Here is a 53,999-nt window from a genome sequence, read left to right as displayed (position 1 = left end):
CCGTCTCGGCCAGGATCGCCACCAGCAGCAGGATGTGTCGCTGCACGTCATATTCGGCCTGGCCGGCGCGCCGCGCCATGTCCAGGCTTTCCTCCTCGGCGCGCAGGCGGGGCAGGGCGGCGGCCACGGCCGGCAGGTCCTCGCAGCGCAGCAGGCGGCGCAGGTCACGGCGGCGGCTCCAGCCGGCAAGGCCGGCGCGCGCCGCCCTGACCAGCAGCCGGGGGCGGCGCATCGGCGGCTGGCCAAGGCGCGGCTGGAAGGCAATCACATTGCTCATCATCGTCATGGCGATCCTCTCCTCCGTCAGAACGGGTTGAGTATCAACAACCAATGCGTGTGTTGCGCCCTGACCCCGAACTGCGCGCGGCACGGCAAGAAATATTTAGTAATTGTTAGCAAATATCCCAACATCCCGGGCTGATCCTGCAAGTGGCAGCGGGGCGAAACACAACCCATGGATGAGTTGATGCCTGCTCGTCCTCAGGAAGCGAAGGAATGACCATGACGATTTTGACGGGAGATTTCGCTCTGGACGCCTCGATCGCCGGGCTGGCTGGCGGTGTCGGCACCATGGCGGGCAATCGACCCGATGCCGCCCCTCCGGTTCCTGCCTTCCGCCCGGTCGAGGACGCCGACCTGAAGCTGTATCTGCGCCATGTCGAGGGCGGCGAGACCATCCGCGCCCTGGCACGCGAGTCGGGCTGCCACGCCTCGACCATTCTGCGCCGCATCCGCCGTTTCGAGGCACGCCGCGACGATCCGCTGGTGGATCGCGCGGTCGAACGCGCGGCCCATGAACCGCAGGCAGGGAATGGCCCGGTGGCGCCCGGGCAGGTGGGCATGAAGCAGATCGGCAGGGTGCTGCGCCGCCTGGCCGAGCCGGGCGCGCAGATGGTGGTGGCCGAAGGCATGGAAAAGGCCATCGTCGTGCGCGACGACATCCGCACCGCCATTCTGGACCGCGAACTGGCCGAGCACATGGCGGTGCGCGGCTGGGTGCAACTGCTGGGGCAGGGCCGCATCAGCCGCTATGCGATCTCGGCCCAGGGGCGCGAGGCCCTGCGACTGCTTTTGGCGACCCGGCGCGGCAATGCCGTCCCGCGGGGCGAGGATTTCCTGCGCTCGGCCCCGGTCGCCGAATTGCAGGGCTGCGCCGAGGGCGCGGCCGAGTTCCACCATTCCGACCGTCATCGCCTTTGGCAAGAACGCGAGATTGCCGACCCCGAGGACGGCCGGCGCCGCCGCACCCGCATCAATATCGCCGAAAGCCCGCTGCTGATGCTGGCCCGCCGCCGCGAGGCCGATGGCAGCCCCTTTCTGACCCCCGAGATGGTGGCCGCGGGCGAGCGTCTGCGCGAGGACTTCGAACTGGCGCAGATGGGGCCGCGCATCGCGCAGAACTGGGACCGTTTCCTGACCGCCGGCATCTCCGTGTCGCGCATGGCGGGCGGGCATGGTGGCGGCTCGGAAGGGGCGCGCAACCGCGTCGCGGCGGCGCTGCGCGAACTGGGGCCGGGCATGGGCGACCTGTGCCTGAGGGTCTGCTGCTTTCTGGAAGGCATCGAGATGACCGAGCGCCGCCTCGGCTGGTCGGCCCGTTCGGGCAAGATCGTGCTGCGCCTGGCGCTGATGCGGCTTGAACGCCACTACCGCGAGACCTACGGCCAGGGTGCGCCGCTGATCGGCTGAACCCGTCCGTCCGAGCCTTTCTGGCTGGCAAATGGCATGGCGCTTTTGGCGGGCGGTGTGCCCATGTTCAGTTGGCGGCTGACCTGTCCACCGTCCGTCCCTTGTTCATAACGTGAGTCCATGCGGTTGGTCTTGGTCGGCTTCGCGTTGTACAGGCGCGCAGGGTGCCAGGCACTCACATTTTCCAAGCGCTTGGCGCGTCTGCCGGCGTCCGAATGCCGCTCGAGGAGTGGGACCCGACGTTGGCTTCGCCGTGGCGCAAGGAGCAACTGTGATGGCCTGCCCAGCCCGGTGCAGCCGTGATCCCTGACCAGCTCCCGGGCAATACTGACCAGATGTGGCATCCCGGCGCTCCGGGCCGGATCGTCCGCTGGCCGTGCACCGGTCTGGGACATGCCGATGATCTGTGCCTGCGCGCGATTGGGCGGGCCGTCGACCATGTCCGTGCCGAGTGCAAGGCCGATCAAAGGCGACCATCCACATCAACGAAGGCGATGTGCCGGGAGAGGTCGCCTGTCCGATACCCTCGATGACCTGGACCGGGACAAGGCCTTGCTGCGCGCGATGGCCAGCCGAAGTCTGAACGGAGCCCCATGGCGACGGGGCAAGCCGCGGAACCTGCCCGCTGCGGAAAGCGCGCAATGTCAGCCGGAACTCACATCGCGCTCGGCCAGCATGACCCGGCCGTTTCCGGTTGAGGCGACTGTGTCCGTGACTTCGGGTCTGTCCCAGGGCGCAAGGAACTGACTCTTCCTGGTGCTGACCGCGGCGCTGATTTCGTCCGCCGCCAGCCGAAGGTCAGCTCGGCGCGAGAGAAAGGCCGGGATTTGGTTCACGCCCACCGCCACGCACGCCGCCCGCGCCGGCGACGGGTCCGAGGGCCGCCAGAGCGCGCGCTCGGCTTGGGCGGTCCAGCGCAGAGTGGCGCGCGGCAATGGGGAGGTAGCTGCTGCAGACCTGTGGTGAGCGTGGCCGGGTCAGGCTGCGTGTGCCGGGCCGCCTGCCGCGTTTTGGCAGGTCGGACGCCGGGCCGTGGGCAAGGGGCGCCGCCTTGCGCGCGTCAGGTCAGTCGGCGGTGAGGAGCGGCGGCTTCGAGTTGCTGATCCTTGGCGTCGCGGGGCCGGTGATGTCGAGAACCGGCTTGTCGCCCTCGACCCGGACGCGGACCAGCCCCCCCTTGGTCAGGCGACCGAACAGCAGTTCTTCGGCCAGGGGCTTCTTGATGTGCTCCTGGATTACCCGGCCCAGCGGACGCGCGCCCATGGTCTCGTCATAGCCCTTTTCGGCCAGCCAGTCGGCGGCCTCGGGGCTGAGTTCGATATGCACGCCGCGGTCGATCAACTGCGCCTCGAGTTGCAGCACGAATTTCTCGACCACCTGCACGATCACCTCGCGCGACAGCGGCGCGAAGCTGATAACCGCGTCCAGGCGGTTGCGGAATTCGGGGGTGAAGGTGCGCTCGATGGCGGCGGTGTCCTCGCCCTCACGACGCTCGCGGCCAAAGCCGAAGGCGGCGCGGGCCTGGTCGGCGGCGCCGGCGTTGGTGGTCATGATCAGGATCACGTTGCGGAAATCCACCTGCCGGCCATTATGGTCGGTCAGCTTGCCGTGGTCCATGACCTGCAGCAGGATGTTGTAGACATCCGGATGGGCCTTCTCGATCTCGTCGAGCAGCAGCACGCAATGCGGGTGCTGGTCGACGCCATCGGTCAGCAGCCCCCCCTGATCGAAGCCGACATAGCCGGGAGGCGCGCCGATCAGCCGGGAAACTGCGTGTTTCTCCATGTATTCAGACATGTCGAAACGCAGCAGTTCCACCCCCAGAGACGAGGCGAGCTGCTTTGCCACCTCGGTCTTGCCGACGCCGGTCGGGCCGGCGAAAAGATAGTTGCCGATCGGCTTTTCCGGCTCGCGCAGCCCGGCACGCGCCAGCTTGATCGCCGAGGCCAGGGCCTCGATCGCGGCATCCTGGCCAAAGACCAGCCGCTTCAGCGTCGCGTCCAGATCCTTCAGCACCGCCGCATCGTCCTTGGAGACATTCTTCGGCGGGATGCGGGCGATCTTGGCGACGATGGCCTCGATCTCCCGCGGGCCGATGGTCTTGCGGCGCTTGCTTTCCGCCACCAGATGCTGGGCCGCGCCGGCCTCGTCGATCACGTCGATGGCGCTGTCGGGCAGCTTTCGGTCGTTGATGTAGCGCGCCGCCAGTTCCACCGCCGATCTGATCGCCTCATTGGTATAGCGCAGGTCGTGGTGCTTTTCGAAACTGGGCTTCAACCCCATCAGGATCTTGATCGCATCCGGCACCGAGGGCTCGTTCACGTCGATCTTCTGGAACCGGCGTGATAGCGCGCGGTCCTTTTCGAAATGCTGGCGGAATTCCTTGTAGGTGGTCGAGCCCATGCAGCGCAGCTTGCCGCCCGCCAGCGCCGGCTTCAGCAGGTTCGAGGCATCCATCGCCCCCCCGGAGGTGGCGCCGGCGCCGATCACCGTGTGGATCTCGTCGATGAACAGGATCGCGTCGGGATGCTCCTCAAGCTCCTTGACCACGGCCTTCAGCCGCTCCTCGAAATCGCCGCGATAGCGGGTGCCGGCCAGAAGCGCCCCCATGTCGAGCGAGAAGATGGTGGATCCGGCCAGCACGTCCGGCGTCTCGCCACGGGTGATCTTCAGCGCCAGACCCTCGGCGATGGCGGTCTTGCCGACGCCGGGATCTCCGACCAGCAGGGGATTGTTCTTGCGCCGGCGGCACAGCACCTGGATGCAGCGCTCGACCTCGTCGGCGCGTCCGATCAGCGGATCGACATCGCCCTTGCTGGCCTTGCGGTTCAGGTCCACGCAATATTTCGCCAGCGCCGTCTCGTCCTTGGAGGCGGGTTGCTCGGGCTGGGCATGTTCCTGCTCGGCGCCCTGCACGGGGCGGTTCTCGGCGAAGGATGGGTTCTTGGCCACGCCATGCGCGATGAAGTTCACCGCGTCATAGCGGGTCATGTCCAGTTCCTGCAGGAAGAAGGCGGCGTTCGATTCGCGCTCGGCAAAGATCGCCACCAGCACGTTCGCGCCCGTCACCTCGCTGCGGCCCGAGGACTGCACATGGATCGCCGCGCGCTGGATCACCCGCTGGAAGGCGGCGGTCGGCACCGCCTCGGAGCCCTCGACATCGGTGATCAGCGTAGACAGGTCATCCTCGATGAATTCGACCAGCATGCGGCGCAGCTCGTCCAGATCGACATTGCAGGCCCGCATCACCTTGACGGCATCGGGCTCTTCGGTCAGGGCCAGCAGCAGATGTTCCAGCGTCGCCAGTTCATGGCGGTGCTCGTTGGCCAGCGCAAGCGCGGCATGGATGGCCTGTTCCAGCGAAGTCGAAAAGGACGGCACGTCAAGCTCCTGTCAGTCGGCTGGCGGCGCGGGCCGCATGATCATGCGAACCGCCCGGCCAGGCTGTCACGATACAGTTAAGAATTGGTGGATTCTGGCACAATTCAAGCCGTAATCGCCCTGGCCGCTGCCGATTTTCCCACGGGTGAGACAGATGTGATCATGTGCCGGCGCATTTTCAAGCACCGGCCCGGCCCCCGGTCTCGCGGCGCAGGGTCAGAACCGGTCCTTCATCAGCCGCAGGCGGGCAAAGGCGCCGGCATCGGAAACGCCGTGGAAACCCTGAGCCCTGCCGATCTCGGCCAGGCGCAGGAACGGGTTCGTGGCGCGTTCCTCGGCCAGCGATGCCGGGGCGCAGGGCCGGCGACCGGCGGCAGTGTCGGCCAGCCGTTGCTGCAGCGCCGCATTCTGCGGTTCGAGGGACAGGGCGAAGGCGCCATTGCCGCGGCAATAGTCGTGGCCCGGGCAGACCAGTGTCTCGGCGGGCAGCGCGTTCAGCCTTGACAGGCTTTCCCACATCGTCGCCGCGTCGCCCTCGAACAGGCGGCCGCAGCCAAGCGCCATCAGGCTGTCGCCGGTGACCAGCAGGCGCGAGGCCGGCAGGTGATAGGCGACATGGCCGATGGTATGGCCGGGCACGTCGATGATCTCGGCCGGCTCGTCGCAGATCGTGCAGGGCTGGCCCGGGCGCAGCGCGAGGTCCAGCGGCGGCAGGCGCGCGGCGTCAAGCGCATTGCCCAGCACGCGCGCGCCGGTCGCCGCGACCAACTCTGCCGCGCCCTGGATATGGTCGTCGTGGTGATGGGTCAGCGCGATCAGGTCCAGCGACCAGCCGCGCGCCGCCAGTTCGGCAAGCACCGGCGCCGCCTCGGGCGCGTCGAAAAGCGCGGTCTGGCCGTTGCCATGCACGAGCCAGGCATAGTTGTCGGTCAGGCAGCGCAGGGGCAGCAGTTGCAGCGGCATTGGCAAACTCCTTCCTTTGCCCCAGTCTGGCGCTGCCAGGCCGGAGGCGCAATGCACCACGATGTCGATGAGTTGCGGAGGTTCTACTATACGCGCGCCCTCGGGCGGGTGGTGCAGCGCATCCTGCGCGACCGCCTGACCGGCCTGTGGCCGCCCGAACAGACGCAGGGCATGACCGTGACGGGCTACGGCTTTGCCGCGCCCCTGCTGCGGCCCTATCTGGCGCGGGCGCGCCGCGTCAGCGCGCTGATGCCGGGGCCGCAGGGGGTGATGGCCTGGCCCGCGGGCATGCCCAACTGTTCCGTCCTGTGCGAGGAAACCGCCTGGCCGGTCGATACCGGCAGCGTCGACCGGCTGGTGCTGCTGCACGCGCTTGAATCCGCGGACCATCCTGCGGCGATCCTCGACGAGGCCTGGCGCGTACTCGGACCGGGCGGGCGCATGCTGGTCATGGTGCCGAATCGCGCCGGCCTCTGGGCACGGTCCGAATCCACCCCCTTCGGCTTTGGCCGCAGCTATTCGCTGGGCCAGCTCGAGGCGCCGGCCCGCGCGGCGGGCTTTGTCCCCGAAAGGACGGGGGCGGCGCTTTACATCCCGCCCTCGGACCGCCGCTTCTGGCTGAAAAGCGCGCAGATGTGGGAACGCACCGGCCTGCGCATCAGCGCCGTGCTGGTGGCGGGCGTGGTCCTGGGCGAGTTCACCAAGCAGGTGCCGGCCCCGGTCGGCCGCGGCCACCGTGTCTCGGTGCCCAGCCCGCTGGGCGTGCTGGGCGGCATTGCCCGGCCTCGGCCGGCGGGGCAGGGGGCGCGCATCGCCCGCGATCCGGCCTGAGGCGCGAATCCGCACTTGCGCATCGGCCCGCCTGCGGCGCAAGATCGCAGCCCCGGGCGATGTTTGCGCAACCGGTTGCGGCATGGCGGCTGCAAAGCGCGCCACGGCTCGCTTTTTCGTGTTCAAGGCGGTTGCGGCAGCGAAAGGCACCTGCTAGAGACGCCGCAGATTTCGGGAGGGCTCCAGCAGGACAGCGCCAGGGCCAGCCCATTGACCCGCGCTCTGCGGCAGACCGGCCGGACGCCGGCCCGCCAGCGGAGCTTGCGCTAACCGGAAGGATGACCGTGGCCAATTCCGCTTCGATTTCCGCTGATATCGCCGGGCGTTACGCGCAGGCCCTGTTCGATCTTGTCAGGGATTCGGGCGGCATCGACGCCCTGTCCACCCAGATCGACGAACTGGCCAAGGCCTGTGACGCCAGCAAGGATCTGCGCGATCTGACCGTATCGCCGCTTTACGACCGCAGCCAGCAAGAGGCCGCGATCGGCGCCCTGGCCGGGCGCATGGGTCTGGCGCCCGAACTGGCCAATACCTTGCGGCTGATGGCCCGCAACCGCCGGCTGTTCACCCTGCCGCAGTTCATCGCCCGCCTGCGCGGCCTGATCGCCGATGCGCGCGGCGAGGTCACCGCCGATGTGGTCAGCGCCCTGGCGCTGAGCGACGAGCAGCAGGCCCGCCTGGCCAAGACCCTGTCGGCCAAGACCGGCAAGAAGGTGAAACTCAACGCGCGCGTCGATGAGGCCCTCATCGGCGGCATGATCGTCAAACTGGGCTCGCAGATGATCGACAGCTCGATCCGCTCGAAGCTTGCCTCCCTCCAGAATGCTATGAAAGAGGTCGGATAATGGGAATCCAGGCTGCCGAAATCTCGGCCATCCTCAAGGATCAGATCAAGAATTTCGGTCAGGACGCCGAAGTGGCCGAAGTGGGCCAGGTGCTGTCGGTCGGCGACGGCATCGCGCGCGTCTACGGCCTGGACAAGGTCCAGGCCGGCGAGATGGTCGAATTCCCCGGCGGCATCCGCGGGATGGTGCTGAACCTTGAAACCGATAACGTCGGCGTGGTGATCTTCGGCGACGACCGCTCGATCAAGGAAGGCGACACCGTCAAGCGCACTGGCGCCATCGTGGAGGTTCCGACCGGCAAGCCGCTGCTGGGCCGCGTCGTCGACGCGCTGGGCAATCCGATCGACGGCAAGGGCCCGCTGGAAGGCGCCGAGATGCGCGTCGCCGACGTGAAGGCCCCCGGCATCATGCCGCGCAAGTCGGTGCACGAGCCGATGGCGACCGGCATGAAGGCCGTGGACGCGATGATCCCCGTCGGCCGCGGCCAGCGCGAGCTGATCATCGGCGACCGTCAGACCGGCAAGACCGCCATCGCGCTCGACACCATTCTGAACCAGGCGAACTACAACGGCCGCGAAGCCGATGGCATGAAGACGTTGCACTGCATCTATGTCGCCGTGGGCCAAAAGCGTTCGACCGTGGCGCAACTGGTGAAGAAACTGGAAGAAACCGGCGCCATGGCCTATACGACCGTCGTGGCCGCCACCGCCTCGGACCCGGCGCCGATGCAGTATCTGGCACCCTATTCGGCCACCGCCATGGGCGAATATTTCCGCGACAACGGCATGGATGCGCTGATCATCTATGACGACCTGTCGAAACAGGCCGTGGCCTACCGCCAGATGTCGCTCCTGCTGCGCCGTCCGCCGGGACGCGAAGCCTATCCGGGCGACGTGTTCTATCTGCATTCGCGCCTGCTGGAACGCTCGGCCAAGCTCAATGAGGCCAATGGCGCCGGCTCGCTGACTGCGCTGCCGATCATCGAGACGCAGGCGGGCGACGTGTCGGCCTATATCCCGACCAACGTGATCTCGATCACCGACGGCCAGATCTTCCTGGAAACCGAACTGTTCTTCCAGGGCATCCGCCCGGCCGTGAACACCGGTCTGTCGGTCAGCCGCGTGGGCTCCTCGGCGCAGACCAAGGCGATGAAATCCGTGGCCGGCCCGGTCAAGCTGGAATTGGCGCAGTATCGCGAGATGGCGGCCTTCGCGCAGTTCGGCTCGGACCTCGACGCCGCGACGCAAAAGCTGCTCAATCGCGGCGCGCGCCTGACGGAACTGATGAAGCAGCCGCAATATTCGCCGCTGACCAATGCCGAGATCGTCATCGTCATCTATGCCGGCACCAAGGGCTACCTGGACGGCGTGCCGGTGGCCGAAGTCACCAAATGGGAACAGGGCCTGCTCCAGTATCTGCGCAACCAGAAGGCTGACCTGCTTGAGGACATGACCAAGAACGACCGCAAGGTGTCGGGCGATCTTGAGGGTGCGATCAAGGCAGCGCTGGACGGCTACGCCAAGACCTACGCCTGAGGGGGAGGGATAGATGCCCAGCCTCAAGGACCTGAAAAACCGGATCGGCAGCGTCAAGAACACGCGCAAGATCACCAAGGCGATGCAGATGGTCGCCGCCGCGAAACTGCGCCGCGCGCAGGAAGCGGCGGAGGCCGCGCGTCCCTATGCCGACCGGATGGCCGCAGTGATGGCCGGGCTGACCGCTGCTGCGGCCGGCTCGGACCAGGCGCCGCGGCTTCTGGCGGGGACCGGCGACGACCGCCGGCACCTGCTCGTGGTGATGACATCGGAGCGCGGGCTTGCGGGCGGGTTCAACTCGACCATCGTCAAGCTCGCCCGCCAGCACATGGCGGACCTCCTGGCCCAGGGCAAGCAGGTGACCCTGCTGACCGTGGGCAAGAAGGGCCGCGAGCAGCTCAAGCGCGAATACAGCCAGTTCTTCGTCCATCACGTGGACATGAGCGAGGTGAAGCGCATCGGCTATGAAAACGCGCGCCAGATCACGGACGAGATCCTCGACCGCTTCGAGGCGGGCGAGTTCGACGTGGCGACGCTGTTCTACAACCGCTTCGAATCCGTGATCAGCCAGGTGCCGACCGCGCGCCAGATCATCCCGGCCGTGGTCGAGGAGGGCGAGGCGGCTGCCTCGGCGCTTTACGACTATGAACCCGAGGAAAGCGCGATCCTGAACGACCTCTTGCCGCGTTCGGTGGCAACGCAGGTGTTCGCGGCGCTTCTGGAAAACGCGGCCTCGGAACAGGGCGCGCGGATGAGCGCCATGGACAACGCCACGCGCAACGCCGGCGACATGATCGACAAGCTGACGACGGTCTACAACCGCTCGCGTCAGGCCGCGATCACCACGGAACTTATTGAAATCATCGCGGGCGCCGAGGCGCTCTGACACGCAGGGGTTAAACACATGGCAGAGGCCAAAGGGAAAATCACGCAGGTGATCGGCGCCGTCGTCGACGTGCAGTTCGACGGCCAGCTTCCCGCAATTCTGAACGCGCTTGAAACGGAAAACAACGGCAAGCGCCTGGTGCTGGAAGTTGCCCAGCACCTGGGCGAGAACACCGTCCGCACCATCGCCATGGACGCGACCGAAGGTCTGGTCCGCGGCCTTGCGGTCAAGGACAGCGGCGGCCCGATCATGGTGCCGGTCGGTGACGTGACGCTGGGTCGCATCATCAACGTCGTGGGCGAGCCGGTGGACGAAGGCGCCCCGATCACCTCGACCGACAAGCGGGCGATCCACCAGCCGGCGCCCGACTTCGCCTCGCAGGCGACGGCCTCGGAAATCCTGGTCACCGGCATCAAGGTCATCGACCTGCTGGCCCCCTATTCCAAGGGCGGCAAGATCGGCCTCTTCGGCGGCGCCGGCGTGGGCAAGACGGTTCTGATCATGGAACTGATCAACAACATCGCCAAGGTGCACTCGGGCTATTCGGTATTCGCGGGCGTCGGCGAACGCACCCGTGAGGGCAACGACCTTTACCACGAGATGGTGGAATCGGGCGTCATCAAGCCGGACAATCTGGCGGAATCGCAGGTGGCGCTGGTCTACGGCCAGATGAACGAACCGCCGGGCGCGCGCATGCGTGTGGCGCTGACCGGCCTGACCCTGGCCGAGCAGTTCCGCGACGCCACCGGCACCGACGTGCTGTTCTTCGTCGACAACATCTTCCGCTTTACCCAGGCGGGTTCGGAAGTGTCGGCGCTTCTGGGCCGCATCCCCTCGGCCGTGGGCTATCAGCCGACGCTGGCCACCGACATGGGCGCGATGCAGGAACGCATCACCTCGACCAAGAACGGCTCGATCACCTCGATCCAGGCCGTCTATGTTCCGGCCGACGACCTGACCGACCCGGCCCCGGCCACGACCTTCGCGCACCTCGACGCCACCACGGTGCTGTCGCGGGCGATCTCGGAACTGGGCATCTATCCGGCGGTGGACCCGCTCGATTCGAACTCGCGCATTCTCGACCCGGCGATCGTCGGCGCGGATCACTACAACACCGCGCGTTCGGTTCAGGGCATCTTGCAGAAATACAAGTCTCTGCAGGACATCATCGCCATCCTCGGCATGGACGAACTGTCCGAGGAGGACAAGCTGACCGTGGCGCGGGCCCGCAAGATCCAGCGCTTCCTGTCGCAGCCCTTCGACGTGGCGAAGGTCTTCACCGGTTCGGACGGCGTGCAGGTGCCGCTGGAAGACACGATCAAGTCTTTCGCGGCGGTGGTGAACGGCGAATACGACCACCTGCCCGAGGCAGCCTTCTACATGGTCGGCGGCATCGAGGACGTGAAAGCCAAGGCGCAGCGCCTCGCCGCTGACGCGGCGTAAGGGGGCGACATGGCCGACACGATGCAGTTCGATCTCGTCTCGCCGGAGCGGAACCTGGTTTCCGTCCCGGTGCGCGAGGTGCGCCTGCCCGGCACCGAGGGCGACCTGACGGCGATGCCCGGCCACGCGCCGGCCATCGTCAACCTGCGCCCCGGTCTGGTCACGGTGGTTGCCGCGGACGGCACGCAGACGGAATACGCGGTCACCGGCGGTTTCGCCGAGATCAACAATGATTCCGTCAGCCTGCTGGCCGAGCGCGGGCATCCGCGCGCCGAGATGACGCAGGAAATCTTCAACGACATGATGGCCCAGGCCCAGCGTCGGGTGCAGATCGCGCGCGAGCGCGAATCGGCCACCGAGGAGATCGTCGCGGCGACGCTCAAGCTGCTGGCCGACATGGAGGCGCTTGGCACCCATATCGGTCTGGACCCGAACCAGTCAAATTTTCTGCACTGACCTCTGAAAGGAGGTCCGAGTAAGCCCCGGAATTTCGGGGCTTTCCTTTATCTGCAATCATTTTCCGAACCCCCACCGGAGCGAGGCCATGCGGCATTTCGGTTTTTCCGCCATCGGTGTCGCCAGCGGCGCGGTCGAGATGTTTTCCGCCTTCGAGGACGGCGGCGCCATGTGGACCGGCGAGGGGCCGCGGGTCGAGCGCCGGCGCGTCCACTTCGAGCGCCCCTTTCGCGAGGCGCCGGTGGTGCAGGTTGGCCTTGGCATGTGGGACATCGCGTCGGGGGCCAACCAGCGCGCCGACATCGCGGCGCAGCATGTCACCCCCGAGGGGTTCGAATTGCAGTTCCGCACATGGGGCGATACGCGCGTGGCGCGGGTGCGCGCCAACTGGCTGGCGATCGGGCCGGTCGCGCATGCCGACGATTGGATCATCGAGGACTGAAACGCGCTCAGCCGCGTTCGAGGTTCAGCCGGATCAGATCGGCCAGTTGCCGTGGATGGGTGATCGGCAGCATGTGGCCCGCGCCCGGCACGGTTGCGCGCCCGACATCGGGCAGGCGCGCCGCCAGCGCCTCGGCGATGGCCGGGATCACTGCGGGCGAGTGCTCGCCCATGACGATCAGCACCGGTGCGTCGATCGCCTCAAGCCCGCCGGGGCGCAGGATGCCTGCGGTGTCGTGGCGCAGCGTGTCGTTCGTCTCGGCCACCAGAGACACCTGACGCGCCAACCGCTCGCGCCCGGCAGGGGTCTGCGCCGCCCAGTCGATGCCGCCCCAGGCCGTGACAAAGGCCGCGGCGGCGGCCTCGGGGGCATCCTCGTTGAGATGCGCCAGCACCTGCGCCATCGCCGCGTCATTGCCCGCCTCGGGTGCGGCGGCGAACAGCACCGGCTCGATCAGGGTCAGGCTGCGCACCGCCTCGGGGGCGGCGACGGCGATGCGCAGCGCCACGGTCGCGCCCATGCTGTGGCCGATCAGGTCCAGCGGGTGCCGGATCAGCGCCGCCGCCTGCCGGGTGACTGCTGTGTGATAATCGGGCGGCGCGCCTGCCCAGTCCGGGCTTTGGCCGTGGCCGGGCATGTCCGGCGCGGTGACCTGCACGAGGTCGCGCAGATGCCCGGCAATCGGCCCCCAATACAGCCCGCTGCCCATCATGCAATGCAGCGCCAGCGCCGGGCGTCGGGCATTGCCCGGCCACTCCCTCAGATGCGGGGTGCTCACAGCGTCGCCAAATGCCGGTCGAGGAAATCCAGCCGGTCCTGACCCCAGAAACATTCGCCGCTGTCGCGCACAAGATAAAAGGGCGAGCCAAAGACGCCGGCCTCGACCGCGTGCTCCAGGTTGCGGCCAAAGGTTTCGGCGCCGATGAACAGGCCGCTGTCGGCCAGGGCCGGGTCAAAGCCCGCCGCCGAAAGCCTTGCCCGGATCACCGCGTCATCGGCGATGTTTTCGTCCTCGGCCCAGACCGCGCGCAGGAAGGATTGCACCAGCCCCGCCAGATCGCCGCCGCCCGCCGCCTGCGCGGCGATGATCGCATAGGACGAAGGCGCGGGGTTGACCGGCCAGAAGGCCGGCTTCAGGTTCACTTTTGTGCCCAGATGCGCCGACCAGCGCCGCAACTCCTGCAGGCGATAGGCCGCGCGTGCCGGGTGGCGGTCGGCGGGGCGGGTGCCGCCGGTGCGGTCGAACAGTTGCAGCAGGTCCACGGGCTTGTAGGTGACGTTAGCGCCATGGCGGGCGGCGATCTCCTCAAGCCGGTTGCCGGCCATATAGGCCCATGCGCTGGGAGTGCCAAAGTAATAGTCGATATGCGGCATGGATCGGCCTCCGGGGTTTGCGGGCAGGCTAGCCCGGTGCTAATCCGGGTGCAATCGCACGAATCCAGACAGGAAGAAATCATGCCGGCCATGACCGAACCCAAGCTGATCGCCGGCAATGCCAACCGGCCGCTGGCCAATGCCATTGCCCGCCGCATGTCGATGCATCGCGGCATGAACGTCGCCCCGATCGAGGCGCGGGTCGAACGTTTCAACGACCAGGAGATCTTTGTCGAGGTCTATGAGAACGTGCGCGGCGAGGACATGTTCATCATCCAGCCGACCTCGAACCCGGCCAATGACAACCTGATGGAACTGCTGATCATGACGGATGCGCTGAAGCGCTCCTCGGCGGCGCGCATCACCGCGGTGATCCCCTATTTCGGCTATGCCCGCCAGGACCGCCGCGCCAAGGCGCGCACGCCGATCAGCGCCAAGCTGGTCGCCAACCTGCTGACCGAGGCGGGCGTGGACCGGGTGCTGACGCTGGACCTGCATGCGGCGCAGATCCAGGGATTCTTCGACATTCCGGTGGACAACCTCTATGCCGCGCCGGTTTTCGCGCTGGACATCAAGCACCATTTTCACAGCCGCCTGTCGGATCTGATGGTGGTCTCGCCCGATGTGGGCGGCGTTGCGCGGGCGCGCGAACTGGCGCAGCGCATCGGCGCGCCGCTGGCGATCGTGGACAAGCGCCGCGAGAAGCCCGGCGAGGTGGCCGAGATGACGGTGATCGGCGAGGTGGCGGGCAAGTGCTGCATCATCGTGGACGACATCTGCGACACCGCCGGCACGCTGTGCAAGGCCGCGCAGGTGCTGATCGACGATGGTGCGACCGAGGTGCATGCCTATATCACCCATGGCGTGCTGTCCGGCCCGGCCGTCGAGCGGGTGCAGAAATCGGTGATGAAATCCCTGGTCATCACCGATTCCATCGAGCCCACGGACAAGATCAGGGGCGCGCAGAACATCCGCATCGTGCCGACGGCGCCGATGTTCGCGCAGGCGATCCTGAACATCTGGAACGGCACCTCGGTCAGTTCGCTCTTCGAGGTGGATACGCTGGGCCCGATCTATGAGGGGCTCTACGCCTCCTGGTAGGCGGCAGCGCGGCCGGCCCCGTCGCGGCGGGGCCGGAGGCTCACAGAAAGCGCGGAAACTCGATCTTGGGGCAGCGGTCCTCGATCACCGTCTTGCCGCAGGCCCGCGCCAGATTTGCCGCCTGGGCATGGCTGACGCCCAGCTGCATCCAGATGGTGCGCAAGCCGGGCAGGCTGTGCAGCGCCTCGTCCACGATGGCGGGGACGGCCTCGGCGCGGCGGAAAATGTCCACCATGTCCACCGCGCAATCCTTTGGAATCGAACCAAGGTCGGCATAGACCGGCTCATCCAGGATCGTGCGGCCGCTATGGTTGGGGTTGACCGGGATGATGCGGTAGCCCTGCGACTTGAGATAGCGCGCCACCCCCCATGAGGGTCGGTGCTCGTCCGGCGACAGGCCGACGATGGCGATGCAGCGCGTGGTATTGGCCACGCGCGAGATCTCGTCATCGATGGGCGATGCGCCGCTGTCGCGCTGGATTGCTAGCTTCATCTGATCCTCCCGAAGATCCTGAAAAAACCTCTCATGGAAAAAGCGCCCGGTCCAGTAGTCTGGCCGGGCGCAAGTCGCGGAACGAGGGACAGTGATCTGAACATGACCGTTCCGTGGTCACGTTCGCCAAATAAATGTGCGCCGTGGCATAAAAGTTCCACCCCTGATCGCAGGAATGTGAAATTATCATGGCCGCAGCCGGGTCCAGGCCGCCTCGGCGCGGGCGAGATAGCCCTGCGGGTCGGCCAGCAGACGCTGGCGGGCCTTTTCCGAGCGCAGGAAATAGGTGCGATGGTCGATGATCACGAAATGGCGCGGGTTGCCCGGCTCGGATCGACCCTCGGACAGCGCCAGCACGCAAAGCCCGCCAAGGCCGGGCAGATAGGCGCCGGGATTGGCCTCGAACTGGTTGCGGTTGGCCTCGCTGGCAAAATGCCAGGCCTCGCCGCGCCAGACCGTCACCAGGTCGCTGCGCCCGGGCACGGCGGCGTTCTCGGCGGCGTAGGACACCGGGTCCATGCCCTCCAGCGCCCAGCCCTGCGCCTGCGCCGCCAAGGCGGTCGCAAGCAGGATCAGGCTGGCAAGGAACGGGCGCGACATCGGAACACGGCAACTGCGGCGGGGCTGGCACGGATCTGGCAAATCCGGCGGCGATTCTCAACCGCGGCGCGGCGGTCCTGTCCGGGATGTGATCGCGGCGCTCAGATGCGTGAGGTGGCGTAAAGTGCCACCGCGGCGGCGTTCGAGACATTGAGCGAGCCGAAATCCGCCGCGAAGGGGATGCGCAGGATGCGGTCGCAGGTCTCGCGCGTGCGTTCGCGCAGGCCCGGGCCCTCGGCGCCCAGCACCAGGCAGATGGCGCGGCCCGCAAGCCCGGCCAGCCCCTCGGGCAGGGTCTGCTCGCCCGTACCGTCAAGGCCCAGCACGCAATAGCCCATGGCCTGCAATTCGATCAGCGTGTCGGCAAGATTGGTCACCCGCAGATAGGGCTGGCGTTCCAGCGCGCCCGAGGCGGTCTTGGCCAGGGCGCCGGTTTCCGGCGCGGAATGGCGCGCGGGCGCGATGACCGCGCGGGCGCCGAACACCTCGGCCGAGCGCAGGATGGCGCCGACATTATGCGGGTCGGTGACGCGATCAAGCGCCACCAGCAGCGGCCGGCCCGGACCCGACAGCGCCAGATCGGTCAGGCTGCCCCAGGTCAGCGGCCTGACCTCAAGCGCCGCGCCCTGATGCACGCTTTCCGCAGGCAGCGGCACCGCGCGGTCAAAGCTGCGGGCATCGACGATCTCGGGGGCGATGCCTTCAGGCAGCGCGCCGATGCGGTCCAGCGCATTGCGGGTGACCACCAGCCGCAACCGCTCGCGCCGCGGATTGGCCAGCGCATCGCGCACCGCATGCAGGCCGAACAACCAGACCGTCTCGGCGGCGGAGGCACGGCGGGCGCGTTCCTTGTCGATGACCCAGGCGGGCTTCTTGGTCTTTTGCGGTTTCTCGGCCATGGTGCACCCCCGGATTCAGGTCCCGACTGCGCGAAATCGGCCGGAATTGCAACTGTCCATGGATGGCGCGCGGCGTGGCCCCGGCGCGAACTTTCTGGTGATCGGCGCTTGACGCCCGTGATCGGGGGGGCTAATCACCCCGCACGCCGAAAGTGATCGGCGGGCGACGTGCTGCAAGGTGCGGCAGCGGACTGTAACTCCGCCGGGGAGACCCATGCCTGGTTCGATTCCAGGGTCGCCCACCATTCCTCTCTGAAAAATTCGGATTCCCTGGGGGTGGCGGGTTTTTCCCAAGCCGGAACGCCCTGCCGGGCGGACCGCAGCCCCACGAGTGGGTGAACGCGGGGCTGCTTTCTGGAAGGCGTGCCTCGACTGGCCAATGCCCGAGGCAGCTGCGCGCGCGATCGAGTTGCAAAACCACCTGACAGACGCCCGCAGCCGATCCGTGAATCCGGGGTCAGCTTTTTCTCAGGCGTTGCAATTGATCTGTGCCACGAAACTGTTGCAAGACGCGCTTCAAGAATATGCAATGTTTTCAAGTGAGATAAGTGGTGCCCGGAGACGGATTTGAACCGCCGACACGCGGATTTTCAATCCGCTGCTCTACCAACTGAGCTATCCGGGCATCTGAGGCGCTATGCCTTGCACAGGCGCCTAGTTATGGCATCGAAGAAACGCTGTCCAGAGCCAAACGGCAAAAATGGCGAACTCGATTTCGGTTGCGGCGACGGGTCCGCAGGCATCACGGCCCAAGGCATTCCACGTGGAATGCCCCGGGCGTCTGCGAGCGGATCGGCAAGGGCGCCAAACCCGTCGTGCGGGCTTGCCGGCAAGGCCAGGTCGTGCATCCTTGGTTGTCAGATACGAAGCAATGATCGGGGACCGGCGGCAAGATCCGTGCGGGGCCCCGGTCTCGCCACGGAGAGCCCGATGTCCGCAAGACCCCGTTCCCTGGGCATCGCCGCCGCGGTCGCGGTGGTTTTCGGTCTTTTGACCATCGTCTCGGGCGGCAGGGCGCTGTTTGCCGGCGTGGACATGGGCGCGGTGGTGCCCTTCGTGCTGCGCTTCAATTTCGTCGCCGGTTTCGCCTATGTGCTGGCCGGTGTCGGGCTGTGGCGGGGCGCCGGCTGGGCGCCGGTTCTGGCGCTGGCCATCGCGGTGGCGACGCTGGCGGTCTTTGCCGCCTTCCTGTGGCATGTCGGCACGGGCGGCGCGTGGGAGCCACGGACCATGGGCGCGATGATCCTGCGCTGCGCGGTCTGGGGCGCAATCGCGGTCCTGGCGCTTTGGCGCGGGCGGGCGGCGCGATGATGTCGCCGGGCCCGCAGATGGCGGCCTCGCGCCGCAGGCTGGGCGGGGCCGCGCAGGGGATCGGCCGCATCGCGCCACCGGACCTGTCGCTTGTGCTGTCGCTCGCTACGGTGCTGGGCATGGCCATGGCGGCGGCCGGGCGCTGGCCGCCGGGCGAGGCGTTTGCCGTCCTCGGGCCGCCGGGGCTGGCGCTGGTCTATCTGGCGGGCGGGCTTCCGACCGCATGGCGCGCGCTTGCGGCGCTGTGGCGCAGCCACGCCCTTGACATCGACCTGCTGATGATCGTCGCCGCCCTCGCCGCGGCGGTGGTCGGCGCGCCGTTCGAGGGTGCGGTGCTGCTGACCCTGTTCAGCGTCTCGACCACACTTGAGGAACGCGCGCTTGGCCGGGCGCGGCGCGCCATCGAGGCGCTGATGGCGCTGCGTCCGGAAACCGCGCTGCGCCGCACCAAAGCCGGCAGCCTTGAGGAGGTCCCTGCCGCGGCGCTGGCGGTGGGCGATGTGGTGCTGTTGCGCCCCGGCGCCCGCGTGCCCACGGACGGGCTGGTCATCCGCGGCCGCGGCGGCATCGACGAGGCCAATATCACCGGCGAATCCATGCCTGTGCCGAAAGAGCCGGGCGCGCAGGTCTGTGAGGCCACGGTCAATCTGGACGGGGTGCTGGAGGTCGAGGTGACCCGCAGCGTCGGCGACAGCACCATCGCCCGCATGATCCGCCTGGTGACCGAGGCCCAGGCGGCGCGCGCGCCCTCCGAGCGTTTCAGCGCCTGGTTCGGCCAGCGCTATACCGTCGCGGTCATGGCCGGGGCGCTGATCGCATTCGCCGCCTTCCTCGGGCTGGGCCGCGACTGGCAGCAGGCGCTTTACCGCGCCGCGACGCTGCTGGTCGCGGCCAGCCCCTGCGCCATCGTCATCTCGGTCCCGGCCGCGATTCTGTCCGCGCTGTCGGCTGCGGCGCGCGGCGGCGTGCTGTTCAAGGGCGGCGCCGCGCTGGAGACTCTGGCCCGCGTCGACACATTCGCCTTCGACAAGACCGGGACGCTGACCACCGGCCGCGCGGCGGTGACGCGGGTCCTGCCGCTGGAGGGCAACGAGGCCGGGTTCCTGTCGCTGCTGGCCGGGCTCGAGGCCGGGTCCGAACACCATATCGCCGCCGCCATTACCCGCGAGGCGGCGGCACGCGGCCTTGCCCCGGCTGCGGTCGCCGAGGTTGTCGCGCTGCCCGGGCTTGGCATCACCGGCCAGGACCATCTGGGCGGGATCTGGGCCGGCAATCCCTATCTTGCCGCCAGAATGGGCGCCGACATCGACCTGCCCGCGCTGCGAGACCTGGCCGCGGGCGATCAGACGGTGATCTATCTGGGGCGCGGCGCGCGGGTGCTGGGCGCGCTTGGCGTCGCCGATGCGGCCCGTGCCAGCTCAGCCCCGGCGCTGGCCGCATTGCGCCGGAGCGGGGTGCGCCGCATCGTGATGATGACCGGCGACCGCCGCCCGGTGGCGCTGCGTATCGGCGCCGAACTGGGGCTGGCGCCCGGCGACATCCATGCTGCCATGCTGCCCGAGGACAAGGTGGCGGGCATCGGCAGGCTGGCCGACGAGAGCCGGGTGGCCTTTGTCGGCGACGGGGTGAACGACGCGGCGGCGCTGGCGCGCGCCGACATCGGCATCGCCATGGGCGCGGCCGGATCCGAGGTGGCGCTGCAGGCCGCCGATGTGGCGCTTCTGTCCGAGGACATGGAGCGGCTGGCGGATGCGCACCGGCTGGCGCGGCGGACCTCGGCGGTCATCCGCCAGAACCTGGGCTTTGCCCTGGGCGCCATGCTGGTCTTGGTGCTGGGCGGGCTGTTTTTCGACCTGCCCCTGCCCTTGGCGGTGATCGGCCACGAAGGCGGCACGGTGCTGGTGGTGCTGAACGGGCTGCGGCTGCTGTCCGACCCGATCCGTCGTCCCGGGCCGGCGTCGCGCGCGACAGGTTGACAGCACGGGCCGCATCGCGTGACAATGGCTGCAAGGGGATCCGCGATCTCCCCTTGAGGCGACAGCCAAAGCTCGCGTTCCGCCAGACCTTGCATGCCAGGGAGGAACGCATATGCCTGCGCCCGACGCCATCTCTGCCGAAAAGCTGTCCAAGCTGATCGGCACCCCGCGCTGCCCGACCATCCTCGACCATCGCAGCGCGGCACTGCGCGCCGCCGATCCGCGGCTGGTGCCCGGCGCGCGCCCCCTGGAGGACGCCCAGACGGCGCCCGAGGCGCTTGAGCGGCTGATCGCCACGCTGGCCGGGCCGGTCGTGACCCTCTGCGCCGAGGGCCACGCCCGCAGCCAGGGGCTGGCAGCGATCCTGCGCAGCCGCGGCCTGGCGGCGGAATATCTTGAGGGCGGCCATGACGGCTGGTGCGCGGCCGGCCTGCCGCTTTGCCATCCCGGGGCAATCACCGCGCGCGACGGGCAGGGCCGCAGCCTGTGGGTGACGCGCGCCCGGCCCAAGGTGGACCGCATCGCCTGTCCCTGGTTGATCCGCCGCTTTGTCGATCCGCGCGCGGTCTTCCTGTTCGTCGCCCCGGCCGAGGTCCTGGAGGTGGCGCGGCTTTGCGCCGCCATGCCCTTCGATGTCGAGGACTGTTTCTGGAGCCACCGCGGCGAGATGTGCACCTTCGACACCATGCTGGCGGAATTCGGGCTGCGCCTGCCGGCGCTGGTGCGGCTTGCAGTCATCGTGCGCGGCGCGGACACCGGCCGGCCGGATCTTGCACCCGAGGCGCCGGGCCTGCTGGCGGCTTCGCTGGGCCTGTCGCGGATGTATCAGGACGATCTTGAACAGCTCGAGGCCGGGATGGCGCTTTACGACGCCTTCTACCGCTGGTGCCGCGATGCGACCGGGGAAACCCACAACTGGCCGACGAACCGGCCGGGCGGCACCGGATGAGCCGGGTGCCGCTGTGCGACAGGCCGGAGGGCTGGCCGGATCTGGCCGAGGCCACCCGCGTCTGGGCACGCATCGCCGCGCTGTCCTTTGGCGGCCCGGCGGGGCAGATCGCCGTCATGCACCGCATCCTGGTCGAGGAAAGGCGCTGGCTGGGCGACGGGCGTTTTCTGCATGCGCTGAATTTCTGCATGCTGCTGCCCGGCCCCGAGGCGCAGCAGCTGGCCGTCCATATCGGCTGGCTGATGCATGGCGTGCGCGGCGGGGTGATCGCGGGCGTGCTGTTCGTGCTGCCCGGCGTCGCCGCGATCATGGCACTGAGCTGGATCTATGCGCTTTTCGGCGAGGTCGGATTCGTGGCCGGGCTGTTTTTCGGCATCAAGGCCGCGGTGCTGGCCATCGTGCTGCAGGCGGTGGTGCGGGTGGGGCGGCGGGCGCTGCGCAGCGGCGCGATGCGCGCAGTGGCGGCGCTGTCCTTTCTGGCGATCTTTGTCTTCGGCGCCCCGTTCCCGCTGATCGTGCTGGCGGCGGGTGTCATCGGGATGCTTGGTGCGCGGGCAGGTGTGCCTGGCCTGACCCCGGGCACCGGCTACGGCCCCGAGGGCGGCGCGCAGATCGTCGATGCCGACACGCTGCTGGGGGCGGAAATGGCCGCCATGCCGGCGGCGGCGCGGCGCGGGGCGCGCCTGGCCGGCCTTTGCGCGCTGGCGCTGTGGCTGCTGCCGGTGGCGGCGCTCTTGCTGCTGGCGCCGGGCTCTGTCTTTGCCGAGATTGCCCTGTTCTTTTCAAAACTGGCGGTGGTCACCTTTGGCGGCGCCTATGCCGTTCTCGCCTATGTGGCGCAAGAGGCGGTCGCGACCCATGGCTGGCTTATGCCCGGAGAGATGCTGGACGGGCTGGGCATGGCCGAAACCACGCCGGGGCCGCTGATCATGGTGGTGCAATTCGTGGGCTTTCTGGGCGCCTGGCGCGGCTCGGGCTGGGACAATGCGCTTTGGGCCGGGACGCTGGGCGGGCTCTTGGCCACCTGGGTCACCTTCGCGCCGTGCTTTGCCTTCATCTTCTTCGGTGCGCCGCATCTTGAGCGGCTGCGCGCCAGCCGCGCGCTTGGCGCGGCGCTGGCGGCGGTGACGGCCGCGGTGGTGGGGGTGATCCTGAACCTGGCGGTCTGGTTCTGGATCCACACCGTCTGGACCCGGACGCAAAGGTTCGAGCTGGGCCCCCTGTCGCTGGATCTGCCGGTGGCGGGGGCGATCGACCCGGCCGCGGCGGCGCTGTCGGCGCTGGCGCTGCTGGCGGTGTTCTGGCTGCGGCTGGGCATGGGCAGCGTGCTGGCGGCGGGGGCGCTGTTGGGGTTGGCGTTGCATGCGGCCGGCCTGCTGGCCGCGACCTCCGGCTGAGCAGGGCCGCCGGCGCGTGCCGGCGGCCCCTGCGATGGGCCCTTGCCTCAGCGGGTCGGGAAGACCAGGATCTCGACACGGCGGTTCTGGGCGCGACCGGCGGCAGTGTCGTTCGAGGCGACCGGCTGGGTTGAGCCGCGGCCAACGGTGCTGATGCGCGTGGGCGAGACGCCGCCCGCCTGCAGGATGCCCGAGACCGAACGCGCGCGACGCTCGGACAGGTCCTGATTATAGGCGGCCGAGCCGGTGCTGTCGGTATGGCCGATGACCTGGATCTGGCTGTTGGGATACTGGTTCAGGTTGCGCGCGATGATGTAAAGATCGTTCTGCCCCTGCGGACCCACCGCCGCCGAGCTGGTCGCGAACAGTGCCGATTCCGGCATCACCACGCTCAGGTGGTTGCCGCGGTTGACGATCTGGATGGCGGGGTTGTTCAGCGAACGCTGCAGTTCCTGCTGCTGGCGGTCGAGGATCGAGCCGCCCACCGCGCCGGCGGTGGCGCCGAGGATTGCGCCCTTGGCGGCGTTCTCGCGGCTTTCGCCGGCACCGATCAGGCCGCCGACCACGGCCCCGGCCAGCGCGCCCTGTCCGGTCTTGCTCATGGCGCCGGTGGGGTTGCCGAACTCGTCCGTGGTGGCGCAGGCGCCAAGCGCCAGTGCGGCGGACGCGGCGAGAAGCAGCGAAATGCGGGTCTTCATTCTGTAACCTTTCCTGGTGGGGCGTTCTGCCGCCTGTTCTGACGCCACGGCCGGGGCTATGGGCTCCGGAAGGCGTTGATCCTTTGAACGCGGCCAGAATGGCACGGGTTCCGGCGCAACTCCACAGGAATACGACACAAACTTGCGGCGATCCGGTGCCTTTGCGAGAATGTCGCAGGGCTTGCCGGCCGGGGCGATCAGGCTTGATCTGCGGCTCGGCTCGGGGCATCTGAGGGCCATGGCCCGTTCCCCGTCCCCCCGCATCCCTCAGGCCCTGCCTTACGCCGCGCAGGTCGAGATATTTTCGCGTTTCCGCGAGGCGAACCCGCATCCCGAGACCGAGCTGGAATATGTGAATGCTTTCACGCTTCTGGTCGCGGTGGCGCTGTCGGCGCAGGCGACGGATGTGGGCGTGAACAAGGCCACCAAGAACCTGTTTCGCATGGTCAGCACCCCGCAGCAGATGCTGGATCTGGGGCTTGAGGCGCTGACCGAGCAGATCAAGACCATCGGGCTGTTTCGCCAGAAGGCCAGGAACGTCATCGCCCTGTCGCAGCGTCTGGTCGATGAGTTTGGCGGCGAGGTGCCCGGCTCGCGCGCGGCGCTGATGACCCTGCCCGGCGTTGGGCGCAAGACCGCGAATGTGGTGCTGAACTGCGTCTTTCGTCATCCGGCGCAGGCGGTGGATACCCATATCTTTCGCGTCGGCAACCGCACCCGCATCGCGCCGGGCGGCGATGTCGAGGCGGTCGAGCGCGCCATCGAGGACAATGTCCCCGTTGAATTCCAGCAGGATGCGCATCACTGGCTGATCCTGCATGGCCGCTATATCTGCCAGGCGAAACGGCTGCGCTGCCGCATCTGTCCCATCGCCGACCTGTGCCCCTATGAGGATAAGACCGAATGACCACCCCCTATGTGATCGGGATCGGCAATGCCGTCATGGATGTGATCGCGCCGGCCTCGGACGCGGTGCTGGGGCGGCTGGGGGTCGAGAAGGGCATCATGCAGCTGATCGACCGCGAACGCTCGGAATTTCTGATGGCGGCGCAATCCGCCGATGCCGAGGCGCAGAAGGCGCGGCTGGTGCCGGGCGGCTCGGTCGCGAACACGCTGGCGGGGCTGGGGATGCTGGGATTGCGGACGGCCTTCATCGGCCGCGTCGCCGCCGATGCCCTGGGGCTGAGCTATGCCGAGCAAACCGAGGCCCAGGGCACGGTCTTTGTCAATCCGCCGGTCTCGGGCGAGGTGGCGCCGACCTCGCGTTCCGTCATCTTCGTGACCCCGGATGGTGAGCGGTCGATGAACACCTATCTGGGGATCTCGGCCGAGCTGGGACCCGAGGACGTGAACCCCGCCACCTTCAGCGGTGCAGGCTGGCTGTTTCTTGAGGGCTATCTGTTCGACAAGGCCGAGGGCAAGGCCGCCTTCCTGAAGGCGGCGGATGCCTGCCACAAGGCCGGCGGTCAGGTCGGGATCGCGCTGTCAGACCCGTTCTGCGTCGATCGTCACCGCGAGGATTTCCGCCGTCTGGTTGCCGGGCCGATGGATTACGTCATCGGCAACCTGCACGAATGGCAGTCCCTGTATCAGGTCGAGGATCTGGAGGAGGCGCTGCGCCTGGCCTGCGCTGATTGCGCCACGGTGATCTGCACCCGCTCGGGCGAGGATGCGATCCTGATCCGTGCGGGTGAACGGGTCACCGCGCCGGTCCGCCGTATCGTGCCGGTCGACGCGACCGGGGCCGGGGACCAGTTTGCCGCCGGGCTGATCTATGGGCTGGCGACCGGGGCGGATCTGGCCGTGGCCGGGCGCATGGGCTGTATCGCGGCGGCCGAGGTCATCAGCCATGTCGGTGCGCGTCCCGAGACCGATCTGCGCGCGGCCTTTCGCACCGAAGGGCTGATCTGATCGCGCGGATCTGCGCCGTCGCAAGATGAGTATTTGAGGAACGAAGAAGGGCAGAGGTTCTGGTCTCTGCCCCTTTTCCGTGTCGTCAGGCGGCCTTGGCGGCGGCGAAGCGGCTGTAGAAGCTTTCGCCCTTGGCGGCCATGTCACGCAGCAGCGCCGGGGTGGCGAAGCGGTTGCCGAATTTCGCCGCGAGGTCGTCCGCAATGGCTGCGGCGCGCGGGCTGCCCAGCATGTCGAGCCAGCTGAACGGGCCGCCCGACCAGGGCGCGAAGCCCCAGCCGAGGATGGCGCCGACATCGCCTTCGCGGATGTCCTCGAGCACACCGTCCTGCAGCGCGCGCACGGCCTCGAGCGACTGCGCGAACATCAGCCGGTGCTGGATCTCGGTCAGCTCGGGCTGGGTTTCCGTCACCGGCCAGGCGCTGGCGAGGCCGGACCAGAGGCCCTGACGCTTGCCTGCCACGTCATAGTCGTAGAACCCGGCCTTGGCCTTGCGGCCCAGACGGCCCTGACCAGCGAGCTTGAACAGCACGTCGTCGACTGCCCCGTCGGGATAGGCGTTGCCCATGGCCGCGCGGGTGGCCCTGGCGATCTTGACGCCGAGGTCGATCGAGGTTTCATCGACCAGCTGCAGCGGCCCCAGCGGCATCCCCATCAGCTTGGCGGCGTTTTCGATCAGCGTGGGGCTGACGCCCTCGGCCAGCATGCGCATGCCTTCGTTCAGATAGGGGATGATGCAGCGGTTGGCGTAGAAGAAGCGCGCGTCATTGACCACGATCGGGGTCTTGCGGATCTGGCGCACGAAGTCGAGCGCCTTGGCCACCGCGCGCGGGCCGGTCTGCTTGCCCTTGATGATCTCGACCAGAGCCATCTTGTCCACGGGTGAGAAGAAATGGATGCCGATGAACTGCTCCGGCCGGGCGCTGGCATGGGCCAGATCGCTGATCGGCAGGGTCGAGGTATTGGTGGCGAAGATCGCGTCCGCGGGGATCACGGCTTCGGCCTTTTTCGTCACCTCGGCCTTGACGGCAGGATCCTCGAACACGGCCTCGACGATCAGGTCGCAGCCGGCGAGTTGCGCGTAATCGGTGGTGGCGGTGATGCGCGACAGCACCTCGGCCTTTTTCTCCTCGGTCGATTTGCGGCGGCTGATCGCCTTGTCGAGCAGCTCGGCCGAATGCGCCTTGCCACGTTCGGCGGCCTCCTGTTTCGCGTCGATCAGCACCACCTCGATTCCGGCCATGGCCGAGACATGGGCGATGCCGGCGCCCATCATGCCGGCGCCGAGGATGCCGAGTTTCCTGACCGTCTGGTCGGGGGCCTCGGGGCGGTTCGCGCCTTTCTCCAGCGCCTCCTTGTTGATGAACAGGCTGCGGATCATCGCGGTCGCGCTGGGGTTCATCAGCACATTGGTGAACCAGCGCGCCTCGATCGTCAGTGCGGTGTCGAAGGGCACCAGCGCGCCCTCATAGACGGCCGAGAGCAGCGCCTTCGCCGCCGGATAGACACCCATGGTCCTGGCATGGACCATGGCCGAGGCGCCGACGAAGGTCATGAAGCCCGCGGGGTGATAGGGCTCGCCCCCCGGCATCTTGTAGCCCTTGGTGTCCCAGGGCTTGACCAGATCGGAATCGGTGGCGGCCAGCACCCAGGCGCGGGCGGCGGCAAGCGGATCGGCCACGACCTCATCAATGAGGCCTGCGGCCCTGGCCTTGGCCGGGTCCGAGAGCTTGCCCTCCAGCAGGAAGGGGGCGGCGGCCATGGCGCCCAGCTTGCGCGTCAGGCGCGTGGTTCCGCCGCCGCCCGGAAAGATGCCGACCATGATCTCGGGCAGGCCGATGCGGGCCTTGGGGTTGTCGGCGGCAAAGATGCGATGCGTGGCCAGCGGCAGCTCCAGCCCGATGCCCAGCGCGGTGCCGGGCAGCGCCGCGGCGATCGGCTTGCCGCCCTTTTTCGTCTTCGGGTCCATGCCGGCAAGCTCGATCTTGCGCAGCAGGTGGTGCAGGCTCATCAAGCCGTCGAAGACCGCCTGGGCGCCGCCCTCACGCATGCCGGCCAGCACGTTCAGATCCATCCCGGCGGCGAAATCCTTCTTGCCCGAGGTGATGACGATGCCCTTGACCGAGGCATCGGCCAGCGCGTCGTCGATCAGCGCGCCAAGCTCGGCTGCGCCGGTCAAGGAGAGCACGTTCATCGATCTGCCCGGCAGGTTCCAGGTGATGATGGCGACGCCGTCGGCGTCCTTGTGCATGGTGAAATCGGTCATCTGATTCCTCATTTCCTTGCCGGGGCGCGCGGGCCCGTCCAGTCGCTGTCGTCGTGATAGGCAAAGCGCGGGGGCTTGCCGGGCTCGGTGAACAGTTTCAGGTCCTCGTCGGCATAGGTCACGACCTCGGCCGCGGCCTTGCTGCCAACGACCAGAAACCTGGCCGGCGAGGATGAGCGGTTGACGAAGCGATGCCCGTTCGGCACGCCCGCCTTCCAGGCCGCGCAATCGCCCGGGCGCATCGCGGTTTCGCCCTCGTCTTCGATCAGCAGCAGCTCGCCCTCGGTCACCAGGGCGTATTCGTCCTCGTTCAGGTGCCAGTGCCGCAGCGAGGCGGCGGCGCCGGGTTCCAGCGTTACCAGATTGACCCCGAATTGCGTCAGCCCTGCCAGTTCCCCCAGTCGGCGCGAGCTGCGCCCGGCCATCTGCCCGGCATAGGGCTCGGGATAGATCGAACCGGTCTTCAGCGGCGCCTTGTCGATCTCGAGCCGGGGCATCACAGCCTCTCGATGATGGTGGCCGCGCCCATGCCCGAGGCGACACACAGCGTGGCAAGGCCGATGCTCTTGTCCTGGCGCTCCAACTCATCGAGCAGCGTGCCGATCAGCATGGCGCCGGTCGCGCCCAGCGGATGGCCAAAGGCGATGGCGCCGCCGTTCACGTTGACCACGGCAGGATCGACCTCGAAGGCCTGCATGAAGCGCAGGACGACCGCGGCAAAGGCCTCGTTCACCTCGAACAGGTCGATGTCGCGGATCGCAAGGCCGCTCTCGCGCAGGATCTTTTCCGTCACCGGCACCGGACCGGTCAGCATGATCGTGGGATCGGTGCCGATCTTGGCGGTGGCGCGGATGCGAGCGCGGGGCTTCAGCCCGTAAGCCTTGCCGAATTCGGCGTTGCCGATCAGCACTGCCGCCGCACCGTCCACGATGCCCGAGCTGTTCCCGGCATGGTGGATATGCTCGATATGGTCGAGATGCGGGTATTTCAGCATCGCCACCTTGTCGAAGCCGGGCATGGCCTCGCCCATGTCCTTGAAGCTGGCCTTGAGCTTGGCCAGATCCTCGAGGCTGGTGCCGGGGCGCATGTATTCGTCACGCGCAAGGATGGTCAGGCCGTTCTGGTCCAACACCGGAACGATCGATTTGGCAAAGCGATTCTCGGTCCATGCCAGCGCGGCGCGGCGCTGGGATTCGACGGCCAGCGCATCGGCCTGCTCGCGCGAGAAGCCGTATTCGGTGGCGATGATGTCGGCCGAGATGCCCTGCGGCACGAACCAGGTGGCAAAGGTCAGGCTGGGATCGACGGCGATGGCGGCGCCGTCGCTGCCCATGGCGACGCGGCCCATCATCTCGATGCCGCCGGCGATATAGGCCGCACCCGCGCCGCCCCTGACCTGGTTGGCGGCAAGGTTCACTGCCTCCATGCCAGAGGCGCAGAAGCGGTTGATGGCGAGGCCGGGGATCGATTCGTCCAGGTCCGAGGCCAGCACCGCCGAGCGCGCCAGACAGCCGCCCTGTTCCTTGACCTGGGTGACATTGCCCCAGATCACGTCCTCGACCGCGTGGCCTTCCAGACCGTTGCGCGCCTTGACGGCATTCAGCAGCCGGGCGGACAGCGCAACCGAGGTGACTTCGTGCAGGCTGCCATCGGGACGGCCCTTGCCGCGCGGGGTGCGGGCGGCGTCATAGATATAGGCTTCGGTCATGCGTCCTCCTTCGCGGCCCGGTCCGCAGGATTTCCGGGCATCAGGTCATAGGGGTGTTTCCAGCCGGGCAGCGCCTGGATGCGCGCAAGCCAGGCGTCGATATGCGGCCAGTCGGGGCGGTCAAAACCGAAGGGTTCGGGGTAGAACAGGTAGCCGCAGCAGGAAAGGTCGGCGATGCTGGGCCGGTCGCCGGCCAGCCAGTCGCGCCCGGTCAACTGCCTCTCCAGCGTGCCGAGCGCCGCGTGGCAGCGGGTCTGCAGCCAGGCGATCACCTCGGCCGGGTGCCTGTCCGGGGGCAGGAAGTTCATCAAAAAGCGCAAGGCGCCGAATTGCGACGATCCCTTGTGGTTATCCCAGAACAACCAGCGCAGGATCTCGCTCCGGTCGCCATCCAGAAAGCGGCCTGTCCGCTCGGCCAGATGCAGCAGGATGACATCGGACTGGCTGAGGGTGCACCCGTCCTCTACCAGGACCGGCGCCTCGCCCATGGCGTTCATGGCGCGATAGTCGGCCCCCCGCGTCGCACCGCCGAAAAAATCCACATGCACCGGCCGCCAGGGATAGCCGGTCAGCTCCATCATCAGCGCCACCCTGTAGGAATGGCCGGATTCTCCGAAACAGTGAAGCTGGGCGGTCATCAGCCAATCCCTTTCCTGCACCCGAGCACCGCATTGCCACGCCGGATCGAGTATTTCTGGAACGAAGAAGACGTTAGGAATCTTTTAGCCTTCTCCGGGCAGTATGAGTGGGCGGTACAGGCTGGAGAGCCGATGACCGTGAACGGAGAAGTCGCCCCGGTCATTTGGCCAGAACCTGTCCTGCCTGAACAGCAGGGGTGGCCGGGGCGCAACCGGTCGGCTTCTTCGTTCTCCAAATACTCATGCGACGTTTCGCGCTGCGAGGCGCCTCCATCCTCAAAACTGCGCCGCGTCCAGCGCCATGACCGGCGCGGCACCCGAGAGGATGCGGTCCAGATGCGTTGCAGTCATGGGCAGCTGGCGCGCCATGTAGTAGCGGCCGGTGGCCAGTTTGATTTCATGGAACTCGCGGTCCGGCGTGCCTGCGACCAGCGCCCGACTGGAGGCCGCGGCCATGCGCACCCACATCAGCCCCAGCGCGACATGGCCGAACAGATGCATGAAATCGTATGATCCCGCCAAAGCGGCATCGGGGTTCTTCAGCCCCTGCTCCATGAAGAACATGGCGGCGGCCTGCAGATCCTTGGATGCGGCCTTCAGCGGTTCGAGGAAGTCCGATTTCAGCGCCTCGTCGACCTCATGGGCCTTGATCGTCTGCTTGACCAGATCGAAGAAGGCGATGATCGGCCGGCCGCCATCGGCGGCAAGCTTGCGCCCGACCAGGTCAAGCGCCTGCACGCCGTTCGCGCCCTCGTAGATCATGGTGATGCGTGCGTCGCGGACGAACTGGGACATGCCCTGTTCCTCGATGAAGCCGTGGCCGCCGAAGACCTGCTGCGCCTGCACGGTGGAGTCGAACCCCCTGTCGGTCAGGAACCCCTTGATCACCGGGGTGAGCAGCGAGATCAGTTCATCTGCGTCGCCGTCATTGCCGAGCCGCGCGCGGTCGATCAGATGCGCGCCCCAGATCGCCAGCGCCCGCGCCCCCTCGAGAAAGCTTTTCTGGTCCATCAGGTTACGGCGGATGTCGGGATGCACGATCAGCGGATCGGCCGGACCGGCGGGGTTGGCGTCGCCGGTGGCGGCGCGGCCCTGCAGGCGTTCGCGGGCATAGGCGGCGGCGTTCTGATAGGCGGCGGTGGCGACGGCATAGCCCTGCAGGCCGACGCCCAGGCGGGCCTCGTTCATCATGGTGAACATGGCGCGCATGCCCTTGTGCAACTCGCCCAGCAGCCAGCCTCTGGCGCCGTCGAAATTCATCACGCAGGTGGCATTGCCGTGGATGCCCATCTTTTCCTCGACATGACCGACGCTGACCTGGTTGGTCGCGCCGAGGCTGCCGTCGGCATTCACCAGCACCTTGGGCACGATGAAGAGGCTGATGCCCCGGGTGCCCTCGCCACCGCCGGGGGCCTTGGCCAGCACCAGGTGGATGACGTTTTGCGCCATGTCGTGATCGCCGGCCGAGATGAAGATCTTCTGCCCGGTCAGCAGGTAGCTGCCGTCGGGTTGCGGCTCGGCCCGGGTGCGCAGCAGGCCCAGATCCGTACCGGCATGGGGCTCGGTCAGGTTCATGGTGCCGGTCCATTCGCAGCTGGCCATCCTTGGCAGATAGGCCGCCTTCTGCGCCTCGGATCCATGCGCGTGGATGGCGGAATAGGCGCCATGCGTCAGGCCCTGATACATGGCGAAGGCCATGTTCGCGGCCGAGAACAGCTCGCCCACGGCAAGGCCGATCACATGGGGCATGCCCTGGCCGCCATAAGTCGGGTCGCAGTCAAGCGCGGTCCAGCCGCCCTCGCGCACCTGCGCGAAGGCCTCGGCAAAGCCCCTGGGCGTGCGTACGGTGCCATTTTCCAGCCGGCAGCCCTCGCGGTCGCCGACGGCGTTCAGCGGCGCCAGCACCTCGGCGGCCAGCTTGCCGGCGCCCTCCAGCACAGCCTCGGTGAATTCGCGGTCGAGATCGGCATGGCCGGGCAGGTCCTGGTTCGAGATATCGAGCACGTCATGCAGCACGAACTGGATGTCACGGACGGGCGGGGTATAGACGGTCATGGCTCCTCCGGCAGGTTGGCGCGTCAGGCGCCGGACTTGAGTTTCGTCAGCGCCGCGTCGCCCTCGGCAATCTGCTGGCGCAATTCCACGATGGCGCCGCCCAGTTCGGCGTGCTGGCGCTCCATGTCGGCAAGGCGTTCGCGCGCGGTGGCAAGCACGGCCTCGGTCTGTGTGATGTTACGCTCGGCCGGGTCATAAAGTTCCAGCAGCTGCCGGATCTGTTCCAGTGAGAAGCCAAAGCGCTTGCCGCGCAGGATCAGCGTCAGCCGGGCGCGGTCGGTGCGGCCATAGAGCCGGTTCTGGCCCTGGCGCTGCGGAAACAGCAGTTCGCGCGCCTCGTAAAAGCGCAGCGTGCGCGGCGTGACCTCGAAGGCGTCACACATCTGGCGTATGCCCATCAGATCGCCGCTCATGGCCTTGCCCCCCTCCGGCTGCTGGCAACTGCTGGGAGGCAATATAGGGACGGTTGACGTGCAGGTAAGGGGCGACGTGGCGTCAGCGCTGGCGCGGCGCTATTTGCCGGCGTCCATCTGGTCGATCAGCTTCAGCGTCTCGCTGCGCAGGGCCTGCAGATCGGTCATCGCCGCCTCGATCTCGTCGCGCTGCTGGCGCAGGACGCCCAGCTGGCGGTCGGACAGCTCGATCCAGACGCGATACTGTTCCCGCGTGCCCTTTTCGCCGTAGATCAGCAGCCATTGCCGGATGTCCTCAAGCGAGAAGCCGAAGCGGCGGCCGCGCAGGATCAGCTTCATGCGCGCGATCTCGCGCGGGCCGTAAAAGCGCGAGCGTCCCTCTTTGCGGGGGCTGAGCAGTTCGATGTATTCGTAATAGCGCAAGGTGCGGGGCGTGACGTCAAAGCGTGCACACATGTCCTTGAAACTGATATGGTCGTCTGCAGTCATCGGATCAGGCTCTGCGCTCGGAATGAGCGTCAGGCCGAAACTAGCCTGCTGGCGGTGCAAACTCAACCTTTGCGGGGGCGGGCTTGTCTGCGTTGCGCGGCCTGATAGCATCCGCGCATCACTTCGGGGGGCAGGACCGCAATCATGGTCGAAGAGACGCAGCAGGACCCGCGCGAGCAGCGCAAGCGCATCGCGCAGCAATTCATCGAGGCCATCCCGCATGCGCGCGCGCTGGGCATGAGCTTTGACCGGCTGACCCCGGATCTGGCCGAGATCTCGCTGCCCTGGCGCGAGGATCTGGTGGGCGATCCGCGCAGCGGCGTGATCCATGGCGGCGTCGTCTCGGCGCTGATGGACACCTGCAGCGGCGCGGCGGTGATGGTGCATCCGACCGGGGCGCGCTCGACCGCGACCATCGACCTGCGCATCGACTACATGCGTCCGGCGGCGCGCGGCCACCGGCTGCGCGCGCGGGCCGAAGTCTATCACGTCACGCGCTCGGTCGCCTTCGTGCGCGCCTGGGCGATGGACGACGACGACAGCCGCCCGGTCGCCATGGCCACCGGCGCCTTCACCATCGAGCGCTGACATGGCCGACCGCAACGAACCCCTGGCCGCCATCAAGTCGCGCCGCAACAGCACGCTGAACGCGCTGGTCGCGGGCGTGCCCTATATCGGCTGGCTGGGCATCCGCTTTGACCGGCGCGGGGACGAGCTGACCGCGATCCTGCCCTTTGACGACAAGCTGATCGGCAACCCGCTGCTGCCGGCGATTCACGGCGGCGTGACCGCAGCCTTTCTTGAGGTCGCGGCCATGGTCGAGCTGACCTGGACGGTGATCTGGGAGGACATGGAGCACGGCCGCATCGCCCCGGACGCCGCCGTGCCCGACAGCCTGCCGCGCCTGCCCAAGACCATCGACTTTACCGTGGACTATCTGCGTTCGGGCCTGCCGCGCGACGCCTATGCGCGGGCGCGGGTGGTGCGCTCGGGGCGGCGCTATGCCAGCGTGCATGTCGAGGCCTGGCAGGACCAGCGCCAAAAGCTGTTCGCCCAGGCGACCGGGCATTTCCTGATGCCGCAGGATGGCTGAGGCCCCCGCGGCGGATGCCCTGACCCATCGCCGGGTGCTGGCCATCGCGCTGCCGGTGGTGCTGTCCAATGCCACCATCCCGATCCTGGGCGCGGTGGATACCGGCGTCATCGGCCAGCTGGGCGCGGCCGGGCCGATCGGGGCGGTGGGGCTGGGGGCGGTGATCCTCGCCTCGGTCTATTGGGTGTTCGGCTTTCTGCGCATGGGCACTTCGGGGCTGGTGGCGCAGGCGCATGGGGCGGGCGACGCGGGCGAATCCGGCGCGCATCTGACGCGGGCGCTGATCATCGGCCTGGCGGCGGGGCTGAGCTTCATCCTGTTGCAGCTGCCGCTTTTCGCCGCCGCCTTCGCGCTGGCCCCGGCATCGGCCGAGGTCGAGGCGCTGGCCCGGCAATATCTGGCAATCCGCATCTGGGGCGCGCCCGCGACGATCTCGCTTTATGCGGTCACCGGCTGGCTGATCGCGGTCGAGCGCACCCGCGCCCTGCTGGTGCTGCAGCTGCTGATGAACGGGCTGAACATCGGGCTGGACCTGTGGTTCGTGCTGGGGCTTGGCTGGGGCGTGCCCGGGGTTGCGGCGGCGACGCTGGTGGCGGAATGGTCGGGTCTGGCGCTGGGCCTGTGGTTCGCGCGCCACGCCCTGCGCGCGGCACTGCGCGCCGGAGGGCTGGCGGCGCGCGAGCAACTTGAGGAACTGGCGCGCGTCAACGGCGACATCATGATCCGCTCGGTGCTGCTGCAGGGCTCGTTCACCGGCTTCATGTTCCTGGGTGCGGGGCAGGGCGACGTGACGCTGGCCGCCAACCAGGTGCTGCTGCAGTTTCTGGGAATCGTCGCCTATGGGCTGGACGGCTTTGCCTTTGCCGCCGAATCCCTGGTCGGGCAGGCGGTGGGCGCGCGCCGGCCCGAGCGGCTGCGCCGCGCCGTGGCGCTGACCTCGGGCTGGGGCGTCGCCGGGGCGGTGGCGCTGTCGGCGGTGTTCCTGCTGGCGGGGCCGGCGATCATCGACCTGCTGACCACCTCGGCCGAGGTGCGGCTGGCGGCGCGCGATTACCTGCCATGGCTGGTGGCCGCGCCGCTGATCGGCATTGCCGCCTGGATGCTGGATGGGATCTTCATCGGCGCCACGCGCACCCGCGCCATGCGCAACAGCATGGTCCTGTCCGTCGCAGCCTATGCCGGGCTGGTCGCGGTGCTGCCGCAGGTCATGGGCAATCACGGGCTGTGGGCGGCGCTGATGGCGCTGAATGCGCTGCGCGGGTTGACCATGTGGTGGGCCTATCCGCAGGTGCGCCGCGCCGCTGGCTGAGCGCGGCCCGCCTGCATGCGGCCCGGGTTCAGATCTCGTTGATGATCTGCTCGCGCGCCACGGCGCGCAGCTCGATCATGCGGGCGCGGATGGTGTCCTCGTCGGCCTTGCCGGACAGATCGGCCAGCAGCTTGCGAAACACATCTTCGTCGCCCGGCTCATTGAAGTCGGAACTGACCACGGTCAGTGCATAAGAGCGCGCGTCGTCGCCAGACTTGCCCAGCAGCGCGGCGGCCCATTCGCCCAGAAGACGGTTGCGCCGCGCCTCGGCCTTGAAGTTCAGTTCCGCGTCATGGGCGAACTTCGCCTCATGCGCGCGCAGACGGTCGTCGAAAGGGGTCGTCATGTCGCTCTCCGGCACCTTGCATGACTCACAAGATGCCCATGCGCCGGCCGCATCGCAAGCCTTCGTATTGCCCCTGACCCCGTTTCTGGCCTATAGCCGCATCAAAGACGGCCACCTTGCAGACGGGAGACGCGCAGCATGGCACCAAGGCGCAAGAAAATCTACGAGGGCAAGGCCAAGATCCTCTATGAAGGCACCGAGCCGGGCACGCTGATCCAGTATTTCAAGGACGATGCCACCGCCTTCAATGCGCAAAAGAAGGCGACGATCGAAGGCAAGGGGGTTCTGAACAACCGCCTGTCGGAATTCTTCATGACCGGCCTGAACAATATCGGTGTCCCGACCCATTTCATCCGCCGCATCAACATGCGCGAGCAGCTGATCCGCCAGGTCGAGATCATCCCGCTGGAGGTGATCGTCAGGAACTTTGCCGCGGGCTCCATCGCCAAGCGTCTGGGCATTGAGGAGGGCACCGCCCTGCCGCGCCCGATCGTCGAGTACAGCTTCAAGAACGACGAGTTGGGCGATCCCTTCGTCAGCGAGGAATATGTCATCGCCTTTGGCTGGGCCAGCCAGCAGGACCTGGACGATATCGTCAGCCTCGCGCTGCGGGTGAACGATTTCCTTGCCGGCGTGTTCTTTGGCGTCGGCATCAAGCTGATCGACTTCAAGATCGAGATCGGCCGTATCTGGGACGGCGATTTCATGCGTCTGGTTGTCGCCGACGAGATCAGCCCCGACAGCTGCCGCCTTTGGGACGTGAAGACCGGGCAGAAGCTGGACAAGGACGTGTTCCGCCGCGATCTGGGCAGCCTGACCGATGCCTATACCGAGGTGGCGCGCCGGCTGGGCCTGATGCCCGCCAACACCACCAGCCTGACCAAGCCCACGCTGATCAACTGAAAGGCCAGACCATGAAAGCCCGTGTCACCATCATGCTGAAGGACGGCGTTCTGGACCCGCAGGGCGAGGCGATCCGCCACGCCCTTGGCGGGCTGGGTTTTCAGGGCGTCTCGGGCGTGCGCCAGGGCAAGGTGATCGAGCTTGACCTGACCGCAACGGATGCCGGCGCCGCGAAGGTCGAGGTCGCGCGCATGTGCGAAGGGCTGCTGGCGAATACCGTGATCGAGAAATACGCCGTCGAGATCGTCTGACCTGCCGCGCCGGGGGCTTCGCGCCCCCGGACCCCCGCGGAGTATTTGCGGAACGAAGAAGGCGGGCCTCGCCCGGAGGTGGCGCATGATCGACCGGCTTTCGATGTTCATGGCCCTGGCGCGCGAGCGCCATTTCGGCCGCGCCGCCCTGTCGCTGGGCATTACCCAGCCCACGCTGTCCTCGGCCATCCGTGCGCTTGAAGAGCAACTGGGCGTGCAGCTTGTGCGCCGCGGCTCGCGGTTTCAGGGGCTGACCCCCGAAGGCGAGCGGGTGCTGTCCTGGGCGCGGCGCATCGTGGCCGATGCCCGCGCCATGCAGGCCGAGATGGAGGCCAGCCGCAAGGGCGTCTCGGGGCGGCTGCGTATCGGGGTGATCCCGACCGCCATGCCGCGCATTGCCGAACTGACCGGTCCTTTCCTGCGCCGCCACCCGAATGCCGCGGTCTCGATCCTGTCGCGCAGTTCCGACGAGATCCGCGACCAGATCGAGGCGCTGGAACTGGATGCCGGCGTCACCTATCTGGACAGCGAGGCGCTGGGCCGGGTGCAGCGCCTGGCGCTTTACCGCGAGACCTATTGCCTGATCGACCGCAGCGAGGCGGGCGGGCCGGTCGCCTGGGCCGAGGCGGCCTCGCGGCCGCTGTGCCTGCTGACGCCCGACATGCAGAACCGCCGCATCGTCACCCGGCATCTGGTCGAGGCGGGATCAGAGGCGTTGCCGCGGGTCGAGTCGACCTCGATGCTGGCGATCCTGTCGCATGTCGCCACCGGCGACTGGGCGGCGATCCTGCCCCGGGCGCTGGCGCGCGGCCTGCCCCTGCCCGAGGGCGTGCGGGCACGCGACCTGCTGGGCGAGGGGCATCTGGTCGGGCTGGTCACGGCACGCCGCGAGCCGCACCCGCCTTTGGTCGAGGCGCTGATCCGGGCCGCGCAAACGATTGAAGCTGTCAATCAATAGACGATATATTACGATTGTTATGTCTATCGCCGGTCTTTAGTCTGGACAAAATCTCAGAGCCCGGAACCACCCAGCCATGACAAAACCAGCGAGTGACGCTGATCTTTCTGCGCGCCTTGACGACATCATCGCCTGCCATCAGGGGCGCGAGGGGCCGCTGTTGCCGATCCTGCATGACATCCAGGCGGAATGGGGCCATGTCCCCGAGGCCGCGCAGCCGGTGATCGCCGCCGCCCTGGGCATGACCTCGGCCGAGGTGCATGGCGTCGTCAGCTTTTATCACGATTTCCGCGACCGCCCGGCGGGACGGCATGTGCTGCGCCTGTGCCGGGCCGAGGCCTGCCAGTCCATGGGTGCCGAAGCGCTGGCCGATCAGCTGCGCGCGGCGCTGGGCATCGACTGGCACCAGACCACACCGGATGGCCGGCTGACGCTGGAGCCGGTGTTCTGCCTCGGGCTTTGCGCCTGCGCGCCCTCGGCGCAGCTGGGCGGGCGGCTGGTCGGCCGCGCCGATCTGGCAAAGCTGCAGCGGGCTCTGGCGGAGGCGGGGGCATGAGGGTCTGGGTTCCCGGCGACGCCGCCGCCCGCGCGCTGGGTGCCGACGATGTCGCCGCGGCGCTGGCGCAGGATTTCACCGTCACCCGCAACGGCACGCGCGGCATGGTCTGGCTTGAACCGCTGGTCGAGGTCGAACGCGACGGTGTGCGCCACGGCTATGGTCCGGTGACGGCCGCGGATGCGGCTTCGGTCGCCGCGGCGATCCGGACGGGCGGCGATCACCCGCTGGCGCTGGGTCCGGTCGAGGACCTGCCCTGGATGAAGGCGCAGGTGCGTCTGACTTTTGCCCGCGTCGGCATCATCGACCCGCTCTCGGTGGCCGAATATCAGGCGCAGGGCGGGCTGGACGGTCTGCGCCGGGCCATTGCCATCGGCCCGGAGGCGGCCATCGACCAGGTCACGCAATCGGGCCTGCGCGGGCGCGGCGGCGCGGGCTTTCCGACCGGCATCAAGTGGAAGACCGTGGCGGATGCGCAGGCGGCGCAGAAATACATCGTCTGCAATGCCGATGAGGGCGACAGCGGCAGTTTCGCCGACCGCATGCTGATGGAGGGCGACCCGCTGTCGCTGGTAGAGGGCATGGCGATTGCCGGCCTCGCCACCGGGGCGACGCGCGGCTATGTCTATATCCGCAGCGAATATCCGGATGCGGTGCGGCAGATGTCGGCGGCGATCGCGGCGGCGCGGCAGGCCGGCATCCTGGGCGAGACCGTGCTGGGCTCGGGCCATGCCTTCGACATGGAAGTGCGGGTCGGCGCCGGCGCCTATATCTGCGGCGAGGAGACCAGCCTTCTGAACAGCCTCGAGGGCAAGCGCGGCGTGGTGCGCGCCAAGCCGCCGATCCCGGCGCTTGAGGGGATGCTGGGCCGGCCCACTGTGGTCAACAACGTGATCTCTCTGGCCTCGGTGCCCTGGATTCTGGCGCATGGCGGGGCGGAATATGCGAAACTGGGCATCGGCCGCTCCAAGGGCACCATCCCGATCCAGCTGGCCGGGAACGTGAGGCACGGCGGGCTGTTCGAGGCCGCCTTCGGCATGACGCTCGGCCAGATCATCAACCAGATCGGCGGCGGCACCGCATCCGGGCGCCCCGTCAAGGCGGCGCAGGTCGGTGGCCCCCTGGGCGCCTATGTGCCGCATTGGCAGTTCGACATTCCCTTCGGCTATGAGGAACTGGCCCAGAAGGACGCGCTGCTGGGCCATGCCGGCATCACCGTCTTCGACGACAGCGCCGACATGCTGCGCCTGGCGCGTTTCGCCATGGAGTTCTGCGCCGTCGAATCCTGCGGCAAGTGCACGCCCTGCCGCATCGGCTCGGTCCGGGGGGTCGAGACCATCGACCGCATCGCCGCCGGCGACCGCGCGGCGCTGGAACTGCTGGTCGATCTTTGCAACACCATGAAGCTGGGCTCGCTCTGCGCGCTGGGGGGCTTCGTGCCCTATCCGGTGATGTCGGCGCTGACGCATTTCCCCGACGAGTTCGGCGGCCGGCCCGAGCCGCAGAAGGAGGCCGCAGAATGAAGGACTTCATCATTCCAGCCCGTCACGACGCCCGCGACATGGGCACGCCGGCCGTGCGCTCGGATGTCGCGGTCAGCCTGACGGTGGACGGGGTTGCGGTCAGCGTCCCCGCCGGCACCTCGGTCATGCGCGCCGCGGCCGAGGCCGGAATCAGCGTGCCGAAACTTTGCGCCACCGATCATGTCAGCGCCTTCGGGTCCTGCCGGCTGTGCGTGGTCGAGATCGAGGGGATGCGCGGCATGCCCGCCTCCTGCACCACGCCGGTGGCCGAGGGCATGGTGGTGCGCACCCAGACCGGCGAGCTGACGCGCGTGCGCCGCGGGGTGATGGAGCTTTACCTTTCGGACCATCCGCGCGACATCCTCTCGGTGCCCGATGGCGGCGACAGCGAGTTGCAGCAGATGGTGGGCGCGGTCGGGCTGCGCGAGATGCGCTATGGCCCGGGCAAGAACCATTTCCAGCGCCATGACGGCGCGGGCGCCAACCCGGAATGGCGGGCGCGGGACGAATCCAACCCCTATTTCACCTTCGATCCGTCGATCTGCATCATCTGCTCGCGCTGCGTGCGCGCCTGCGACGAGGTGCAGGGCACCTTCGCCCTGACCATCGAGGGGCGGGGTTTCGACAGCCGCATGTCGGCGGGCATGGCCTCGGACGACTACCTGTCCTCGGACTGCGTCAGCTGCGGCGCCTGCGTACAGGTCTGCCCGACTGGCGCCCTGATCGAGAACCGGGTGCTGGAAATCGGTATGCCCGAACATGTCGTCAAGACCACCTGCGCCTATTGCGGCGTCGGCTGTTCATTCGACGTGCAGATGCGCGGCGAAGAGGTCATCCGCATGATCCCCAGCAAGGAGGGCAAGGCAAATCACGGCCACAGCTGCGTCAAGGGCCGCTTTGCCTGGGGCTATGCCACGCATCAGGACCGCCAGCTTGAACCGATGATCCGCGAGCGGATCACCGATCCCTGGCGCCGGGTCACCTGGGACGAGGCGCTGGATTATGCCGTCGCCGGGCTGAAGCGGGCGCAGGCCGATCACGGCCGCGATGCGATCGGCGTCATCACCTCGTCGCGCTGCACCAATGAGGAAACCTATCTGGTGCAGAAGCTGGCGCGGGCGGTGTTTGGCAACAACAACACCGACACCTGCGCCCGCGTCTGCCATTCGCCCACCGGCTATGGGCTCAAGACCACCTTCGGCACCTCGGCCGGCACGCATGACTTCGATTCGGTCGAGGATACCGACCTTGCGCTGATCATCGGCGCCAATCCGACCGACAGCCACCCGGTCTTTGCCAGCCGTCTGCGCAAGCGCCTGCGCGAGGGGGCCGGCGTCATCGTCATCGACCCGCGCGAGACCAATATCCTGAAATCCCCGCATATGGGCATGGGCCTGCACCTGCCCTTGCGCCCCGGCACCAATGTCGCGGTGCTGACCGCCATGGCGCATGTGATCGTGGCCGAGGGGCTGGCGGACGAGGCCTTCATCCGCGCCCGCTGCGACTGGGACGAATATCTGGCCTATGCCGAGTTCCTGGCCGATCCCCGCCATGCCCCCGAGGCGGTCGGGGCGGCCAGCGGCGTGCCGGCCGCACGCCTGCGCGAGGCGGCCCGCGCCTATGCGCGCGCGCCGCGGGCCAGCATCTATTACGGGCTTGGCGTCACCGAACATGCGCAGGGCTCGACCGCGGTCATGGCGATCGCGAATCTGGCGATGCTGACCGGCAACGTGGGCAAGCCCGGCACCGGGGTGAACCCGCTGCGCGGGCAGAACAATGTGCAGGGTTCCTGCGACATGGGGTCGTTCCCGAACGAATACCCGGGCTATCGCCATGTCGCCGACCCCGAGACCCGCGCCATCTATGAACGCGCCTGGGGGGTGGAACTGTCGCCCGAGCCGGGGCTGCGCATCCCCAACATGTTCGACGAGGCGATCGCCGGCCGCTTTCGCGGGCTTTACTGCCAGGGCGAGGATGTCGTGCAGTCCGACCCCGACACGCGCCATGTCACCAGGGCGCTGTCGGCCATGGATATGGTGATCGTGCAGGACCTGTTCCTGAACGAGACCTCGAACTACGCCCATGTCTTCCTGCCGGGCTCGAGTTTCCTGGAAAAGGACGGCACCTTTACCAATGCCGAGCGGCGCATCAACATGGTGCGCCGGGCGATCGCGCCCAAGAACGGCTATGAGGACTGGCAGATCACCCAGCTTCTGGCCAACCGCATGGGCGCGGATTGGAGCTATACCCACCCCGGCCAGATCATGGACGAGATCGCCGCGACCACGCCAAGCTTTGCCGGCGTCAGCTTCGATCTGCTGGACCGCGAGGGTTCGGTGCAATGGCCCTGCAACGACCAGGCGCCGCTCGGCACGCCGATCATGCATGTCGAGGGTTTTGTGCGTGGCAAGGGCCGGTTCATCCATACCGAATATGTCGCCACCGACGAACGCACCGGCCCGCGGTTCCCCTTGCTGCTGACCACCGGGCGGATCCTGTCGCAATACAATGTCGGCGCCCAGACCCGGCGCACGGAAAACACCGTCTGGCATCCCGAGGACCTGCTGGAGATCCACCCCTCGGACGCCGAGAACCGCGGCATCCGCGACGGCGATCTGGTGCGGCTGGCCTCACGCGCGGGGGAAACCACGCTCAGGGCGCAGATCACCGAGCGGGTGGCGCCGGGGGTGGTCTATACCACCTTCCATCACCCGACGACCCAGGCCAATGTGGTGACTACCGACAGTTCCGACTGGGCCACGAACTGCCCGGAATACAAGGTGACGGCGGTGCAGGTCAGCCCCTCGAACGGCCCGACCGACTGGCAGGAGGAGTATCGCAGCCATTCTGAACGCGCCCGCCGCATCCTGTCCACGGCCGCCGAGTAGCGGCATGCGGGACCTGACCATGGCGCCCCTGCGCTGGGATGGCGGCTGGCAGCCGGCCGCGGCCGGCGCCAGCCCCGAGGAATGTCCGGTGGCCATCGTCATCGACGGCGTGTCGCAGGCGGTGCTGATGGCGACGCCGCGTGACCTGCGCGACTTTGCCCTGGGATTTGCCCTGACCGAGGGGCTGATCGCCTCGACCGCCGATGTCACCGGCTTTGACGAGACCGAGGCGAGTGTCGGCGGCTTTCCCGCGCGCGAGGCGCGGCTGTGGCTGCGCCCCGGCCTGGCCGTGCGCCTGGCCGAGCGGCGGCGCAGCATGATCGGCCCGGTCGGCTGCGGGCTTTGCGGGCTGGACAGCATCGCCGCGGCGCTGCCGCCGGTGGTGGCGGTCGGCTCGGACTGGTCGATGCCGCCCGAACGGGTGGCACAGGCCATGCAGGCGCTGGCCGCGGGGCAGGTGCTGCGCCAGACCACGCCCGCGATCCACGGCGCCGGGTTCTGGGACGGCCAGGCGGCGCTGGTGCGCGAGGACATAGGCCGCCACAACGCGCTTGACAAGCTGGCGGGGGCGCTGGCGCAGCAGGGTGGCGACAGCGGGCAGGGGGCCATCGTCATGTCCTCGCGTCTGTCGGTCGATCTGGTGCAGAAGGCCGCGCGCATCGGCGCGCCGATCCTGATCGGTGCCAGCGCCCCCACCGCCCTGGCCCTGGCCTGGGCCGAGGCCGCCGGCATCACCCTGATCGCCCGCGCGCGCGGCACCGCCTTCGATCTTTACACCCATCCCCGGCGCATCGCCGAAACCCGAGGCCCCAGATGACCCAGGACAAGCTGATCCGCATGGCGACGCAGATGGCGGATTTCTTTCGCAGCCAGGGCGACCGCCCCGCGCCCGAGGCCGTGGCCCAGCACATCAACGAGACCTGGACCCCGCGCATGCGCCAGGAGTTCGTGGACCACATCCGCGCCGGCGCCGAGGCCGACCCGATCCTGTGCGCGGCGGTGGCTTTCGTGCGCCTGCCCGCCGCCTGATTTTGCCCCTGCCGCCTGCCGGGGGGCCATGCTAGCGTGGCGCCATGTCACAGCTTCCTTCCCGACAACAGATTCTCGACTGGGTGTCCGCCCATCCCGATGCCAGCGCCAAGCGCGACATCGCCAAGGCCTTCGGTATCAAGGGCGCTGCCCGCATCGAGCTGAAGCGCCTGCTGAAAGAGCTTGAGGCCGAGGGCCTGCTCGAGCGCCGCCGCCGCCATTACCACGATGCCGAACGCCTGCCCCCGGTCACCGTGCTGCAATTGCTGGCACCGGACGGCAATGGCGACATCTTTGCGAAACCGCTGGAATGGCAGGGCGAGGGGCCGATGCCGCGCATCCTGTATTCGGCGCTGAAATCCGACCCCGCCCTGGCCCCGGGCGAACGCATCCTGGCGCGGCTGATCGAGGCGCGGGACGAGGATCACGACTATCTCGCGCGACTGATCCGCCGCATTGGCGTGGTGCAGCACCGCGTGGTGGGCATCTTTCGCGCCAGTCCCGGCGGCCCGGCGGCGGGCGGGCGCATCCTGCCCATCGACAAGGGCCAGGACAAGGAATGGCAGGTCCGCGCCGAGGACGTGCATGGCGCGAAAAGCGGCGAACTGGTCGAGGCCGAACAGGTCGGCCCCCGCGGCCGCATCGGCCTGCCGCTGGCGCGGGTGCTGGAACGGCTGGGCGATCCGTCGGCGCCGCGCGCGGTCAGCCTGATCGCCATCCACCAGCACGGCATTCCCGACGAGTTTTCCGATGCCGCCATGGCCGAGGCCGATGCCGCGCAGCCCGCCGGCCCGCAGGGACGCGAGGATCTGCGCCATCTGCCCCTGGTCACCATCGACCCCGAGGATGCACGCGACCGTGACGATGCCGTGGCCGCCACCATGCGCGAGGATGGCGGCGCCGAGATCTGGGTCGCCATCGCCGATGTCGCGCATTACGTCCGCCCCGGATCGGCGCTGGACCGCGAGGCGCGCGAGCGCGGCAATTCCACCTATTTCCCCGACCGCGTGGTGCCGATGCTGCCCGACATGCTGTCGGGGGACCTGTGTTCGCTGCACGAGGGCGTGGACCGGGCGGTGATCGCGGTGCGGATGCGGCTGGACGCTCAGGGCAACAAGGTCGGCCACAGTTTTCACCGCGCCGTCATGCGTTCGGCCGCCAGCCTCAGCTATGAACAGGCGCAGGCCGCGGCCGATGGCCGCCCGGATGCGCAGACCGCGCCGCTGGTCGCGGATGTGATCGGGCCCCTCTGGCATGCCTATGGCCTGCTGGCGCAGGCGCGGGCCCGGCGCCAGCCGCTGGAACTGGACCTGCCCGAGCGTCGGATCGTGCTGGGCGCCGATGGCCGGGTGAAATCGGTGAACTTCCGCGAACGCTTTGACGCTCACAAGCTGATCGAGGAGTTCATGGTGCTGGCCAATGTCGCCGCCGCCGAAGAGCTGGAACGCCTGCGCCGGCCGCTGCTGTATCGCGTGCACGAAGAGCCGACGGCGGAAAAGCTGGACGCGCTGCGCGAGGTGGCCGAGGCCTCGGGCTTCACGCTGGCCAAGGGGCAGGTGCTGCAGACGCGGCATCTGAACCGGCTGCTGGAACAGGCCGAAGGCTCGGACTTTGACGAGCTGATCAACATGACGGCGCTGCGCTCGATGCAGCAGGCCTATTACAACCCGGAAAATTTCGGCCATTTCGGGCTGGCGCTGCGCTCTTACGCGCATTTCACCTCGCCGATCCGGCGCTATTCCGACCTGATCGTGCATCGCGCCCTGATCATCGGCCACAAATGGGGCAAGGACGGGCTGTCGGACTGGGACATCGAGCATCTGTCCGAAACCGCCGAACAGATCAGCCAGGCCGAGCGCCGCTCGATGGCGGCCGAGCGCGACACCACCGACCGCTACCTTGCCGCCTATCTGGCCGAGCGGGTGGGCAGCGAGTTCACCGGCCGCATCAGCGGCGTGCAGAGGTTCGGCGCCTTCGTGCGCCTGGACGAGACCGGGGCCGACGGGCTTTTGCCCATCCGCGAGATCGGGCGCGAGTATTTCCACTATGACCCCGAGGCGCAGGTGCTGCTTGGCTCGGAATCCGGGCTGGAAATCGGTATCGGCCAGCGCGTCACCGTGCGCCTGTCCGAGGCGGTGCCGTTGACCGGCGGGCTGATGCTGGAACTGCTGGAACTTGAGGGGCGCGCCCTGCCGCAGGGCACGGGCCGCGGCCGCGGCAAGGGCCCGATGCGCAAACGCGCCACCCAGGCGCGGCTGGCCGAGGTGAAGCGGGCGCAAAAGCGCAAGCGCCAGCGCTAGCCTAGGCCTGCGGGGAACGCGCCCGGCGCGTGGCCAGGTTGCGGTGGACAAAGGCCAGCACGAACAGCGCCGTCAGCACCAGCACGATGGTCGGCGCCGGGGCGCTGTCCAGCCAGAAGCTGGCCCAGACGCCGCTGATCGAGCCAAGCCCCGCCACCAGAACCGCCACCGCCAGCATCGCCGACAGCCGCCGCGTCACGAGGAATGCCACCGCCCCCGGCGCGATCAGCAGCGCCACCGCCAGGATGATGCCGACCGCGCTGAGCATGGCGACCACCGTGGCCGCGACCATGGCCAGCAGCGCCTGGTTCAGCAGTCCCACCTGCAGCCCCGCGACCCGCGCCTGCACCGGATCGAACGCCAGCAGCGCGAGATCGCGCCATTTCAGCAGCAGTGCCAGCCCGACCACGGCCGAGATGGCGGCACTGGTGCGCAGGTCCTCGGGGCCGATGCCCAGCATGTTGCCAAACAGGATGTGGTCCAGATGCAGATCGCTGCGGATCGAGGTGTAAAGCACCACCCCCAGCCCGAACATGCCCGACATCACCACGCCCAGCACCGTGTCCTGCTTGACTCGGCTGTTGTCCTGCAGCCAGCCGGTCAGGGCGGCGCAGCCAAGCCCGGCGGCAAAGGCGCCCAGCAGCAGCGGCAGGCCGGCGACATAGGCCAAGACCACGCCCGGCAGCACCGCATGGCTGACGGCATCGCCCATCAGCGACCAGCCGCGCAGCACCAGAAAGCACGACAGCATCCCCGCCGGCAGCGCGATCATCGCGCCGATCAGCACCGCATCGCGCATGAACGGAAAGGACAGCGGCAGCGTCAGCCACTCCATCACGGCGCCTCGCGCAGCGCGGCCCGCGCCCGGCGGCGGGCGGCCAGCAACCCGTGCCTGGGCGCCAGCAGGAATGCGGCCAGAAACAGCAGCGTCTGCAGGCAGACGATGACGCCCCCGGTCGCGCCATCCAGAAAGAACGAGACATAGGCCCCGAATCCCGAGGTCAGCGCGCCGATGGCGACCGACAGCAGGATCAGCCGCGGAAAGCGGTCGGTCAGCAGATAGGCGGTGGCCCCCGGCGTCACCACCAGCGCCACCACCAGGAATGCGCCGACCGTCTGCATTGCCGCCACCGTGCAGGCCGACAGCAGGGTAAAGAACAGCACCTTCAGCGCCTGCGGCCGCAGGCCGATGGTGCGGGCGTGGTTTTCGTCGAAGAACACCACCATCAGGTCGCGCCATTTCATTCCCAGCACGAGCAGCGAGACGCCGCCGATCAGCGCCAGCTGCAGCGTGTCCTCGGGCGTGATCGCCAGGATGTTGCCCATGGTGATCGTCTGCACCGAAACGGCCATCGGATCGAGCGAGACCATGAACAGCCCGAGGCCGAAGAAGCCGGTGAATATCAGGCCGATGATCGCATCCTCGCGCAATGCGCTGCGCTGGTTCAGAAACAGCATGGTCAGTGCCGCCAGCCCGCCGGACAGGAAGGCCCCCAGCGCAAAGGGCAGGCCCAGCATATAGGCGCCGGCGACGCCGGGCACGATCGAATGGCTCAGCGCGTCGCCGATCAGCGACCAGCCCTTGAGCATCAGATAGGCCGAGAGAAAGGCGCAGACGCCGCCGACCAGCGCCGAGACCCAGATCGCATCGGTCATGTAGCCATAGCGAAAGGGAATGATCAGGGTCTCGATCATTTGCTGCTCGCCTCGGGGCTTTTCTGCTGGCCGTCGTAAAAGACCAGCGGCCGTTCGTCATCCGACAGCACCGTCAGCCCGCGCGGGTCGTCGTCATCATGCAGATGCCGCGCGCCCAGCACGAAATGGCGCAGCACGCCGCCGAAGGTCAGGCGCAGGTTCTCCGGCGTGAAGGTTTCGGCCGTCGGCCCCGAGGCCAGCACCGTGCCCTTGACCAGCACCACGCGGTCGCAATATTCCGGCACCGAGCCGAGGTCATGGGTCGAGACCAGCATCACCCGGCCCTCGTCGCGCATCTGGCCCAGCAGGCGGATGATCGCCGCCTCGGTCTTGACATCGACGCCGGTGAAGGGCTCGTCGAGCAGGATCACCGAGGCGCCCTGCGCCAGGGCGCGCGCCAGGAACACGCGTTTCTTCTGCCCGCCGGAGAGTTCGCCGATCTGGCGCTGGCGGAACCCGGCCATGTCGACGCGCGCCAGCGCCTCATCGACGGCGCGGCGGTCCTCGGGGCGGGCGCGGCGCAAAAAGCCCATATGGCCATAGCGGCCCATGATCACCACATCCTCGACCAGCACAGGGAATGACCAGTCCACCTCCTCGGCTTGGGGGACATAGGCGATCAGATTGCGGCGCAGCGCCTGCGCCACCGTCTGTCCCAGCACCCGTACCTCGCCGGCGGCGGCGGGGACAAAGCCCATCAGCGCCTTGAACAGCGTGGACTTGCCGGCGCCGTTCACCCCCACCAGCGCGGTGATCGAGCCCCGTGGCACGGAAAACGCCGCGTCGCGCAGGGCGGTGAAGCCGTTGCGATAGGTGACGGTCAGGCCGCGGACCTCGATCCCCTCAGCCATGCGCCAGCCCCGTCACGATGGTCTGCGCCGTGACGCGCAGCAGGTCCAGATAGGTCGGCACCGGCCCGTCGGCGGCCGACAGGCTGTCGACGTAAAGCACACCGCCATAACGCGCCCCGGTCTCGGCCGCGATCTGGCGGGCGGGGCGGTCCGACACGGTGCTTTCGGAAAACATCACCGGGATGCGGTGCTCGCGGATGGTATCCACCACCCGGCGCACCTGCTGCGGCGTGCCCTGCGCATCGGCATTGATCGGCCACAGGAACAGTTCGCGCAGGTGGAAATCCCGCGCCAGATAGGAAAAGGCGCCCTCCGAGGTCACCAGCCAGCGCCGATCCTCGGGCAGGTCGCGGGCGGCATCGCGGATCGGGCCGATGGTGGCGGCGATGCGGTCCTTGAACCGCGCCGCATTGGCCGCGTAGGCCGCGCGCCCCGCGGGGTCGGCGGCCGAAAGCGCCGCGGCGATATGGTCCACATAGACCAGCGCGGTATCCAGCCCCATCCAGGCGTGTGGGTTGGGCTTGCCGTCATAGCTGCCGCCCGAGATCGGCATGGGCTGGATCCCGGCGCTGACCACCGAGGAGGGGATGTCGCCCAGATTGCGCAGGAACTGCTCGAACCAGCGTTCCAGGTTCAACCCGTTGCGCAGGATCAGCGTCGCGTCGCGGGCGTTCACCAGGTCGCTGGGCGTCGGCTCGTAATTGTGGATGTCGGCGCCGGGCTTGGTGATCGACACCACCTCGGCGCGCGTGCCCGCGACATTGCGCGCCATGTCGGCGATGACGGTGAAGGTGGTGGCCACTTTCAGCGGCGCCGCGGCGCGCAGGATCGCGGGCGCGGCAAGCCCCGCCAGTGCCGTTGTCAGAAAGGTCCTGCGCTGCATCATTCACCCCGTTTCCGTCGTTATCTGCGAACGGTTCGCAACTGTCAAGCCAGTTGCAATTCGCTTGCATCTGGGCAAGAAAGGCGCATGGAGACCGAGATCCGCGCCAGAGGTTTCGAGGAGGCGCTGCGCCGCATGGGCGTGCGAATCACCCGCCAGCGGGCAGCGCTGCTGCGGGTGCTGGCCGCGGCCGAGGATCATCCGGACGCCATGCAGCTGCATGCCCGCGCCAATGCCGCCGGGGCCGGGGTGTCGCTGGCCACCGTCTATCGCACGCTGACCGCGCTCGAGGCGCAGGGCATGATCCTGAAACTGGCGCTCGAAGGCGAGCCGGCGCGGTTCGAGCCGGCCGACGGCACGCATCACGACCACATGATCGATGTCGAGACCGGCGAGGTGATGGAATTCGTCAACGACCGCATCGAACGCCTGCAGGCCGAGATCGCCGCCGAACTGGGCTATGAGATCGTCCGCCACCGGCTGGAGCTTTACGTCCGGCGCCGGAAATGACGCTGCGGGTGTTCGACAGGATCATCTCGGACCGCGGCTCGCGCTATGCGGTCTCGGGCGGGCCGGCGCGCAGCCGTGCCGAGGTCGTGGCGCTGCTGGCCGAGCTGCGGCGCAGCAAGCGCTTTGCCCGCGCCACGCACCACAGCTGGGCCGCGATCCTTGGGGGCGAGGGCGTCAAGGACGACGACGGCGAAAGCGGCGCGGCCCAGATCATCCTGCAGATGCTGGAACGCGCCGGGCTGGACAATCATCTGGTGATCGTGACGCGCTGGTATGGCGGCCGGCACCTGGGCGGCGACCGCTTTCGCCATGTGGTCGATGCCGTGCGCCACTATCTGGCGCAGGCGGATGCCTAGCCGCCCTCGACGGCATGGGCGCGCAGCAGGTCCATTGGCACCAGATCCAGCGTCCGCGCATGTGTCGCCGCCAGCACCACCCGCGGCGCCGCGTCCTCTTGCGCCGCCTGCAGGAAGCGCGCGGCGCAAAGGCACCAGCGGTCCCCCGGCTTCAGCCCGGCAAAGCGGTATTCCGGCCGCGGTGTGCTGAGGTCGTTGCCGAGGTATTTCGAGATGGCAAGGAATTCGGCGGTGACGATCACGCAGACGGTGTGGCGGCCGCGGTCCTCGGGGCCGGTGTTGCAGCAGCCGTCGCGAAAGAACCCGGTCAGCGGCGCCATCGAGCAGGGCTGCAGCCGCCCGCCCAGGACATTGGTCGCGTCATCCATGCGGGTCCTCCTTGTGCCGGATCTAGCGGAACCGCTCGCCCAGTGCCCGCAGGCGCTCGGCGAAACTGACCGGCTCGGGGGCGGGGGGCGCGGGCGGCGCGGGCTTGTCCCCGGCGGGCCGGGTGCCGCTGTTGCGAGCGGGCGCGGTGCGGGCAGACACCGCATTGAGAAACCGCGCGTCATCGCCCGCCGCCAGGGCCTCTGCGCCGTCCGAGATGCCGCGCAGCACATCGTCCAGCCCCTCGGCCTCGGCCTTGGCGAAATCCGACAGCACATAGCCCGCCACCCGGTCCTTGTGGCCGGGATGACCGATGCCGATGCGCAGCCGCCGATAGCCCTCGTCGATGTGCTGATGGATCGAGCGCAGCCCGTTGTGGCCCGCATGCCCGCCCCCCAGCTTGAGCCGCAGCTTGCCGGGCGCGAGGTCCAGCTCGTCATGCAGCACGATCACGTCCTCGGGGGCAAGTTTCAGATAGCGCATCGCCTCGCCCACCGACTGCCCCGACAGGTTCATGAAGGTTGCGGGCTTGAGCAGCGTCACCCGCAGATGCCCCAACCGGCCCTCGGCGATCTCGCCCTGAAACCGCGCCCGCCAGGGCGAAAAGCCGTGGTCCGCGGCGATGCGATCGACCGCCATGAAGCCGACATTGTGGCGGTTGGCGGCGTATTTCGTGCCCGGATTGCCCAGCCCGACGATCAGTTTCATGCGTTTCTCCGTCCGTGGCCGCCAGATTACCGGCGCCGCCGGAAAGGGGCAAATTTTATCGCTCTCTTGTCCTTGCGGGCCGGGGTTACTAAGACTCTGGCAAGCTTTCGCGTCTATGAGCGGTTCAGGAGAACCATGCGTCCTGGACGAATCACGAAACGGGCAGGCAAGGCAGGGACAAAAGGACAGACATGCACGATCCGGCAGAATTCTACATGAACACGCTCGTCCCCATGGTCGTCGAACAGACCAGCCGCGGCGAGCGCGCCTATGACATCTTCTCGCGTCTGCTCAAGGAACGCATCATCTTCCTGTCCGGGCCGGTGCATGACGGCATGGCGACGCTGATCTCGGCGCAGTTGCTGTTTCTTGAGGCGGAACACCCGACCAAGGACATCAGCATGTATATCAACAGTCCCGGCGGTGTGGTGACCGCGGGCCTGTCGATCTATGACACCATGCAATACATCAAGCCGCGCGTCTCGACGCTGGTGGTGGGGCAGGCGGCCTCGATGGGCTCGCTGCTGCTGTGTGCCGGCCAGGCGGGGCATCGCTTCTCGCTGCCCAACAGCCGCATCATGGTGCATCAGCCCTCGGGCGGCTTCCAGGGCCAGGCGACCGACATCCTGATCCACGCGCGCGAGACGGAAAAGCTCAAGCGCCGCCTGAACGAGATCTATGTGGCCCATACCGGCCGCACGCTGGAAGAGGTCGAGCAGGCGCTGGAACGTGACCGCTTCATGTCGCCCGAAGAGGCCCGGGACTGGGGGTTGATCGACGAGATCCTGGTAGCGCGCGGCAAGGCCGAGCCTGAAAAGTAAGGCCGGCCGCGGTCCCGGTTTTTGGGGATTGTGACGGGCAGTTGGCGCCCGTAACATGGCAGGAATGCGCGGGGCTCCGTCCCCGCGGCCAAGGAACGCGGGCGCCCGGCAGTCAGGCCGGGCCTCCGGGGCAATGCGAGGACCGAAGTAATGGCCAATCCGACCGGCGGCGACAGCAAGAACACGCTCTATTGCAGCTTTTGCGGCAAGAGCCAGCATGAGGTCCGCAAACTGATCGCCGGGCCGACCGTGTTCATCTGCGATGAATGCGTCGAGCTTTGCATGGACATCATCCGCGAGGAAACCAAGACCTCAGCGCTGAAATCCGGCGACGGCGTGCCTAGCCCGCGCGAGATCTGCAATGTCCTCGACGATTATGTGATCGGCCAGGAACACGCCAAGCGCGTGCTCTCGGTCGCGGTGCACAACCACTACAAGCGCCTGAACCACAGCTCCAAGACCGACATCGAACTGGCCAAGTCGAACATCCTGCTGATCGGCCCGACCGGCTGCGGCAAGACATTGCTGGCGCAGACCTTGGCGCGTATTCTCGACGTGCCCTTCACCATGGCCGACGCGACCACGCTGACCGAGGCGGGCTATGTCGGCGAGGATGTCGAGAACATCATCCTCAAGCTGCTGCAGGCCAGCGAATACAATGTCGAACGCGCGCAGCGCGGCATTGTCTATATCGACGAGGTCGACAAGATCACCCGCAAATCCGACAATCCCTCGATCACCCGCGACGTCTCGGGCGAAGGGGTGCAGCAGGCGCTCCTGAAGATCATGGAGGGCACGGTCGCCAGCGTGCCGCCCCAGGGCGGGCGCAAGCATCCGCAGCAGGAGTTCCTGCAGGTGGACACGACCAATATCCTGTTCATCTGCGGTGGCGCTTTTGCGGGGTTGGACCGGATCATCTCGCAGCGCAACAAGGGCACGGCGATGGGCTTTGGCGCCGAGGTCAAGGAAAGCGACGACAAGGGCGTGGGTGAGCTCTTCAAGCAACTCGAGCCCGAGGATCTGCTGAAGTTCGGCCTGATCCCGGAATTCGTCGGCCGCCTTCCGGTGATCGCCACGCTGGGCGACCTGGACGAGCCGGCGCTGATGGCGATTCTCACCCAACCCAAGAACGCGCTGGTCAAGCAGTACCAGCGTCTGTTCGACCTCGAGAACGTCAAGCTGACCTTCACCGAGGACGCGCTCATCGCGATCGCCCGCCGCGCCATCAAGCGCAAGACCGGTGCGCGCGGGCTGCGCTCGATCATGGAGGACATCCTGCTCGACACGATGTTCGAACTGCCGGGGCTCGACAGCGTCTCCGAGGTGGTGGTGAACGAGGAATCCGTCGACAATCCGGCCGCGAAACCGCTGCTGATCCATGCCGAGACGAAAAAGGAAGCCGCCACCGCCAGCTGACGCTTTGGTGCAAGCGGGCTCGACACGCCAGGCAGGCGACGGGTGTGGGGCGCCGGTGCAGGCGCTCCGCCTTGAGCCACAGGCAGGTTCGCGTGGCTGTTATGACCCGCCGCGGGTTTACCGGAGGGCAAAACTCTCTGAGGATTGCCCGTTATGGAACAGAGATCAAAGAAGAAGACCTCGAAGCCGTATTCACCTGAGTTCCGCGACCGTGCGGTGCGGCTTGCGATGGAACGCCGCGATGAGTATCAGAGCGAAGCTTCGGCGCTGACGGCAATTGCAGGTCAATTGGGCTGTTCGCCGGACAGCCTTCGCGTTTGGGTTCGCCAAGCCCAGCGTGATGACGGCGAACGGCCGGGTCCGACGACGGCCGAGAAAGCTCGGATCCAGGAGTTGGAGCGTGAGGTGCGCGATCGAGCTATGGCTGAATTTGGGTGACGCGGCTTGATCATGCGGCGCGGCTTTGGCTGGCATCGTCAGCGGCGACG

The 53,999-nt window shown here is 67.8% G+C and carries 56 protein-coding genes and 2 tRNA genes (1 of these 58 running past the window's edge); 32 read left to right on the top strand and 26 right to left on the bottom strand.

Annotation, left to right across the window (positions count from 1 at the left end; all coding sequences use genetic code 11):
* A protein-coding gene (locus tag WMK75_RS04440) for a DUF6477 family protein (protein WP_347266451.1) crosses the window boundary here: on the bottom strand, window positions 1-286 show its 5' portion. It extends 59 nt beyond the left edge of the window; the window shows 286 of its 345 coding nt (coding positions 1-286); it begins with the start codon at window positions 284-286; the stop codon falls past the left edge of the window.
* A gap of 209 nt (window positions 287-495) precedes the next feature.
* Here WMK75_RS04440 and WMK75_RS04435 point away from each other — a divergent pair, with 209 nt between their 5' ends.
* A complete protein-coding gene (locus WMK75_RS04435) occupies window positions 496-1,689 on the top strand; it encodes a DUF6456 domain-containing protein (protein WP_347266450.1) in 1,194 nt (397 codons plus the stop codon).
* Here WMK75_RS04435 and WMK75_RS04430 read toward each other — a convergent pair.
* The 3 genes from WMK75_RS04430 to gloB all read right to left on the bottom strand — a co-directional run bounded on the left by WMK75_RS04430 (window position 1,659) and on the right by gloB (window position 6,033).
* Complete coding sequence (locus tag WMK75_RS04430) at window positions 1,659-2,156, bottom strand: hypothetical protein (RefSeq protein ID WP_347266449.1); 498 nt, start codon at window positions 2,154-2,156, stop codon at window positions 1,659-1,661. The genes WMK75_RS04435 and WMK75_RS04430 overlap by 31 nt on opposite strands.
* Window positions 2,157-2,754: 598 nt before the next feature.
* Window positions 2,755-5,070, bottom strand: coding sequence for an ATP-dependent Clp protease ATP-binding subunit ClpA (gene clpA / locus WMK75_RS04425; protein WP_347266448.1), 2,316 nt, complete (start codon window positions 5,068-5,070; stop codon window positions 2,755-2,757).
* 216 nt (window positions 5,071-5,286) lie between these two features.
* Complete coding sequence (gloB, locus tag WMK75_RS04420) at window positions 5,287-6,033, bottom strand: hydroxyacylglutathione hydrolase (RefSeq protein ID WP_347266447.1); 747 nt, start codon at window positions 6,031-6,033, stop codon at window positions 5,287-5,289.
* A gap of 51 nt (window positions 6,034-6,084) precedes the next feature.
* Here gloB and WMK75_RS04415 point away from each other — a divergent pair, with 51 nt between their 5' ends.
* The 7 genes from WMK75_RS04415 (at window position 6,085) to WMK75_RS04385 (ending at window position 12,471) form a co-directional block, all read left to right on the top strand.
* Window positions 6,085-6,864 carry a methyltransferase domain-containing protein gene (locus WMK75_RS04415; protein ID WP_347266446.1) on the top strand — a complete coding sequence of 260 codons (780 nt, stop codon included), beginning with the start codon at window positions 6,085-6,087 and terminating at the stop codon, window positions 6,862-6,864.
* 278 nt (window positions 6,865-7,142) lie between these two features.
* On the top strand, window positions 7,143-7,709 hold the full coding sequence (locus tag WMK75_RS04410) for a F0F1 ATP synthase subunit delta (RefSeq protein WP_347266445.1): 567 nt from the start codon (window positions 7,143-7,145) through the stop codon (window positions 7,707-7,709).
* On the top strand, window positions 7,709-9,244 hold the full coding sequence (atpA, locus tag WMK75_RS04405; protein ID WP_347266444.1) for a F0F1 ATP synthase subunit alpha: 1,536 nt from the start codon (window positions 7,709-7,711) through the stop codon (window positions 9,242-9,244). The genes WMK75_RS04410 and atpA overlap by 1 nt, the downstream gene beginning before the upstream one ends.
* A gap of 13 nt (window positions 9,245-9,257) precedes the next feature.
* Window positions 9,258-10,130: a F0F1 ATP synthase subunit gamma gene (locus WMK75_RS04400; RefSeq protein ID WP_347266443.1), complete on the top strand. Its 873-nt coding sequence runs from the start codon at window positions 9,258-9,260 to the stop codon at window positions 10,128-10,130.
* 18 nt (window positions 10,131-10,148) lie between these two features.
* On the top strand, window positions 10,149-11,573 hold the full coding sequence (gene atpD, locus WMK75_RS04395; RefSeq protein ID WP_347266442.1) for a F0F1 ATP synthase subunit beta: 1,425 nt from the start codon (window positions 10,149-10,151) through the stop codon (window positions 11,571-11,573).
* 9 nt (window positions 11,574-11,582) lie between these two features.
* Window positions 11,583-12,029, top strand: a complete 447-nt coding sequence (locus WMK75_RS04390; RefSeq protein WP_347266441.1) for a F0F1 ATP synthase subunit epsilon — start codon at window positions 11,583-11,585, stop codon at window positions 12,027-12,029.
* An 88-nt stretch (window positions 12,030-12,117) separates the two neighbouring features.
* The gene (locus WMK75_RS04385; protein ID WP_347266440.1) at window positions 12,118-12,471 is read left to right on the top strand and encodes an H-type lectin domain-containing protein; all 354 of its coding nucleotides are present in this window, start codon (window positions 12,118-12,120) and stop codon (window positions 12,469-12,471) included.
* 7 nt (window positions 12,472-12,478) lie between these two features.
* On the opposite strand, the gene WMK75_RS04380 is transcribed toward WMK75_RS04385, so the two are convergent.
* Window positions 12,479-13,249, bottom strand: a complete 771-nt coding sequence (locus WMK75_RS04380) for an alpha/beta fold hydrolase (RefSeq protein ID WP_347266439.1) — start codon at window positions 13,247-13,249, stop codon at window positions 12,479-12,481.
* A complete protein-coding gene (locus WMK75_RS04375) occupies window positions 13,246-13,845 on the bottom strand; it encodes a 2-hydroxychromene-2-carboxylate isomerase (RefSeq protein WP_347266438.1) in 600 nt (199 codons plus the stop codon). The genes WMK75_RS04380 and WMK75_RS04375 overlap by 4 nt, the downstream gene beginning before the upstream one ends.
* A gap of 81 nt (window positions 13,846-13,926) precedes the next feature.
* On the opposite strand from WMK75_RS04375, the gene WMK75_RS04370 reads away from it, so the two are divergent.
* Window positions 13,927-14,946 carry a ribose-phosphate pyrophosphokinase gene (locus WMK75_RS04370; protein ID WP_347266437.1) on the top strand — a complete coding sequence of 340 codons (1,020 nt, stop codon included), beginning with the start codon at window positions 13,927-13,929 and terminating at the stop codon, window positions 14,944-14,946.
* A 40-nt stretch (window positions 14,947-14,986) separates the two neighbouring features.
* On the opposite strand, the gene WMK75_RS04365 is transcribed toward WMK75_RS04370, so the two are convergent.
* The 3 genes from WMK75_RS04365 to rlmB all read right to left on the bottom strand — a co-directional run bounded on the left by WMK75_RS04365 (window position 14,987) and on the right by rlmB (window position 16,938).
* Window positions 14,987-15,439, bottom strand: a complete 453-nt coding sequence (locus WMK75_RS04365; RefSeq protein ID WP_347266436.1) for a CoA-binding protein — start codon at window positions 15,437-15,439, stop codon at window positions 14,987-14,989.
* A gap of 186 nt (window positions 15,440-15,625) precedes the next feature.
* On the bottom strand, window positions 15,626-16,039 hold the full coding sequence (locus WMK75_RS04360; RefSeq protein ID WP_347266435.1) for a YHS domain-containing (seleno)protein: 414 nt from the start codon (window positions 16,037-16,039) through the stop codon (window positions 15,626-15,628).
* Between the two features lie 101 nt (window positions 16,040-16,140).
* Window positions 16,141-16,938: a 23S rRNA (guanosine(2251)-2'-O)-methyltransferase RlmB gene (gene rlmB / locus WMK75_RS04355; protein ID WP_347266434.1), complete on the bottom strand. Its 798-nt coding sequence runs from the start codon at window positions 16,936-16,938 to the stop codon at window positions 16,141-16,143.
* Between the two features lie 161 nt (window positions 16,939-17,099).
* On the opposite strand from rlmB, the gene WMK75_RS04350 reads away from it, so the two are divergent.
* Window positions 17,100-17,183: transfer RNA gene (locus WMK75_RS04350), tRNA-Tyr, on the top strand.
* 304 nt (window positions 17,184-17,487) lie between these two features.
* Here WMK75_RS04350 and WMK75_RS04345 read toward each other — a convergent pair.
* Window positions 17,488-17,563, bottom strand: a tRNA-Phe gene (locus WMK75_RS04345).
* A gap of 305 nt (window positions 17,564-17,868) precedes the next feature.
* On the opposite strand from WMK75_RS04345, the gene WMK75_RS04340 reads away from it, so the two are divergent.
* The 4 genes from WMK75_RS04340 (at window position 17,869) to chrA (ending at window position 22,571) form a co-directional block, all read left to right on the top strand.
* Complete coding sequence (locus WMK75_RS04340) at window positions 17,869-18,249, top strand: hypothetical protein (RefSeq protein ID WP_347266433.1); 381 nt, start codon at window positions 17,869-17,871, stop codon at window positions 18,247-18,249.
* A gap of 125 nt (window positions 18,250-18,374) precedes the next feature.
* The gene (locus tag WMK75_RS04335; RefSeq protein WP_347266498.1) at window positions 18,375-20,225 is read left to right on the top strand and encodes a cation-translocating P-type ATPase; all 1,851 of its coding nucleotides are present in this window, start codon (window positions 18,375-18,377) and stop codon (window positions 20,223-20,225) included.
* A 112-nt stretch (window positions 20,226-20,337) separates the two neighbouring features.
* Window positions 20,338-21,174, top strand: coding sequence for a sulfurtransferase/chromate resistance protein (locus WMK75_RS04330; protein ID WP_347266432.1), 837 nt, complete (start codon window positions 20,338-20,340; stop codon window positions 21,172-21,174).
* Entirely contained in the window at window positions 21,171-22,571 is a 1,401-nt protein-coding gene (gene chrA / locus WMK75_RS04325) for a chromate efflux transporter (protein WP_347266431.1), read from the top strand. The genes WMK75_RS04330 and chrA overlap by 4 nt, the downstream gene beginning before the upstream one ends.
* Window positions 22,572-22,618: 47 nt before the next feature.
* Here chrA and WMK75_RS04320 read toward each other — a convergent pair whose 3' ends face one another.
* The gene (locus WMK75_RS04320; RefSeq protein WP_347266430.1) at window positions 22,619-23,269 is read right to left on the bottom strand and encodes an OmpA family protein; all 651 of its coding nucleotides are present in this window, start codon (window positions 23,267-23,269) and stop codon (window positions 22,619-22,621) included.
* 238 nt (window positions 23,270-23,507) lie between these two features.
* On the opposite strand from WMK75_RS04320, the gene nth reads away from it, so the two are divergent.
* Together nth and WMK75_RS04310 are read left to right on the top strand one after the other, a co-directional pair.
* Entirely contained in the window at window positions 23,508-24,176 is a 669-nt protein-coding gene (gene nth, locus WMK75_RS04315; RefSeq protein ID WP_347266429.1) for an endonuclease III, read from the top strand.
* Window positions 24,173-25,180, top strand: coding sequence for an adenosine kinase (locus WMK75_RS04310; RefSeq protein ID WP_347266428.1), 1,008 nt, complete (start codon window positions 24,173-24,175; stop codon window positions 25,178-25,180). Before nth ends, WMK75_RS04310 begins: the two co-directional genes overlap by 4 nt.
* A gap of 85 nt (window positions 25,181-25,265) precedes the next feature.
* On the opposite strand, the gene WMK75_RS04305 is transcribed toward WMK75_RS04310, so the two are convergent.
* The 7 genes from WMK75_RS04305 to WMK75_RS04275 form a co-directional block, all read right to left on the bottom strand.
* Window positions 25,266-27,446: a 3-hydroxyacyl-CoA dehydrogenase NAD-binding domain-containing protein gene (locus tag WMK75_RS04305; protein ID WP_347266427.1), complete on the bottom strand. Its 2,181-nt coding sequence runs from the start codon at window positions 27,444-27,446 to the stop codon at window positions 25,266-25,268.
* 8 nt (window positions 27,447-27,454) lie between these two features.
* Window positions 27,455-27,943 carry a cupin domain-containing protein gene (locus WMK75_RS04300; RefSeq protein WP_347266426.1) on the bottom strand — a complete coding sequence of 163 codons (489 nt, stop codon included), beginning with the start codon at window positions 27,941-27,943 and terminating at the stop codon, window positions 27,455-27,457.
* Complete coding sequence (locus tag WMK75_RS04295; RefSeq protein WP_347266425.1) at window positions 27,943-29,154, bottom strand: acetyl-CoA C-acetyltransferase; 1,212 nt, start codon at window positions 29,152-29,154, stop codon at window positions 27,943-27,945. The genes WMK75_RS04300 and WMK75_RS04295 overlap by 1 nt, the downstream gene beginning before the upstream one ends.
* The gene (locus WMK75_RS04290; RefSeq protein WP_347266424.1) at window positions 29,151-29,792 is read right to left on the bottom strand and encodes a glutathione S-transferase family protein; all 642 of its coding nucleotides are present in this window, start codon (window positions 29,790-29,792) and stop codon (window positions 29,151-29,153) included. The genes WMK75_RS04295 and WMK75_RS04290 overlap by 4 nt, the downstream gene beginning before the upstream one ends.
* A gap of 276 nt (window positions 29,793-30,068) precedes the next feature.
* Window positions 30,069-31,847 (bottom strand): acyl-CoA dehydrogenase C-terminal domain-containing protein, encoded by a 1,779-nt coding sequence (locus WMK75_RS04285; RefSeq protein ID WP_347266423.1) that lies wholly within the window; start codon window positions 31,845-31,847, stop codon window positions 30,069-30,071.
* A gap of 23 nt (window positions 31,848-31,870) precedes the next feature.
* The gene (locus tag WMK75_RS04280; RefSeq protein ID WP_347266422.1) at window positions 31,871-32,260 is read right to left on the bottom strand and encodes a MerR family DNA-binding transcriptional regulator; all 390 of its coding nucleotides are present in this window, start codon (window positions 32,258-32,260) and stop codon (window positions 31,871-31,873) included.
* Between the two features lie 99 nt (window positions 32,261-32,359).
* Entirely contained in the window at window positions 32,360-32,749 is a 390-nt protein-coding gene (locus WMK75_RS04275; RefSeq protein ID WP_347266421.1) for a MerR family DNA-binding transcriptional regulator, read from the bottom strand.
* A 144-nt stretch (window positions 32,750-32,893) separates the two neighbouring features.
* Between WMK75_RS04275 and WMK75_RS04270 the strand changes: the two genes are divergently transcribed.
* From WMK75_RS04270 to WMK75_RS04260, 3 genes are read left to right on the top strand one after another with little or no spacing between them, the layout of a single operon-like run.
* The gene (locus tag WMK75_RS04270; RefSeq protein ID WP_347266420.1) at window positions 32,894-33,337 is read left to right on the top strand and encodes a PaaI family thioesterase; all 444 of its coding nucleotides are present in this window, start codon (window positions 32,894-32,896) and stop codon (window positions 33,335-33,337) included.
* A gap of 1 nt (window position 33,338) precedes the next feature.
* The gene (locus WMK75_RS04265) at window positions 33,339-33,842 is read left to right on the top strand and encodes a PaaI family thioesterase (protein WP_347266419.1); all 504 of its coding nucleotides are present in this window, start codon (window positions 33,339-33,341) and stop codon (window positions 33,840-33,842) included.
* Window positions 33,835-35,151, top strand: coding sequence for an MATE family efflux transporter (locus WMK75_RS04260; protein WP_347266418.1), 1,317 nt, complete (start codon window positions 33,835-33,837; stop codon window positions 35,149-35,151). Before WMK75_RS04265 ends, WMK75_RS04260 begins: the two co-directional genes overlap by 8 nt.
* Before the next feature lie 28 nt (window positions 35,152-35,179).
* Here WMK75_RS04260 and WMK75_RS04255 read toward each other — a convergent pair whose 3' ends face one another.
* On the bottom strand, window positions 35,180-35,497 hold the full coding sequence (locus tag WMK75_RS04255; protein ID WP_347266417.1) for a DUF1476 domain-containing protein: 318 nt from the start codon (window positions 35,495-35,497) through the stop codon (window positions 35,180-35,182).
* Between the two features lie 138 nt (window positions 35,498-35,635).
* Here WMK75_RS04255 and purC point away from each other — a divergent pair, with 138 nt between their 5' ends.
* The 9 genes from purC to rnr all read left to right on the top strand — a co-directional run bounded on the left by purC (window position 35,636) and on the right by rnr (window position 45,905).
* On the top strand, window positions 35,636-36,400 hold the full coding sequence (gene purC, locus WMK75_RS04250; protein ID WP_347266416.1) for a phosphoribosylaminoimidazolesuccinocarboxamide synthase: 765 nt from the start codon (window positions 35,636-35,638) through the stop codon (window positions 36,398-36,400).
* A gap of 11 nt (window positions 36,401-36,411) precedes the next feature.
* Window positions 36,412-36,651, top strand: coding sequence for a phosphoribosylformylglycinamidine synthase subunit PurS (gene purS / locus WMK75_RS04245; RefSeq protein ID WP_347266415.1), 240 nt, complete (start codon window positions 36,412-36,414; stop codon window positions 36,649-36,651).
* Between the two features lie 85 nt (window positions 36,652-36,736).
* Window positions 36,737-37,609, top strand: a complete 873-nt coding sequence (locus tag WMK75_RS04240; RefSeq protein WP_347266414.1) for a LysR family transcriptional regulator — start codon at window positions 36,737-36,739, stop codon at window positions 37,607-37,609.
* 76 nt (window positions 37,610-37,685) lie between these two features.
* On the top strand, window positions 37,686-38,165 hold the full coding sequence (locus WMK75_RS04235; RefSeq protein WP_347266413.1) for a formate dehydrogenase subunit gamma: 480 nt from the start codon (window positions 37,686-37,688) through the stop codon (window positions 38,163-38,165).
* Complete coding sequence (locus WMK75_RS04230; protein ID WP_347266412.1) at window positions 38,162-39,688, top strand: NADH-ubiquinone oxidoreductase-F iron-sulfur binding region domain-containing protein; 1,527 nt, start codon at window positions 38,162-38,164, stop codon at window positions 39,686-39,688. Before WMK75_RS04235 ends, WMK75_RS04230 begins: the two co-directional genes overlap by 4 nt.
* Entirely contained in the window at window positions 39,685-42,576 is a 2,892-nt protein-coding gene (gene fdhF / locus WMK75_RS04225; protein WP_347266411.1) for a formate dehydrogenase subunit alpha, read from the top strand. The genes WMK75_RS04230 and fdhF overlap by 4 nt, the downstream gene beginning before the upstream one ends.
* A 4-nt stretch (window positions 42,577-42,580) precedes the next feature.
* Entirely contained in the window at window positions 42,581-43,393 is an 813-nt protein-coding gene (gene fdhD, locus WMK75_RS04220) for a formate dehydrogenase accessory sulfurtransferase FdhD (RefSeq protein ID WP_347266410.1), read from the top strand.
* Window positions 43,390-43,605 (top strand): formate dehydrogenase subunit delta, encoded by a 216-nt coding sequence (locus WMK75_RS04215; RefSeq protein WP_347266409.1) that lies wholly within the window; start codon window positions 43,390-43,392, stop codon window positions 43,603-43,605. Before fdhD ends, WMK75_RS04215 begins: the two co-directional genes overlap by 4 nt.
* 44 nt (window positions 43,606-43,649) lie before the next feature.
* Window positions 43,650-45,905 carry a ribonuclease R gene (rnr, locus tag WMK75_RS04210; RefSeq protein ID WP_347266408.1) on the top strand — a complete coding sequence of 752 codons (2,256 nt, stop codon included), beginning with the start codon at window positions 43,650-43,652 and terminating at the stop codon, window positions 45,903-45,905.
* Window position 45,906: 1 nt separating this feature from the next.
* On the opposite strand, the gene WMK75_RS04205 is transcribed toward rnr, so the two are convergent.
* From WMK75_RS04205 to WMK75_RS04190, 4 genes are read right to left on the bottom strand one after another with little or no spacing between them, the layout of a single operon-like run.
* Window positions 45,907-46,740: a metal ABC transporter permease gene (locus WMK75_RS04205; protein ID WP_347266407.1), complete on the bottom strand. Its 834-nt coding sequence runs from the start codon at window positions 46,738-46,740 to the stop codon at window positions 45,907-45,909.
* On the bottom strand, window positions 46,740-47,600 hold the full coding sequence (locus tag WMK75_RS04200; protein ID WP_347266406.1) for a metal ABC transporter permease: 861 nt from the start codon (window positions 47,598-47,600) through the stop codon (window positions 46,740-46,742). The genes WMK75_RS04205 and WMK75_RS04200 overlap by 1 nt, the downstream gene beginning before the upstream one ends.
* Window positions 47,597-48,451 (bottom strand): manganese/iron ABC transporter ATP-binding protein, encoded by an 855-nt coding sequence (locus tag WMK75_RS04195; protein WP_347266405.1) that lies wholly within the window; start codon window positions 48,449-48,451, stop codon window positions 47,597-47,599. Before WMK75_RS04195 ends, WMK75_RS04200 begins: the two co-directional genes overlap by 4 nt.
* Window positions 48,444-49,334: a zinc ABC transporter substrate-binding protein gene (locus WMK75_RS04190; RefSeq protein WP_347266497.1), complete on the bottom strand. Its 891-nt coding sequence runs from the start codon at window positions 49,332-49,334 to the stop codon at window positions 48,444-48,446. The genes WMK75_RS04195 and WMK75_RS04190 overlap by 8 nt, the downstream gene beginning before the upstream one ends.
* Before the next feature lie 87 nt (window positions 49,335-49,421).
* Between WMK75_RS04190 and WMK75_RS04185 the strand changes: the two genes are divergently transcribed.
* On the top strand, window positions 49,422-49,844 hold the full coding sequence (locus tag WMK75_RS04185) for a Fur family transcriptional regulator (RefSeq protein WP_347266404.1): 423 nt from the start codon (window positions 49,422-49,424) through the stop codon (window positions 49,842-49,844).
* Window positions 49,841-50,200, top strand: a complete 360-nt coding sequence (locus WMK75_RS04180; protein ID WP_347266403.1) for a YigZ family protein — start codon at window positions 49,841-49,843, stop codon at window positions 50,198-50,200. The genes WMK75_RS04185 and WMK75_RS04180 overlap by 4 nt, the downstream gene beginning before the upstream one ends.
* On the opposite strand, the gene WMK75_RS04175 is transcribed toward WMK75_RS04180, so the two are convergent.
* Entirely contained in the window at window positions 50,197-50,568 is a 372-nt protein-coding gene (locus WMK75_RS04175; RefSeq protein ID WP_347266402.1) for a DUF2237 domain-containing protein, read from the bottom strand. The genes WMK75_RS04180 and WMK75_RS04175 overlap by 4 nt on opposite strands.
* A 22-nt stretch (window positions 50,569-50,590) precedes the next feature.
* Window positions 50,591-51,274, bottom strand: coding sequence for an aminoacyl-tRNA hydrolase (gene pth / locus WMK75_RS04170; RefSeq protein ID WP_347266401.1), 684 nt, complete (start codon window positions 51,272-51,274; stop codon window positions 50,591-50,593).
* A 191-nt stretch (window positions 51,275-51,465) separates the two neighbouring features.
* Between pth and WMK75_RS04165 the strand changes: the two genes are divergently transcribed.
* The gene (locus WMK75_RS04165; RefSeq protein ID WP_347266400.1) at window positions 51,466-52,095 is read left to right on the top strand and encodes an ATP-dependent Clp protease proteolytic subunit; all 630 of its coding nucleotides are present in this window, start codon (window positions 51,466-51,468) and stop codon (window positions 52,093-52,095) included.
* A gap of 150 nt (window positions 52,096-52,245) precedes the next feature.
* Entirely contained in the window at window positions 52,246-53,511 is a 1,266-nt protein-coding gene (gene clpX, locus WMK75_RS04160; RefSeq protein WP_347266399.1) for an ATP-dependent Clp protease ATP-binding subunit ClpX, read from the top strand.
* Between the two features lie 192 nt (window positions 53,512-53,703).
* On the opposite strand, the gene WMK75_RS04155 is transcribed toward clpX, so the two are convergent.
* Window positions 53,704-53,999, bottom strand: a 296-nt coding sequence (locus WMK75_RS04155; RefSeq protein WP_347266398.1) for a hypothetical protein, incomplete at its 5' end; no start/stop codon positions are given.

Source organism: Paracoccus sp. (in: a-proteobacteria), from assembly GCF_039808215.1.
GTDB lineage: Bacteria > Pseudomonadota > Alphaproteobacteria > Rhodobacterales > Rhodobacteraceae > Paracoccus.
This window is presented reverse-complemented; position numbering and strand designations above follow the sequence as displayed.

Excerpts from the sequence above, each read along its gene's own strand:
- WMK75_RS04300 (WP_347266426.1), bottom strand. The coding sequence starts at position 27,943 with ATGCCCCGGCTCGAGATCGACAAGGCGCCGCTGAAGACCGGTTCGATC.
- WMK75_RS04165 (WP_347266400.1), top strand. The coding sequence starts at position 51,466 with ATGCACGATCCGGCAGAATTCTACATGAACACGCTCGTCCCCATGGTC.
- WMK75_RS04375 (WP_347266438.1), bottom strand. The coding sequence starts at position 13,845 with ATGCCGCATATCGACTATTACTTTGGCACTCCCAGCGCATGGGCCTAT.
- WMK75_RS04185 (WP_347266404.1), top strand. The coding sequence starts at position 49,422 with ATGGAGACCGAGATCCGCGCCAGAGGTTTCGAGGAGGCGCTGCGCCGC.
- WMK75_RS04290 (WP_347266424.1), bottom strand. The coding sequence starts at position 29,792 with ATGACCGCCCAGCTTCACTGTTTCGGAGAATCCGGCCATTCCTACAGG.
- rlmB (WP_347266434.1), bottom strand. The coding sequence starts at position 16,938 with ATGGCCGAGAAACCGCAAAAGACCAAGAAGCCCGCCTGGGTCATCGAC.
- pth (WP_347266401.1), bottom strand. The coding sequence starts at position 51,274 with ATGAAACTGATCGTCGGGCTGGGCAATCCGGGCACGAAATACGCCGCC.
- fdhD (WP_347266410.1), top strand. The coding sequence starts at position 42,581 with ATGCGGGACCTGACCATGGCGCCCCTGCGCTGGGATGGCGGCTGGCAG.
- WMK75_RS04205 (WP_347266407.1), bottom strand. The coding sequence starts at position 46,740 with ATGGAGTGGCTGACGCTGCCGCTGTCCTTTCCGTTCATGCGCGATGCG.
- WMK75_RS04435 (WP_347266450.1), top strand. The coding sequence starts at position 496 with ATGACCATGACGATTTTGACGGGAGATTTCGCTCTGGACGCCTCGATC.
- WMK75_RS04330 (WP_347266432.1), top strand. The coding sequence starts at position 20,338 with ATGCCTGCGCCCGACGCCATCTCTGCCGAAAAGCTGTCCAAGCTGATC.
- WMK75_RS04215 (WP_347266409.1), top strand. The coding sequence starts at position 43,390 with ATGACCCAGGACAAGCTGATCCGCATGGCGACGCAGATGGCGGATTTC.
- WMK75_RS04190 (WP_347266497.1), bottom strand. The coding sequence starts at position 49,334 with ATGCAGCGCAGGACCTTTCTGACAACGGCACTGGCGGGGCTTGCCGCG.
- WMK75_RS04230 (WP_347266412.1), top strand. The coding sequence starts at position 38,162 with ATGAGGGTCTGGGTTCCCGGCGACGCCGCCGCCCGCGCGCTGGGTGCC.
- WMK75_RS04175 (WP_347266402.1), bottom strand. The coding sequence starts at position 50,568 with ATGGATGACGCGACCAATGTCCTGGGCGGGCGGCTGCAGCCCTGCTCG.
- purS (WP_347266415.1), top strand. The coding sequence starts at position 36,412 with ATGAAAGCCCGTGTCACCATCATGCTGAAGGACGGCGTTCTGGACCCG.
- chrA (WP_347266431.1), top strand. The coding sequence starts at position 21,171 with ATGAGCCGGGTGCCGCTGTGCGACAGGCCGGAGGGCTGGCCGGATCTG.
- WMK75_RS04280 (WP_347266422.1), bottom strand. The coding sequence starts at position 32,260 with ATGAGCGGCGATCTGATGGGCATACGCCAGATGTGTGACGCCTTCGAG.
- nth (WP_347266429.1), top strand. The coding sequence starts at position 23,508 with ATGGCCCGTTCCCCGTCCCCCCGCATCCCTCAGGCCCTGCCTTACGCC.
- WMK75_RS04180 (WP_347266403.1), top strand. The coding sequence starts at position 49,841 with ATGACGCTGCGGGTGTTCGACAGGATCATCTCGGACCGCGGCTCGCGC.
- fdhF (WP_347266411.1), top strand. The coding sequence starts at position 39,685 with ATGAAGGACTTCATCATTCCAGCCCGTCACGACGCCCGCGACATGGGC.
- WMK75_RS04365 (WP_347266436.1), bottom strand. The coding sequence starts at position 15,439 with ATGAAGCTAGCAATCCAGCGCGACAGCGGCGCATCGCCCATCGATGAC.
- WMK75_RS04335 (WP_347266498.1), top strand. The coding sequence starts at position 18,375 with ATGGCGGCGGCCGGGCGCTGGCCGCCGGGCGAGGCGTTTGCCGTCCTC.
- atpA (WP_347266444.1), top strand. The coding sequence starts at position 7,709 with ATGGGAATCCAGGCTGCCGAAATCTCGGCCATCCTCAAGGATCAGATC.
- WMK75_RS04320 (WP_347266430.1), bottom strand. The coding sequence starts at position 23,269 with ATGAAGACCCGCATTTCGCTGCTTCTCGCCGCGTCCGCCGCACTGGCG.
- clpX (WP_347266399.1), top strand. The coding sequence starts at position 52,246 with ATGGCCAATCCGACCGGCGGCGACAGCAAGAACACGCTCTATTGCAGC.
- WMK75_RS04255 (WP_347266417.1), bottom strand. The coding sequence starts at position 35,497 with ATGACGACCCCTTTCGACGACCGTCTGCGCGCGCATGAGGCGAAGTTC.
- WMK75_RS04370 (WP_347266437.1), top strand. The coding sequence starts at position 13,927 with ATGCCGGCCATGACCGAACCCAAGCTGATCGCCGGCAATGCCAACCGG.
- WMK75_RS04260 (WP_347266418.1), top strand. The coding sequence starts at position 33,835 with ATGGCTGAGGCCCCCGCGGCGGATGCCCTGACCCATCGCCGGGTGCTG.
- WMK75_RS04295 (WP_347266425.1), bottom strand. The coding sequence starts at position 29,154 with ATGACCGAAGCCTATATCTATGACGCCGCCCGCACCCCGCGCGGCAAG.
- atpD (WP_347266442.1), top strand. The coding sequence starts at position 10,149 with ATGGCAGAGGCCAAAGGGAAAATCACGCAGGTGATCGGCGCCGTCGTC.
- WMK75_RS04195 (WP_347266405.1), bottom strand. The coding sequence starts at position 48,451 with ATGGCTGAGGGGATCGAGGTCCGCGGCCTGACCGTCACCTATCGCAAC.
- WMK75_RS04305 (WP_347266427.1), bottom strand. The coding sequence starts at position 27,446 with ATGACCGATTTCACCATGCACAAGGACGCCGACGGCGTCGCCATCATC.
- WMK75_RS04200 (WP_347266406.1), bottom strand. The coding sequence starts at position 47,600 with ATGATCGAGACCCTGATCATTCCCTTTCGCTATGGCTACATGACCGAT.
- purC (WP_347266416.1), top strand. The coding sequence starts at position 35,636 with ATGGCACCAAGGCGCAAGAAAATCTACGAGGGCAAGGCCAAGATCCTC.
- WMK75_RS04240 (WP_347266414.1), top strand. The coding sequence starts at position 36,737 with ATGATCGACCGGCTTTCGATGTTCATGGCCCTGGCGCGCGAGCGCCAT.
- WMK75_RS04415 (WP_347266446.1), top strand. The coding sequence starts at position 6,085 with ATGCACCACGATGTCGATGAGTTGCGGAGGTTCTACTATACGCGCGCC.
- rnr (WP_347266408.1), top strand. The coding sequence starts at position 43,650 with ATGTCACAGCTTCCTTCCCGACAACAGATTCTCGACTGGGTGTCCGCC.
- WMK75_RS04360 (WP_347266435.1), bottom strand. The coding sequence starts at position 16,039 with ATGTCGCGCCCGTTCCTTGCCAGCCTGATCCTGCTTGCGACCGCCTTG.
- WMK75_RS04270 (WP_347266420.1), top strand. The coding sequence starts at position 32,894 with ATGGTCGAAGAGACGCAGCAGGACCCGCGCGAGCAGCGCAAGCGCATC.
- gloB (WP_347266447.1), bottom strand. The coding sequence starts at position 6,033 with ATGCCGCTGCAACTGCTGCCCCTGCGCTGCCTGACCGACAACTATGCC.
- WMK75_RS04410 (WP_347266445.1), top strand. The coding sequence starts at position 7,143 with ATGACCGTGGCCAATTCCGCTTCGATTTCCGCTGATATCGCCGGGCGT.
- WMK75_RS04310 (WP_347266428.1), top strand. The coding sequence starts at position 24,173 with ATGACCACCCCCTATGTGATCGGGATCGGCAATGCCGTCATGGATGTG.
- WMK75_RS04400 (WP_347266443.1), top strand. The coding sequence starts at position 9,258 with ATGCCCAGCCTCAAGGACCTGAAAAACCGGATCGGCAGCGTCAAGAAC.
- WMK75_RS04390 (WP_347266441.1), top strand. The coding sequence starts at position 11,583 with ATGGCCGACACGATGCAGTTCGATCTCGTCTCGCCGGAGCGGAACCTG.
- WMK75_RS04265 (WP_347266419.1), top strand. The coding sequence starts at position 33,339 with ATGGCCGACCGCAACGAACCCCTGGCCGCCATCAAGTCGCGCCGCAAC.
- WMK75_RS04275 (WP_347266421.1), bottom strand. The coding sequence starts at position 32,749 with ATGACTGCAGACGACCATATCAGTTTCAAGGACATGTGTGCACGCTTT.
- WMK75_RS04235 (WP_347266413.1), top strand. The coding sequence starts at position 37,686 with ATGACAAAACCAGCGAGTGACGCTGATCTTTCTGCGCGCCTTGACGAC.
- WMK75_RS04285 (WP_347266423.1), bottom strand. The coding sequence starts at position 31,847 with ATGACCGTCTATACCCCGCCCGTCCGTGACATCCAGTTCGTGCTGCAT.
- WMK75_RS04385 (WP_347266440.1), top strand. The coding sequence starts at position 12,118 with ATGCGGCATTTCGGTTTTTCCGCCATCGGTGTCGCCAGCGGCGCGGTC.
- WMK75_RS04340 (WP_347266433.1), top strand. The coding sequence starts at position 17,869 with ATGTCCGCAAGACCCCGTTCCCTGGGCATCGCCGCCGCGGTCGCGGTG.